The organism is Weissella kandleri, from assembly GCF_045504165.1.
In the GTDB taxonomy this organism is placed as follows: Bacteria; Bacillota; Bacilli; order Lactobacillales; family Lactobacillaceae; genus Weissella; species Weissella kandleri_A.
On the sequence record NZ_JBJJNY010000006.1, the window covers coordinates 57672 to 100822 of the forward strand.

Annotated in this window: 51 protein-coding genes; 48 read left to right on the plus strand and 3 right to left on the minus strand. The window is 42.0% G+C overall.

Going from position 1 to position 43151, the window contains the following annotated elements:
* Positions 1 to 444: 444 nt before the first annotated feature.
* The 35 genes from rpsJ to addA all read left to right on the plus strand — a co-directional run bounded on the left by rpsJ (position 445) and on the right by addA (position 25945).
* On the plus strand, positions 445 to 753 hold the full coding sequence (gene rpsJ / locus ACJQWY_RS04265) for a 30S ribosomal protein S10 (protein WP_057754187.1): 309 nt from the start codon (positions 445 to 447) through the stop codon (positions 751 to 753).
* A 78-nt stretch (positions 754 to 831) separates the two neighbouring features.
* Positions 832 to 1458 carry a 50S ribosomal protein L3 gene (rplC, locus tag ACJQWY_RS04270; RefSeq protein ID WP_407076520.1) on the plus strand — a complete coding sequence of 209 codons (627 nt, stop codon included), beginning with the start codon at positions 832 to 834 and terminating at the stop codon, positions 1456 to 1458.
* Positions 1459 to 1482: 24 nt separating this feature from the next.
* Positions 1483 to 2106 carry a 50S ribosomal protein L4 gene (gene rplD, locus ACJQWY_RS04275; RefSeq protein ID WP_407076521.1) on the plus strand — a complete coding sequence of 208 codons (624 nt, stop codon included), beginning with the start codon at positions 1483 to 1485 and terminating at the stop codon, positions 2104 to 2106.
* Positions 2106 to 2393 (plus strand): 50S ribosomal protein L23, encoded by a 288-nt coding sequence (gene rplW / locus ACJQWY_RS04280; RefSeq protein WP_057754195.1) that lies wholly within the window; start codon positions 2106 to 2108, stop codon positions 2391 to 2393. The genes rplD and rplW overlap by 1 nt, the downstream gene beginning before the upstream one ends.
* 18 nt (positions 2394 to 2411) lie before the next feature.
* On the plus strand, positions 2412 to 3245 hold the full coding sequence (rplB, locus tag ACJQWY_RS04285; RefSeq protein ID WP_407076522.1) for a 50S ribosomal protein L2: 834 nt from the start codon (positions 2412 to 2414) through the stop codon (positions 3243 to 3245).
* A gap of 51 nt (positions 3246 to 3296) precedes the next feature.
* The gene (gene rpsS / locus ACJQWY_RS04290; protein ID WP_057754200.1) at positions 3297 to 3578 is read left to right on the plus strand and encodes a 30S ribosomal protein S19; all 282 of its coding nucleotides are present in this window, start codon (positions 3297 to 3299) and stop codon (positions 3576 to 3578) included.
* 17 nt (positions 3579 to 3595) lie between these two features.
* Positions 3596 to 3943: a 50S ribosomal protein L22 gene (gene rplV / locus ACJQWY_RS04295; RefSeq protein ID WP_057754203.1), complete on the plus strand. Its 348-nt coding sequence runs from the start codon at positions 3596 to 3598 to the stop codon at positions 3941 to 3943.
* A gap of 13 nt (positions 3944 to 3956) precedes the next feature.
* The gene (rpsC, locus tag ACJQWY_RS04300; protein ID WP_057754206.1) at positions 3957 to 4616 is read left to right on the plus strand and encodes a 30S ribosomal protein S3; all 660 of its coding nucleotides are present in this window, start codon (positions 3957 to 3959) and stop codon (positions 4614 to 4616) included.
* Positions 4617 to 4618: 2 nt separating this feature from the next.
* Entirely contained in the window at positions 4619 to 5038 is a 420-nt protein-coding gene (gene rplP, locus ACJQWY_RS04305; protein ID WP_407076523.1) for a 50S ribosomal protein L16, read from the plus strand.
* Positions 5038 to 5244 (plus strand): 50S ribosomal protein L29, encoded by a 207-nt coding sequence (gene rpmC / locus ACJQWY_RS04310; protein ID WP_057754212.1) that lies wholly within the window; start codon positions 5038 to 5040, stop codon positions 5242 to 5244. Before rplP ends, rpmC begins: the two co-directional genes overlap by 1 nt.
* A gap of 18 nt (positions 5245 to 5262) precedes the next feature.
* Positions 5263 to 5529, plus strand: coding sequence for a 30S ribosomal protein S17 (gene rpsQ / locus ACJQWY_RS04315; protein ID WP_407076524.1), 267 nt, complete (start codon positions 5263 to 5265; stop codon positions 5527 to 5529).
* A 47-nt stretch (positions 5530 to 5576) separates the two neighbouring features.
* Positions 5577 to 5945, plus strand: coding sequence for a 50S ribosomal protein L14 (rplN, locus tag ACJQWY_RS04320; RefSeq protein ID WP_057754218.1), 369 nt, complete (start codon positions 5577 to 5579; stop codon positions 5943 to 5945).
* A gap of 34 nt (positions 5946 to 5979) precedes the next feature.
* A complete protein-coding gene (gene rplX, locus ACJQWY_RS04325; RefSeq protein ID WP_407076525.1) occupies positions 5980 to 6285 on the plus strand; it encodes a 50S ribosomal protein L24 in 306 nt (101 codons plus the stop codon).
* A gap of 27 nt (positions 6286 to 6312) precedes the next feature.
* Positions 6313 to 6855: a 50S ribosomal protein L5 gene (gene rplE / locus ACJQWY_RS04330; RefSeq protein WP_057754224.1), complete on the plus strand. Its 543-nt coding sequence runs from the start codon at positions 6313 to 6315 to the stop codon at positions 6853 to 6855.
* A gap of 48 nt (positions 6856 to 6903) precedes the next feature.
* Positions 6904 to 7302, plus strand: coding sequence for a 30S ribosomal protein S8 (rpsH, locus tag ACJQWY_RS04335; protein WP_407076526.1), 399 nt, complete (start codon positions 6904 to 6906; stop codon positions 7300 to 7302).
* A 32-nt stretch (positions 7303 to 7334) separates the two neighbouring features.
* The gene (gene rplF, locus ACJQWY_RS04340) at positions 7335 to 7871 is read left to right on the plus strand and encodes a 50S ribosomal protein L6 (RefSeq protein WP_407076527.1); all 537 of its coding nucleotides are present in this window, start codon (positions 7335 to 7337) and stop codon (positions 7869 to 7871) included.
* Between the two features lie 88 nt (positions 7872 to 7959).
* Entirely contained in the window at positions 7960 to 8316 is a 357-nt protein-coding gene (gene rplR / locus ACJQWY_RS04345) for a 50S ribosomal protein L18 (RefSeq protein ID WP_407076528.1), read from the plus strand.
* Positions 8317 to 8332: 16 nt separating this feature from the next.
* Complete coding sequence (gene rpsE / locus ACJQWY_RS04350; protein WP_407076561.1) at positions 8333 to 8839, plus strand: 30S ribosomal protein S5; 507 nt, start codon at positions 8333 to 8335, stop codon at positions 8837 to 8839.
* Between the two features lie 13 nt (positions 8840 to 8852).
* Positions 8853 to 9038, plus strand: coding sequence for a 50S ribosomal protein L30 (gene rpmD / locus ACJQWY_RS04355; RefSeq protein ID WP_407076529.1), 186 nt, complete (start codon positions 8853 to 8855; stop codon positions 9036 to 9038).
* A 33-nt stretch (positions 9039 to 9071) separates the two neighbouring features.
* The gene (rplO, locus tag ACJQWY_RS04360; RefSeq protein ID WP_407076530.1) at positions 9072 to 9506 is read left to right on the plus strand and encodes a 50S ribosomal protein L15; all 435 of its coding nucleotides are present in this window, start codon (positions 9072 to 9074) and stop codon (positions 9504 to 9506) included.
* Positions 9506 to 10810, plus strand: a complete 1305-nt coding sequence (secY, locus tag ACJQWY_RS04365; protein ID WP_407076531.1) for a preprotein translocase subunit SecY — start codon at positions 9506 to 9508, stop codon at positions 10808 to 10810. The genes rplO and secY overlap by 1 nt, the downstream gene beginning before the upstream one ends.
* A complete protein-coding gene (locus tag ACJQWY_RS04370) occupies positions 10810 to 11379 on the plus strand; it encodes an adenylate kinase (protein WP_407076532.1) in 570 nt (189 codons plus the stop codon). The genes secY and ACJQWY_RS04370 overlap by 1 nt, the downstream gene beginning before the upstream one ends.
* A 67-nt stretch (positions 11380 to 11446) precedes the next feature.
* Entirely contained in the window at positions 11447 to 11665 is a 219-nt protein-coding gene (gene infA, locus ACJQWY_RS04375; protein ID WP_057754252.1) for a translation initiation factor IF-1, read from the plus strand.
* 21 nt (positions 11666 to 11686) lie between these two features.
* Positions 11687 to 11803, plus strand: coding sequence for a 50S ribosomal protein L36 (gene rpmJ / locus ACJQWY_RS04380; protein WP_070229441.1), 117 nt, complete (start codon positions 11687 to 11689; stop codon positions 11801 to 11803).
* Between the two features lie 51 nt (positions 11804 to 11854).
* Complete coding sequence (gene rpsM, locus ACJQWY_RS04385) at positions 11855 to 12220, plus strand: 30S ribosomal protein S13 (RefSeq protein ID WP_057754256.1); 366 nt, start codon at positions 11855 to 11857, stop codon at positions 12218 to 12220.
* Positions 12221 to 12251: 31 nt separating this feature from the next.
* Positions 12252 to 12638, plus strand: coding sequence for a 30S ribosomal protein S11 (gene rpsK / locus ACJQWY_RS04390; protein ID WP_407076533.1), 387 nt, complete (start codon positions 12252 to 12254; stop codon positions 12636 to 12638).
* Positions 12639 to 12691: 53 nt separating this feature from the next.
* Positions 12692 to 13636 (plus strand): DNA-directed RNA polymerase subunit alpha, encoded by a 945-nt coding sequence (locus ACJQWY_RS04395; RefSeq protein WP_407076534.1) that lies wholly within the window; start codon positions 12692 to 12694, stop codon positions 13634 to 13636.
* A 34-nt stretch (positions 13637 to 13670) separates the two neighbouring features.
* Positions 13671 to 14057: a 50S ribosomal protein L17 gene (gene rplQ / locus ACJQWY_RS04400; protein WP_407076535.1), complete on the plus strand. Its 387-nt coding sequence runs from the start codon at positions 13671 to 13673 to the stop codon at positions 14055 to 14057.
* A 456-nt stretch (positions 14058 to 14513) separates the two neighbouring features.
* Complete coding sequence (gene adhP / locus ACJQWY_RS04405; RefSeq protein WP_407076536.1) at positions 14514 to 15572, plus strand: alcohol dehydrogenase AdhP; 1059 nt, start codon at positions 14514 to 14516, stop codon at positions 15570 to 15572.
* Positions 15573 to 15865: 293 nt separating this feature from the next.
* On the plus strand, positions 15866 to 16180 hold the full coding sequence (locus ACJQWY_RS04410; RefSeq protein ID WP_407076537.1) for a hypothetical protein: 315 nt from the start codon (positions 15866 to 15868) through the stop codon (positions 16178 to 16180).
* A gap of 113 nt (positions 16181 to 16293) precedes the next feature.
* Positions 16294 to 17241: an alpha/beta hydrolase gene (locus tag ACJQWY_RS04415; RefSeq protein WP_407076538.1), complete on the plus strand. Its 948-nt coding sequence runs from the start codon at positions 16294 to 16296 to the stop codon at positions 17239 to 17241.
* Between the two features lie 228 nt (positions 17242 to 17469).
* Positions 17470 to 18081, plus strand: a complete 612-nt coding sequence (locus tag ACJQWY_RS04420) for a class I SAM-dependent methyltransferase (RefSeq protein ID WP_407076539.1) — start codon at positions 17470 to 17472, stop codon at positions 18079 to 18081.
* 69 nt (positions 18082 to 18150) lie between these two features.
* Positions 18151 to 18666: a tRNA adenosine(34) deaminase TadA gene (tadA, locus tag ACJQWY_RS04425; RefSeq protein WP_407076540.1), complete on the plus strand. Its 516-nt coding sequence runs from the start codon at positions 18151 to 18153 to the stop codon at positions 18664 to 18666.
* Complete coding sequence (locus ACJQWY_RS04430) at positions 18667 to 22185, plus strand: PD-(D/E)XK nuclease family protein (RefSeq protein WP_407076541.1); 3519 nt, start codon at positions 18667 to 18669, stop codon at positions 22183 to 22185. It begins immediately after the preceding gene.
* Positions 22151 to 25945, plus strand: coding sequence for a helicase-exonuclease AddAB subunit AddA (gene addA, locus ACJQWY_RS04435; RefSeq protein WP_407076542.1), 3795 nt, complete (start codon positions 22151 to 22153; stop codon positions 25943 to 25945). Before ACJQWY_RS04430 ends, addA begins: the two co-directional genes overlap by 35 nt.
* Before the next feature lie 83 nt (positions 25946 to 26028).
* Here the strand turns inward: addA and zwf are convergent, their stop codons facing one another.
* Together zwf and glpK are read right to left on the minus strand one after the other, a co-directional pair.
* Entirely contained in the window at positions 26029 to 27489 is a 1461-nt protein-coding gene (gene zwf / locus ACJQWY_RS04440) for a glucose-6-phosphate dehydrogenase (RefSeq protein ID WP_407076543.1), read from the minus strand.
* Positions 27490 to 27575: 86 nt separating this feature from the next.
* On the minus strand, positions 27576 to 29093 hold the full coding sequence (glpK, locus tag ACJQWY_RS04445) for a glycerol kinase GlpK (RefSeq protein ID WP_407076544.1): 1518 nt from the start codon (positions 29091 to 29093) through the stop codon (positions 27576 to 27578).
* A 215-nt stretch (positions 29094 to 29308) separates the two neighbouring features.
* Between glpK and ACJQWY_RS04450 the strand changes: the two genes are divergently transcribed.
* From ACJQWY_RS04450 to ACJQWY_RS04510, 13 genes are all read left to right on the plus strand, one after another.
* The gene (locus ACJQWY_RS04450; RefSeq protein ID WP_407076545.1) at positions 29309 to 30493 is read left to right on the plus strand and encodes an MFS transporter; all 1185 of its coding nucleotides are present in this window, start codon (positions 29309 to 29311) and stop codon (positions 30491 to 30493) included.
* Positions 30494 to 30667: 174 nt separating this feature from the next.
* Positions 30668 to 31519: a pur operon repressor gene (gene purR / locus ACJQWY_RS04455; RefSeq protein WP_407076546.1), complete on the plus strand. Its 852-nt coding sequence runs from the start codon at positions 30668 to 30670 to the stop codon at positions 31517 to 31519.
* Between the two features lie 57 nt (positions 31520 to 31576).
* Positions 31577 to 32962 (plus strand): bifunctional UDP-N-acetylglucosamine diphosphorylase/glucosamine-1-phosphate N-acetyltransferase GlmU, encoded by a 1386-nt coding sequence (gene glmU / locus ACJQWY_RS04460; protein ID WP_407076547.1) that lies wholly within the window; start codon positions 31577 to 31579, stop codon positions 32960 to 32962.
* Between the two features lie 98 nt (positions 32963 to 33060).
* Positions 33061 to 34050 (plus strand): ribose-phosphate diphosphokinase, encoded by a 990-nt coding sequence (locus ACJQWY_RS04465; protein WP_407076548.1) that lies wholly within the window; start codon positions 33061 to 33063, stop codon positions 34048 to 34050.
* A gap of 205 nt (positions 34051 to 34255) precedes the next feature.
* A complete protein-coding gene (rpsF, locus tag ACJQWY_RS04470) occupies positions 34256 to 34555 on the plus strand; it encodes a 30S ribosomal protein S6 (protein ID WP_407076549.1) in 300 nt (99 codons plus the stop codon).
* 44 nt (positions 34556 to 34599) lie between these two features.
* Positions 34600 to 35160: a single-stranded DNA-binding protein gene (locus ACJQWY_RS04475; protein ID WP_407076550.1), complete on the plus strand. Its 561-nt coding sequence runs from the start codon at positions 34600 to 34602 to the stop codon at positions 35158 to 35160.
* A gap of 37 nt (positions 35161 to 35197) precedes the next feature.
* Complete coding sequence (gene rpsR / locus ACJQWY_RS04480; RefSeq protein WP_407076551.1) at positions 35198 to 35440, plus strand: 30S ribosomal protein S18; 243 nt, start codon at positions 35198 to 35200, stop codon at positions 35438 to 35440.
* 111 nt (positions 35441 to 35551) lie between these two features.
* Positions 35552 to 36256 carry a response regulator YycF gene (gene yycF, locus ACJQWY_RS04485; RefSeq protein ID WP_407076552.1) on the plus strand — a complete coding sequence of 235 codons (705 nt, stop codon included), beginning with the start codon at positions 35552 to 35554 and terminating at the stop codon, positions 36254 to 36256.
* A gap of 127 nt (positions 36257 to 36383) precedes the next feature.
* Positions 36384 to 38261: a cell wall metabolism sensor histidine kinase WalK gene (gene walK / locus ACJQWY_RS04490; RefSeq protein ID WP_407076553.1), complete on the plus strand. Its 1878-nt coding sequence runs from the start codon at positions 36384 to 36386 to the stop codon at positions 38259 to 38261.
* Entirely contained in the window at positions 38239 to 39543 is a 1305-nt protein-coding gene (gene yycH / locus ACJQWY_RS04495; RefSeq protein WP_407076554.1) for a two-component system activity regulator YycH, read from the plus strand. Before walK ends, yycH begins: the two co-directional genes overlap by 23 nt.
* 75 nt (positions 39544 to 39618) lie before the next feature.
* A complete protein-coding gene (yycI, locus tag ACJQWY_RS04500; RefSeq protein WP_407076555.1) occupies positions 39619 to 40362 on the plus strand; it encodes a two-component system regulatory protein YycI in 744 nt (247 codons plus the stop codon).
* 28 nt (positions 40363 to 40390) lie between these two features.
* Positions 40391 to 41191: an MBL fold metallo-hydrolase gene (locus ACJQWY_RS04505; protein ID WP_407076556.1), complete on the plus strand. Its 801-nt coding sequence runs from the start codon at positions 40391 to 40393 to the stop codon at positions 41189 to 41191.
* Between the two features lie 92 nt (positions 41192 to 41283).
* Entirely contained in the window at positions 41284 to 42471 is a 1188-nt protein-coding gene (locus ACJQWY_RS04510; RefSeq protein ID WP_407076557.1) for a S1C family serine protease, read from the plus strand.
* A 351-nt stretch (positions 42472 to 42822) separates the two neighbouring features.
* On the opposite strand, the gene ACJQWY_RS04515 is transcribed toward ACJQWY_RS04510, so the two are convergent.
* The coding region (locus ACJQWY_RS04515; protein WP_407076558.1) for a YwiB family protein at positions 42823 to 43151 on the minus strand (329 nt) is incomplete at its 5' end.

Genomic DNA, 43151 nt, shown 5'->3' on the forward strand with positions numbered 1-43151 from the left:
GCGATGGAAGGGAATCAAAATATTACCTGACTATTAATATAAAAAATAGGAGGAAAAGATTATTTTATAAGGATAACCAGATGTTTGGAAAATAATAAATTGAAAAAGGTAATTTTAACTAAAGTGAACGACAAATAAAATATATAAAAATGAAAATGCTTTCTACAAATTTAAAACTCGTTGTTACAAAAGTGTAATACAAAAAAATGGTGATAATGCTTGCAATCACTGGTTTGATAGGGTATCATAGTCAAGTACGTTGCTCGAAGGAAGGCCGCTTGGGTCTCCTGGATGGGGCAACGACAGTAACGAGCGATGATGTGAGAGGTTGCGACACACCCGGCAGCATTGCCACCGGAACCAATGCCATGGATTTCGGAGGGCGTGTTGGTTTTCTCACGGAGTTAGTCTCATATTCCAATATGGACGAAGGAAGGAGTCATCATGGCAAATAAGAAGATCCGTATCCGCTTGAAGGCATACGAACACACAATCATTGATGCATCTGCAGAGAAGATTGTTGAAACGGCAAAGCGTACTGGTGCTGAAGTATCAGGACCAATCCCATTGCCAACGGAGCGTACTTTGTACACCGTTTTGCGTTCACCACACAAGCACAAGGATTCACGGGAACAATTCGAAATGCGCACTCACAAGCGTTTGATTGATATTGTAAACCCAACTTCACAAACAGTTGATGCATTGTCAAAGCTTGAATTACCAAGCGGTGTCAACATCGAAATTAAGTTGTAATTCAGTTTCAGCTTAAAGTGATGCCTGATTAAGCATTAAAACTAATCAAATAAATTTATAAAAACAAAGGAGATAGTCATGACTACTAAGGGTATCTTAGGCCGCAAAGTCGGCATGACTCAGGTATTCACTGATAACGGTGAGCTTATCCCTGTAACTGTCATTGAATCTACGCCTAACGTTGTTTTGCAAGTTAAAACACTTGAAAACGACGGATACAACGCTATTCAATTAGGTTTTGAAGATAAGCGCGCAGTTTTGTCAAACAAGCCTGAGCAAGGTCACACTGCAAAAGCAAATACGACCCCTAAGCGCTACATTCGTGAAATTCGCGACGCTGAAGGAGAGTTTAACGTTGGGGATGAGGTAAAGGTTGATACCTTCGCTGCGGGTGAAGCTGTTGACGTTACTGGAATCACAAAGGGTCATGGTTACCAAGGTAACATTAAGAAGGATGGACAGTCTCGTGGACCTATGGCTCACGGTTCTCGTTACCACCGTCGTCCCGGTTCTTTGGGAGCTATTATCAACCGTGTCTTCAAGGGTAAGAAGTTGCCTGGACGGATGGGTAATCGTAAGCGCACAATGCAAAACTTACAAGTTGTACGTGTAGACGTTGAAAACAACGTCATCTTGATTAAGGGTAATGTCCCTGGTGCAAACAAGTCACTTGTTACGGTTAAGAGCTCCGTAAAAGCTAAGTAATAAGAACGAAGGGAGGATATAAACATGACTAAGGTTGCTTTATTTAAGCAAGATGGTTCAAACGCCGGTGAAGTTGAATTGAATGATGCAATTTTCGGAATCGAACCTAATAATAGTGTCATTACTGACGCCGTTTTGATGCAACGCGCATCAATGCGTCAAGGAACGCACGCCGTTAAGAATCGTTCAGCCGTTCGCGGTGGAGGACGTAAGCCTTGGCGTCAAAAGGGGACTGGACGTGCCCGTCAAGGTTCAATTCGTAGCCCACAATGGCGTGGTGGAGGAATTGTCTTCGGACCTACTCCACGTTCATATGCCTACAAGATGCCTAAGAAGGCTTATCGTTTGGCATTGAAGTCAGTGTTGTCACAAAAGGTTTTGGATTCAGCATTGGTTGTTGTTGATGCTTTGGCATTTGACGCACCCAAGACTAAAGAATTCAAGTCAGTTTTGAACAACCTGAACGTTAACGAAAAGACATTGATTGTTTTGGATGACAATAATACAAACGCTGCTTTAGCTGCTCGTAACTTGGAAAATGTTACAGTTATGACTGCCAAGGGTGTTAATGTATTAGATGTTATCAACAATGATAAGTTGGTTGTTGTTCAATCAGCTTTGTCACAAGTTGAGGAGGTTTTGGCATAATGGACGCACGTGATATCATTTTGCGCCCGATCATCACAGAGCAAACGATGAGCGTTTTGGATGAAAAACGTTACACGTTTGAAGTTGATGTTCGTGCTACTAAGCCACAAATCAAGAGCGCTGTTGAAGAAATTTTCGATGTTAAAGTTGAAAAGATTAACACTGCAAATGTGCGTGGAAAGTTGAAGCGTCAAGGACGTTTCTCTGGTTACACTAAGAAGCGTAAGAAGGCAACTGTTAAGTTGACTGCCGCTTCTAAGGACATTCAATTGTTCAACGAAAACTAATTATAGGAGGAAAGCAGCGTGGCTATCAAGAAATATAAGCCAACCTCTAACGGACGTCGTAACATGACTAGTTCTGATTTTTCAGAAATTACTAAGACGACGCCCGAGAAGAGCTTGTTGGAGTCAAAGTCAAACACTGGTGCTCGTAATTCATACGGACACATGACTGTTCGTCACCGTGGTGGTGGACACAAGCGTCAATACCGTATTATTGACTTTAAGCGTACTAAGGATGAAGTGCCAGCTAAGGTTGTTGCTATTGAATACGACCCAAATCGGACAGCAAACATTGCTTTATTGCAATATACTGACGGAACTAAGTCATACATCTTGGCGCCTAAGGGATTGGAAGTTGGCATGACCGTTCAATCTGGTCCTGATGCCGATATCAAGGTCGGAAACGCTTTGCCATTGGCAAACATTCCTGATGGAACTCAAATTCACAATATCGAATTGAAGCCTGGTAAAGGTGGACAACTTGCCCGTTCAGCTGGAGCATCTGCTCAGTTGTTAGGTAAGGAAGGAAAGTATGTCCTTGTTCGTTTGCAATCTGGTGAAGTTCGGATGGTCTTGGCTACTAACCGTGCCACAGTTGGAGTTGTTGGAAATGAACAACATTCATTGATCAACTGGGGTAAGGCTGGTCGTCGTCGTTGGAAGGGACAACGTCCACACGTTCGTGGATCAGTTATGAATCCTAACGATCACCCACATGGAGGAGGAGAAGGTAAGGCGCCTGTTGGACGTCCTTCACCAATGTCACCATGGGGTAAGAAGACTGCCGGTAAGAAGACGCGTGACGTTAATGCTCGCTCAAGCAAGTTTATCGTTCGTGGACGTAAGAACAAGTAGTCAGATTAACCGCTTAAATCAAAATAAAAGCATACGAGAGGAGACTTCATTATGGGTCGCAGCCTGAAAAAGGGACCATTTGCTGACGCACATTTGTTGAAGAAGGTTGAAGCTGCTAATGCTTCAGAAAAGCAAGTCGTCATCAAGACATGGTCACGTCGTTCAACGATTTTCCCAAGTTTTATTGGCTTGACGTTCGCCGTTTATGACGGACGCAAGCACGTCCCAGTTTTGGTCCAAGAAGATATGGTTGGACATAAGCTTGGTGAATTCGTTCCTACGCGTACCTTCCACGGTCACGCAGTGGATGACAAGAAGAGTAAGCGTAGCTAATTAAGGAGGACAATACAATGGCTGAAGAAATTACATCAGCACGCGCCACAGCGAAAATCGTTCGTGTCGCTCCACGTAAGGTCCGCCTTGTGCTTGACCAAATTCGTGGAAAGCAAGTGGCTGAGGCATTTGCAATTTTGCAATTCTTGCCAAACCACTCATCACAAGATGTTTATAAGGTGTTGAACTCAGCAGTTGCTAATGCTGAGAACAACTTTTCACTAGATCGCGAAGATTTGGTAATCGCTGAAGCCTTTGCAAACGAAGGACCAACGTTAAAGCGTTTCCGTCCACGTGCCAAAGGTTCAGCTTCACCAATCAATAAGCGCACAAGCCACATTACAATTGTGGTAAAAGAAAAGTAAGGAGGATTGAGTCATGGGTCAAAAGATTAACCCAACTGGTTTCCGTGTCGGAATCATCCGCGACTGGGATGCAAAATGGTACGCAAACAAGAAGGACTACGCAAATGTCTTGTTAGAAGATATGAAGTTGCGTAAGTATATCGAGACTAAGTTGGCTGATGCTTCAGTTTCACGGATTGAAATTGAGCGGACTGCTAACCGCGTTAACATCTCAATCCACACTGCTAAGCCTGGAATGGTTATTGGTAAGGGTGGATCTGAAGTTGATGCATTGCGTAACGAATTGTCACGGATGGTGGCAAAGGGTGAGCGCGTGCACATCAATATCATTGAGATTAAGAAGCCTGATTTGGACGCCCACTTGGTAGGTTCACAAATCGCACAAGACTTGGAACGCCGTGTGGCATTCCGTCGTTCAATGCGTGGAGCTATTCAACGTGCAATGCGCTCTGGTGCCAAGGGTATCAAGACGCAAGTTTCTGGACGTTTAAACGGTGCTGATATTGCTCGCGTTGAGCAATATACCGAGGGTACGGTTCCATTGCACACATTGCGTGCAGATATCGATTACTCTTGGGATGAGGCAGCTACTACTTATGGTAAGCTAGGTGTTAAAACTTGGATTTACCGTGGTGATATCTTGCCTGAAAAGAAGAGCAAGGAGGCTAAGTAATCATGCTAGTTCCAAAGCGTGTTAAATACCGTAAGCCCCACCGTGGTCACATGCGTGGAGAAGCTAAGGGTGGTAAGACTGTTGCATTCGGAGATTACGGATTGCAAGCAACTACATCACACTGGATTTCAAACCGTCAAATCGAAGCTGCTCGTATCGCGATGACGCGTTATATGAAGCGTGGTGGTAAGGTTTGGATTAAAATTTTCCCACACTTGTCATACACTTCTAAGGGTGTTGGAGTACGTATGGGTAATGGTAAGGGTGCCCCAGTTGGTTGGGTTGCCCCAGTCAAGCGTGGCAAGGTAATGTTTGAAGTCGGCGGTGTTCCTGAAGAAGTTGCCCGTGAGGCTTTGCGCCTTGCTGCTAACAAGTTGCCAGTTAAGACGAAGATCTTGACTCGCCAAGTGGAGGGTGAATAATGAAGACCAAAGATTTACAAAACGAAATCAAGGGCCTCAGTACAGCTGAATTGGTGGCTAAGGAAAAGAGCTACAAGGAAGAGTTGTTTAACTTGCGTTTCCAACTAGCTACTGGTCAACTTGAAAACACGGCTCGCTTGTCAGAAGTACGTAAGCAAATTGCCCGTATCAAGACTGTGATTCGTCAACAAGAATTGAACAAGTAGTAAGGAGAGGAGACCGAGATGACTGAAGCTCGTAACGCACGTAAGGTTTACACAGGCCGCGTGGTTTCAGATAAGATGGATAAGACAATCACTGTCGCTATCGAAACTTATAAGAATCACCCAGTTTATGGAAAGCGTGTTAAGTACACGAAGAAGTTTAAGGCTCACGATGAAAACAACGAAGCTAAGGCTGGTGATGTAGTACGTATCATGGAGACACGTCCAACATCAGCCACTAAGCGCTTCCGTTTGGTAGAAATCGTCGAGAAGGCCGTTATTATCTAATCGTTTTAATCTCGAATTTTACCAAATAACGGAAGGAGGACAAAATCGTGATTCAACAAGAAAGTCGTTTGAATGTTGCAGATAACTCAGGAGCACGTGAAATCTTAACTATCAAGGTTTTGGGTGGTTCTGGTCGTAAGTTCGCCGGAATCGGTGATATGATCGTCGCAACCGTAAAGCAAGCAATTCCTGGTGGAACTGTTAAGAAGGGTGACGTCGTTAAGGCTGTTATCGTTCGGACTGTTTCATCAACACACCGTGCAGATGGTTCATACATCAAGTTTGATGAGAACGCTGCCGTTATCGTTAAGGATGATAAGAGTCCAGTAGGAACTCGTATCTTCGGCCCTGTTGCGCGTGAATTGCGTGACAACGATTACATGCGGATTGTGTCTTTGGCACCTGAAGTTTTGTAATAAAGCCATCAAATAATCAAGGAGGAAGCCTCGCATGTTTGTAAAGACAGGTGACAAGGTTAAGGTTATCGCCGGCAAGGACAAGGGCAAGGAAGGAATGGTTATTAAGACCATTGCTGCTCAAGACCGTGTTGTGGTTGAAGGTGTTAACATGATGAAGAAGCACCAAAAGCCAAATAACCAATACCCACAAGGTGGAATTATCGAGCAAGAAGCTCCAATCCACGTATCAAACGTACAATTGCTTGACCCTTCAACTAATGAACCAACGCGTGTTGGTATCAAGATTGAAGATGGTAAGAAGGTACGCGTATCAAAGAAGTCTGGAACGGCTTTATAATTTAGGTGAAAGGAGGAAATCATTATCATGGCAAATCGCTTGAAAGAAAAGTATGTTAATGAAGTTCAACCTTCATTGATCGAAAAGTTTAACTACAGCTCAGTTATGCAAGCTCCAAAGATCGAAAAGATCGTTTTGAACATGGGGGTTGGTGATGCTGTATCAAACTCAAAGAACTTGGATGAAGCTGTTGCAGAATTAGAATTAATCGCTGGTCAAAAGCCAGTTGTTACACGTGCAAAGAAGTCAATCGCTGGCTTCCGTTTGCGTGAAGGAATGGCTATTGGAACCAAGGTAACGTTGCGTGGAGAACGGATGTATGACTTCTTGGATAAGTTGATCAACATCTCATTGCCACGTGTGCGTGACTTCCGTGGAGTTTCACCAAAGGCCTTTGATGGTCGCGGTAACTATACTTTGGGGATTCGTGAACAACTTATTTTCCCTGAAATCGACTATGATGTCGTTAACCGTGTTCGCGGTTTGGATATCGTAATTGTAACGACTGCTAACTCTGATGAAGAGTCACGTGAGATGCTTACTCAATTGGGTATGCCTTTCACTAAGTAATGTAAAACAACTGTTAAGTCAGTAATAAATTTATAGGAGGCAACATCAATGTCAATGACTGACCCAATTGCAGATTTCTTGACTCGTATTCGTAATGCCAATATGGTACATCACGATTCAGTTGAAATCCCTGCATCAAAGATCAAGAAGGACATCGCCGAAATCTTAAAAAATGAAGGCTTTGTTCGCGATGTTGAATACATTGATGATGATAAGCAAGGAGTAATCCGCGTTTTCCTTAAGTATGGTGCTGATAAGCAACGCGTTATTTCAGGTTTGAAGCGGATTTCAAAGCCTGGATTGCGTTCATACGTTAAGGCTGATTCATTACCAAAGGTTTTGAACGGTTTGGGAATTGCTATCATCTCAACTTCTGAAGGTGTTATCACCGATAAGGAAGCTCGCGCCAAGAATATTGGTGGCGAGGTATTGGCATACGTTTGGTAAAAAATAAAATCTAAAAAAGGAGGTATCCTACTATGAGTCGTATTGGTAACAAAGTTTTGACCTTACCTGCAGGCGTGGAAATTGCACGTGAAGGTAACGTTGTGACTGTTAAGGGACCAAAGGGTGAATTGTCACGCGAAGTTGCTTCAGAAATCGCATTTACGGTTGATGGTAACGAAGTATCATTTACTCGTTCTTCAGATGACGGAAAGATCAAGGCTTTGCACGGAACTACTCGTGCGAACGTCGCCAACATGGTTGAGGGTGTCTCAGAAGGCTTCAAGAAGACTTTGAAGCTTGTCGGTGTTGGATATCGTGCAGCTAAGCAAGGAAACAAGCTTGTGTTGAACGTTGGTTATTCACACCCAGTTGAATTCGAAGACCGTTCTGAAATGACTGTTGAAGTTCCTGATTCAGTTACTGTAATTGTTTCTGGAATTTCAAAGCAAAAGGTCGGAGATTTCGCTGCTGAGATCCGTTCCGTTCGCGCTCCTGAACCATATAAGGGTAAGGGAATTCGTTACGAAGATGAATACGTTGCACGTAAGGAAGGTAAGACTGGTAAGTAATTTTAAGTATATCGCTTAAAATCGAGCGCAACGTCTCGATTATCTTACTATGTATATCTTTTGCACAGAATATAAAGAGGTTACGAACATGATTACGAAGTCAGACAAGAATAAAGTGCGTCAACACCGACACACTCGGGTTCGTGGTAAGATTTCTGGTACTGCAGAGCGCCCACGCTTGAACGTTTTCCGTTCTAACAAAAACATCTACGCTCAATTAATTGATGACGTAGCGGGTGTGACGCTTGCTAGTGCCTCAACTTTGGATGCATCTATTGCTAATGCACCAAAGACTGAACAAGCTACTAAGGTTGGTGCTTTGATTGCTGATCGTGCCAAGGCTGCTAAGATTGAAGAAGTTATTTTTGATCGTGGTGGATACTTGTATCACGGACGTGTTCAAGCATTAGCCGAATCAGCTCGTGAAGCTGGTTTGAAGTTCTAAGGGAAGGAGGAAAATAATCATGGCATATATCGATCCAAAAACTCTTGGTGAGTTAGAAGAAAACGTCGTAGCTATCAACCGTGTTACTAAGGTTGTTAAGGGTGGTCGTCGTTTGCGTTTTGCCGCTTTGGTTGTTGTTGGTGACCGTAATGGACACGTTGGTTTTGGTACTGGTAAAGCTCAAGAAGTTCCTGAAGCTATCCGTAAAGCTGTTGAAGCTGCCAACCGTAACATTGTCGCCGTACCGACTGTAGGTACAACTCTTCCTCACTCTGCATTGGGTGTCTTCGGTGGTGGACGCGTGTTGGTTAAGCCAGCCGCTGAAGGATCTGGAGTAGCTGCCGGTGGAGCAGCCCGTGCTGTTTTGGAATTGGCTGGAATCGCTGACGTGACTGCTAAGTCACTTGGATCAGCAACCCCAATCAACGTTGTACGTGCTACTTTTGATGCGATTTCTCAATTGAAGAACGCAGATGAAGTTGCAGATTTGCGTCAGGTCTCACTCGAGCACTTGGCTAAATAAGGAGGCAAATGACATGGCTGAACAAGTTAAAGTTACTCTCGTTAAGAGTGCTGCCCACCGTTTACCCAAGCAACGTGCAATTGTGAAGGCCCTTGGTTTAAACAAGGTATCTTCATCAGTTGTATTGCCTGACAATGCACAAACGCGTGGTGCTATTTTCAAGATTGCTCACTTAGTTACTGTTGAAGAAGCTAAGTAAGTACAAAACTGCTCAAAAGGAGGAAAAAACCTAATGAAGCTTAATGAGCTTGAAATTACTGAAGGTTCTCGCAAGGTTCGCAATCGTGTCGGACGTGGTGAGTCTTCAGGTAATGGTAAGACTGCAGGACGTGGTCAAAAAGGACAAAAGGCCCGTAGTAAGGTCCGTTTGGGCTTTGAAGGTGGACAAATGCCTTTGTTCCGTCGGATGCCAAAGCGTGGATTTACAAATATTAACCGTAAAGAATTTGCGGTTGTTAACTTGAGCCAATTGAACAGCTTCGAAAACGGAACTGAAGTTACACCAGCATTGTTGGTGGAATCAGGAATCGTTAAGAAGGAAATGTCAGGGATCAAGATTTTAGCTAATGGTCAACTTGAAAAGTCTTTGACCGTAAAGGCAAACAAGTTCTCAGCATCAGCAGTATCTGCTATTGAAGCAGCTGGTGGTAAGACTGAGGTGATCTAATGCTACAAACCGTGCTCAATTCACTTAAAGAAAAGGACATTCGTAAGAAATTGTTCTTCACTCTAGGGATTTTGATTGTATACCGGATTGGTGCGTACATTACTGTACCAGGGATTAACCCTAAAGCACTAAGTGAGGTTGCTAATTCTGGGCTCGGGAGCATTTTAAATATGTTTAGTGGTGGCGGCTTGACGAATTATTCATTGTTTGCGATGGGTGTTTCGCCATATGTTACCGCTCAAATCGTGGTACAGTTGTTGCAAATGGATATTGTTCCACGTTTTGTCGAATGGTCAAAGCAAGGTGAAGTTGGTCGTCGTCATTTAAACCAAGTTACGCGGTATTTGACTATTGTCCTAGCTTTTGCACAATCAATTGGAATTACAGCTGGCTTTAATCAATTGAGTCAAATTCAGTTGGTTAAAACGCCTGATTTGCAAACATACCTGATGATTGGTTCGATTTTGACCATCGGAACGATGTTTGCGGTTTGGTTAGGAGAAATGATTACCCAATATGGTTTAGGTCAAGGTATCTCTATGTTGATCTTTGCGGGTATCATTGCACGAGTCCCCGCTGGACTTTATCAGTTAATCGATGAGAACATTATTCAAAACTCATATAAGGCGCAAGGAACAGCTTTGTTCCTTGGTTTGATGTTGTTGTTGGTAGTGGTCATTTCATTTGTTACCTGGTTTAACCAGGCCATCCGCAAAATCCCAATGCAATATACGCGGCGTTCGGTTGGTTCCGGCAGTTCATCGTATTTACCATTGAAAGTTAACGTAGCGGGAGTGATTCCGGTTATCTTTGCATCATCATTATTGGTTACACCACAAACCATCTTACAGGCTTTTGCTGGTAAGTTCGGGGGGCAAGGTTGGTATGAGACGGCCACAACATGGCTTTCAATGCAAACTTTGCAGGGTGGAATTCTATATACATTATTGATTGTCCTCTTTACATTCTTTTATGCATTTGTTCAGGTTAATCCTGAAAAAGTGGTTGAGAATTTACAAAAGCAGGGTAGTTATATTGTTGGAGTTCGACCAGGTGCGGCAACTGAAAGTTGGATGTCGAAATTATTGATGCGTTTATCATCAGTGGGAGCATTGTTCTTAGGAGCAATTGCATTGGCACCTATCCTAGCTACACATATCTTTGGCTTGGATAGTAACTTAGGTATGTCTGGAACATCATTATTAATTGTAATCGGGGTGGCTATCGATTTGATTCGACAACTTGAAGGATTAATGATGAAGAAGGCATATGTAGGGTTCATTCACGAAGGAGCTAAATCATAATGAGTTTAAATATCATGTTGTTGGGTCTCCCCGGTGTGGGTAAAGGTACTCAAGCAGAGATGATGGTGGAGACTTATCATTTGCCACATATCAGTACAGGCGATATGTTCCGTGCTGCAATGGCAAATGAGACGGAGTTAGGATTAAAAGCCAAGGCCTATATGGACGCGGGTAATTTAGTTCCTGATGAAGTGACAGACGGAATCGTCGAAGAACGTTTATCTGAAGACGATACAAAAGTGGGATTCATCTTAGATGGATTCCCACGTAACTTAGACCAAGCAACGGCTTTAGATGAAATGTTGTCAAAGCAAGATCGTAAGCTTGATGCCGTTATATACTTTACTGCTGATGAAGCAGTTTTGGTTGATCGGATGTTGGCTCGTGGTCGTGCGGATGACACGCCTGAAGTTATTAAAAATCGTTTGGCGGTAAATGGAGAATTAACAGCACCAATTGCAGAATATTATGCTAAGCAAGGTATTTTGCATAAAATTGATGGTGCTCGTGAACTTGAAGTGATTTTTGCCGACGTAAAAACGTTGCTTGACAATTTGAAGAACGCCTAATTTAAGTACGGGTTTCGTGCTATAATTAGCTGAGTTCTTCAATAGAAACAACGAAGGAGGCATAAACGTGGCCAACGATGTTATTGAGATTTCTGGTGTGGTAAAGGATACTTTACCAAATGCCATGTTTACCGTTGAATTGGAAAACGGCGCCGAAATTCTTGCGCACGTTTCGGGTAAAATTCGAAAGAACTTTATTCGAATTCTCCCAGGAGATCGTGTCAAAGTTGAGATGTCGCCATATGATTTGACGAAGGGGCGGATTACTTTCCGTTACCGGTCATAAGATTTTTTGGAGGTAAATACAATGAAGGTTCGTCCATCAGTTAAGCCTATGTGTGATAACTGCAAAGTTATCCGCCGTAACGGACGTGTGATGGTGATTTGCTCAAATCCCAAGCACAAGCAACGTCAAGGTGCTTAATTAAGTATATTGGCTGATTTATATTAATTATTATAATAGGAGGTAAGAGTAATGGCTCGTATTGCAGGAATCGATTTGCCTCGCGATAAGCGTATCGTGATCGCATTGACTTATGTATACGGAATCGGTAACACTACTGCTCAAAAGATTTTGGCAGAAGCTGGAGTTTCTGAAGATGTACGTGTTCGTGATTTAACACCTGACCAAGAAGACGCTATCCGCTCAGTTGTGGATGGTATCAAGGTAGAAGGTGACTTACGTCGTGAAGTATCATTGAACATTAAGAAGTTGCAAGAAATCGCATCATACCGCGGAATTCGCCATCGTAAGGGATTGCCCGTTCGTGGACAACACACGAAGAACAATGCCCGTACTAGCAAAGGCCCAGCTGTTGCGATTGCAGGTAAGAAGAAGTAATTAATATCTGTAAGAAAGGAGTTTAGTATTCATGGCAGGTCGTAATAATCGTAAGCGTCGTGTAAAGAAGAATATTGAAAGTGGTGTGGCACACATTCACGCAACATTCAACAACACGATCGTAATGATCACTGATGTACAAGGTAACGCTGTTGCCTGGTCTTCAGCCGGTTCACTTGGTTTCAAGGGTAGTCGTAAGTCTACCCCATTCGCTGCTCAAATGGCATCAGAAGCTGCTGCTAAGAGCGCAATGGAAAACGGTATGAAGACAGTTGAAGTAACTGTTAAGGGTCCTGGTTCAGGTCGTGAGTCAGCTATCCGTGCCTTGGCTGCTGCAGGGTTGGAAGTTACTTCTATTAAGGATGTAACCCCAGTACCTCACAATGGTTCTCGGCCACCAAAGCGCCGTCGTGTCTAATTGCCTAGCAACTAGTTCACAACTCAGCTTTGATGAAAGGGGTAATAAACAATATGCTTGAATTCGAAAACCCAAAGATCACTCTTGTTGAAGATAGTAATAATTACGGAAAGTTTGTAGTTGAGCCATTAGAGCGGGGCTACGGAACAACGCTTGGAAATTCTTTGCGTCGTGTATTGTTATCTTCATTGCCAGGAGCCGCGATCAATTCTGTCCAAATTGATACAGTTTTGCATGAATTTTCAACTATCGAAGGGGTAGTTGAAGATGTTACGCAAATCGTTTTGAACTTGAAAAAGGTTTCATTGAGTATTGAAAGTGACGAGGAGAAAACACTCGAAATTAATGTCGCTGGGCCCGCTACAGTAACGGCCGGAGATATTACTGGCGATAGTGATGTCACAATCTTAAATCCAGACTTGTACATTGCTACAGTTGCAGCGGGGTCAACGTTGCACATGACTTTGACGGCTGAGCGCGGTCGCGGTTATGTTTCAGCAGAGCAGAATAAAGAATTGCATGATGATTTGCCAATTGGCGTTCTTGCAATTGATTCAATCTTTACCCCCATTGAGCGTGTTAATTATCAAGTTGAAAACACTCGTGTTGGACAACGTGCTGATTATGACAAGCTCACTTTGGATGTCTGGACTGATGGGTCTTTGACACCTGCGGAAGCTGTTTCTTTGGCTGCTCAAATCTTATCATCTCACTTAGATGCTTTTGTTGAGATGTCAGAAAAGGCAGTTAATGCACAAGTGATGGTTGACAAAGAAGAAACTGTTGCGCCTAAGCATACTGAGATGCCAATCGAAGAGCTTGACCTATCAGTTCGTTCATATAATTGTCTCAAGCGGGCTGGGATTAACTCTGTCCAAGAGCTAGTTGATCGAACAGAGACACAAATGATGTCCGTTCGTAATCTCGGTCGGAAATCACTTGACGAAATTCAAGATAAGCTAGCTTTGCTAGGACTTGGTTTTCGTAAGGAAGACTAATTAATAAACAATACCAAAGAAGGAGGAATGACTCATGTCATACCGTAAGTTGGGACGTACAAGCTCACAACGTAAAGCTTTGTTACGTGACTTGACCACTGCATTGTTGGTTAACGGTCGGATTGAAACTACTGAGGCACGTGCCAAAGAGGTTCGTAAGACCGCTGAAAAGATGATTACATTGGGAAAGCGCGGAGACTTAGCTTCACGTCGGAAGGCCGCTGCATTTATGCGTAACACTGTCGCTGATGTTCAAACAACTGAAGACGACAAGGTTAAGGTTGAAAATGCTTTGCAATACTTGTTCAATCAAGTTGCGCCTCGTTTTGAAGGCCGCGCGGGTGGTTACACTCGTATCTTAAAGACTGTACAACGTCGTGGAGACGCTGCACAAATGGTTATCTTGGAATTGGTTGACTAATTCGTTAGTGCCAAAATCGATAAACATTCTTTAAAATCTCCAAGTTATTATGTATAAACTGTTATGATGATGGCTGCTTTAAGCTTAGTCTAGGTTGAATGGCTCCTCATTGTAGAAGTCGCACATAATAATTTGTGAGGTTTTTTTTGTGCTGTTTTTGGAACGCTCGGCGATAGTTGATAGTTTGGCTTTAGGTTAAAAATCAACACAATTTTATTAAATCTAGAAGTGTAGAACTGACAGAAATGTCAGTTTTTTTAATAAAGAATTAACCACAGAATGAAATTGTGAAAAATTGATAAAATTATTAATTCAAAAAGACTAGCGTACACCAGCCCACAGCAATCAGATATTGTGAAGTGTATGAAAATCATTTACATTTATTTGGAAAGGGCTTACAATAATATATGTAAATTAATTCACATTGATATCTTGATATATAGGAGAATTATACTCATGAAGGCAGCAGTAGTACGCGAAAATAATGATGGACACTTTGATTTGATTGATGATTGGGAGCCACGAGCCTTAGGTTTTGGTGAAGCCTTAGTTGATATGGAATATGTTGGTCTATGTCATACGGATATTCACACCGCTAATGGTGATTTTGGTGATCCTAATAAGATTGGATCACGGAATGGAGAATTCCGTCGAGTAACAGGTCACGAAGGAGTCGGAATTGTTTCTAAGCTTGGTGAAGGTGCTGGGGAGTATTTAAAGGTTGGAGATCGAGTTTCTGTTGCTTGGTTCTATGACGCCTGTGGTGTTTGTGACTATTGTGTTTCTGGAAATGAAACTTTCTGCCGGAACGTTCGTAACTCAGGATACACTGTCGATGGTGCTATGTCACAACAATGTGTTGTGAACGCTAAGTATGCAGTCAAGGTTCCAGATGGTTTAGATCCTATTGAAGCTACTTCAATTACTTGTGCCGGTGTAACAATGTATAAGTCCTTAAAAACCGGAGAGACAAAGCCTGGACAATGGGTTTCAGTGCATGGTGCTGGTGGTCTTGGAAACTTGGCTGTTCAGTATGCTCACAATGTCTTTGGCGCACACGTTGCGGTCATTGATGGTAATCCTGACAAGTTGGCAGCAGCGGCGCAAAATGGTGCGGAAGTCTTGGTTAACCGTAAGACCGAGGATGTTGTAGCAAAGGTGAACGAACTAACTGGTGGAGTGCATAATGCACAAGTTACGGCCGTAAATAACGCTGCCTTCTCACAAGCTGTTAACGTCTTGCGCCCAATGGGTAAGTTGGTAGCGGTTGCCTTGCCACAAGGTGATATGGATTTGAATATTGCTAAGACGGTTTTGGATGGAATTGAAGTTCGCGGTTCATTAGTAGGAACCCGTGCTGATTTGAAGGAAGCTTTCCAATTCGGAGCTGAAGGAAAAGTTAAGCCGATTGTTGAAACTGTACCATTTGATTCAATCAATGATGTGGTTGATGAAATGTTGGCCGGTAAAATTACTGGACGTAAGGTGATTGACTTTACTAGTTTGCAATCATAATTAAACTAGAGCTTTAGAATCAGACCTAACTGATTTTAGAGCTTTTTATTTTGTTTAAAATTTTAATGAAGATATTCATGATTTTGCTAAAATTTATTTTGAAAAGGCTTGGTGCCCATAATTGTAGGATATAAGGGGGTTAGCGCGGTAAAGTTTTCCTTTAGTTCACTTAACCCTAATTTATCGGCGGAATAAATTAGGTAACATTTAACATAAAACAAGGTTAATATGTTACGATGATGAAGCAAAAATGATACGGTTCCTAGAACCAGCACAGAGTTTTGGAGGCGAACATGGTAGGAGACGAGATGCACCGAGAGAACCCCGTTATAGATCAAGCAATGTTTTATCAATTATTAGGCCAAGCACCGTTAATTTCAACGCAGTTTGCTGATGACATTTTAAGAGCGATTCAGGCCATCCAGCGACAAAATGGGACCCTTTATTTAGGGCGGCTTCATGATAGTCGAATTTATCGGATTGGTTGCAATCCAAATGATGAAGGTTTTAAGTTAATTTTCATAAACTTTGAGATGCGAAATCAATTTGCGGATGGATTTGAGGCATATTGTCGGACGGTTAATTTAAAATATTATCGGTATTTTTAAAGCGTGTTTTTATCAAATAATGTTGGTCAAACTTCTGAAAAAATGCTAAAATAAGCTTTATTTTGATAGACGAAATAAATTTTAAAAAGGGATAGATTGGAAGTTAAGAAACAATGAAAATTAATAAATGGGTCAAATGGATTTTGGGGATTGCCTTAGTAATATGTTTGTTATTAGTTGCGGCGGGTGGTTATTTTTTCCACGTTGCTGAAGTCCGGGCGAATAAAAGCTTTATTACAGGTGGTTCATTGAAGCCAGGGGCACCGTTATATGATCAACAAGAGGCGTGGCAGAAGTATCAAAAGCATGCGCAAGTCTGGAATTTGCAAGCTGATGATGGAGTTAAATTAAAAGGGGACTATGTTCCAGCCGAACAAGCCACAACGCGGACTGCATTGGTTATTCATGGATTTGGGGTCGATCACAAGGCAATGGCTCCATATGCCGCAATGTTTCATCAACAGGGTTATAATGTCTTATTAATCGATAACCGAGCTGCTGGACGTTCTGGTGGTAAGTACATTGGTTATGGCTATTTGGAAGCTAAAGACGCTAAAAAATGGACACAGATGATTGTGGAAAAACAAGGTGCCGATGCGCAAATTGTTGTTATGGGTGCTTCATTGGGTGGTGCAACTACAATGATGTTATCAGGGATGAATCCGCCGGCACAAGTTAAAGCGTATGTAGAAGATGCAGGGTATCATTCAGTTTATGATGAATTAATTTATCAAGCTAATGAGATGTATCATCTTCCAGGTTGGTTAGCCAAGCCGTTGGTCCACATTGTGTCCGGATACTCACGGCTCTACGCCGGGTATTCCTTTAAGCAGGGAAATGTTGAGCAATATCTGGCTAAAAATCACCGACCAATGCTATTTATTCATGGTGAAAAAGATAGCTTTGTGCCCACCAAGTATATTCAACAAAATTATCGTGATCAAGCTGGTCCTAAACAGATGGCAATTGTTCCGAAGGCTGAACACACGCAGTCTTATGCCATTGAAAAAGAAGCTTATGTTGAACGGATGATGAATTTTTTGAATCAATATCTGCATTAAAATATTTTGGAAAGTAGAAAAGTATAATTTTATACCTTTTTAATAAAATCTATTGACTTAAAGCGGGAAATATAAATGATTTGATGGTGAACGGGCTGGGAAAGTTTTATTCTTAGCCTGTTTTTTAAACAATTAATTGGAGTAATTGGTCCGGTTCGAGCGTGTCTCAAGTCATGATAACATGCTATACTAGAGAGAAAGATTTAGGTAGACAGATGGGACGAGACAATGGAAAATCAACATTATTATACAGAAACGCCGACTGCGCAACATGATGAACATACTTGGCATTTTACTTTATTTAAGCATGACCTGAGTTTCACGACCGATGCGGGGGTCTTTTCTAGACAAACGGTTGATTTTGGTACGCGAACTATGCTTGAGAATTTTAAAACTAAGGATTTGCCGAATGGTCCCATTTTAGATTTGGGGGCAGGCTATGGCCCGGTTGCAATTAGCTTAGCCAAACAACTACCTAAACGGCAATTTGTCGCCGCGGAGATTAATCAACGGGCAATTGGGTTAATTGAACGCAATGCGCAAGCAAATCAAGTCGCTGATCAGATTAAAGTGGTACAATCTGATCAATATTCTAATGTTGATGGTAAATTCGCGGCTATTCTAACTAATCCGCCGGTGCGAGCTGGGAAATCAGTCGTGAGCGGAATGCTGACTCAAGCGATTGATCATTTGGTGCGAAATGGTACTTTGACGGTTGTTTTGCAAAAGAAACAAGGTGCTCCGTCAGCTAAGAAACTGATGGAGGACACTTTTGGTAACGTGCAAGTTTTGGCTAAAAACAAGGGTTATTATATTTTAGAAAGTCGGCGCATGGATTAGTTTCGCGTTAAAAGACACAAAAGGCTGAGGTTTTGAGAACCAGGCCTTTTTATGTAAGGAGTAATTAGCATGGGATTAACACAACAGCAACAGGCATATTATATGGGTGAAGCACTGAAAGAAGCCAAAAAAGCGGCTGCTTTGGGCGAGGTGCCGATCGGTGCGGTCGTGGTAGTTGACGAACAAATCGTAGGTCGAGGCTTTAATTTGCGGGAACGTTTTGAAGATCCTAGTCAGCATGCTGAATTCCAAGCCATTTTGGCGGCGAGTCGCGCGCTTAAGACGTGGCGGTTACCGAATGCGCAAGTCTTTGTTACGATTGAGCCTTGTATTATGTGTGCGGGTTTGATCCAACAGGCGCGCATTCAAGCTGTTTATTACGGAGCTGAAGATTATAAAGCGGGCGGCGTACATTCTATGTATCAAATTTTAGAAGATGAACGTCTAAACCACCAAGTGGAAGTTCATGCGGGGATAAAAGCGGACGAAGCGCAGACATTGATGAAAGGTTTTTTTCAAGCTATTCGGAAGCGTCAAAAAGCAAAAAAGCGCGCACGTAAAATGCAAGCACAGGAGGGTAATTAAATGGGGGTTACAATTTTGTTTGGAGATGGCAGTCAAGATCGTGAACGCGCCCTCTTAAAACAGATGCAAAATGTCTTGCAAGCAGATGCTCAAGCAGAAGTCTTTTTTATTGTGCCAAATAAAATTAAATTTAAAACTGAGGTGAATGTCTTAAAGCGTTTGGCTGCTTTAGACCAACGGCAAGGGTCAACTTTAGTGACACCAAGGGTGCAAGTCTTTTCTTTATCTCGTTTGGTGTGGTATTACATGAACGATACTTCTTTATACCAGCACGCTAATTTGTCACCTGAGGCAGTCGCGATGTTAGTGCAGAACCTTTTGCAACAGCATCAAGATGAGCTCCAACTGTATGGGAACTTATTAGGTAAACAAGGGTTTATCAGTCAAATGACGGCACAGATTCAAGAAATTAAAGCAAGTGGGCTAACTTGGGATGATGTTAATCAAATTAGCGCAGGATTGGATCAAGAAGTCGTTTTACAGCAGAAATTACATGATGTAGCACTGATTGGTTCAGCATTAGATGCTGAATTAGGGCGGCGTGATCAATTTGTGAGCCAAGATTTATTACAAGTTTTAAAAATATTTTTGGAACAAGGTCAACGCGATTTGACGCATCAATATTTTTATATTGATGGCTATTCGCAAATGTCTCGACCTGAACGTGGTGTGGTGGAAGCTTTGATGCTCATGAGCGGTGGGGTGACAATTGCGCTACCTGGAACTGCGGATGCTGTGGGTAAAATCAGAATGGCGTTAGATGAAAATGATTTGTTCTTTGCCTCGCGACAATTAGCTCAGCAATTATTTAATTATGCGCAAAATCAGTCCTTGGAAGTTCAAGTGCAAGCGATTGATGAACCACGTGGTTTATCGGAGGGCTTACAGCGCTTATCGCAATTTTGGATTGATTATGAAAAAGTGGGGGTGCAGATTCAGGCGCCAAATTCGGCGATTGAAATCTGGAGTGCGCGTTCACGCTATCAAGAAATTGAACAATTGGCGCAGAGTATTCGGATGGCGGTGAATACAGATGCAAACCGTTATCAAGATTTTGTCCTGATGACGCCTGATTTGCAGCAGTATGCTAATATTTTGCCCGCTATTTTTCAAAAATATCAGATTCCTTTGTATCTCGATATGGATCAGCTGATGGTCAACCATCCGCTATTTGTATTTATACGTGGACTATTAGATGTTGCCCCTAATTATCGTTTGGCAGATATTTTGGCCTTATTGAAGACCGAGTTATTGGTGCCAGAAGGGGTAACTTTGACGGAATATCGTGAAGCTTTGGCGCTAACGGAAAATTATGCATTAGCTAAAAATTATACGGGAAATCGTTGGACAGATCAGCAGGCTTGGCAGTTTGATCAGCAGGTTACAGATGAAACAGATGAATATACACGAGCGCGTAACTATGAATTTGATACACAGTTAGCAATCATTCATAATCAAATTTCACAAGTTGTAGCACCATTTTTAGCGCGATTGCAAGCCGCTGGCAATGCTCGGTTATTAGTAAAACATGTATATGATTTTTTAGTACAACAAGGAGTGCAACAAAGATTATTAGAACAACGTGAGGCAGCTGTGACAGATGGTCGTTTAAGTATGGCCCAACAAATTGACCAGATTTGGGGTCGCTTAATGGATTTGCTTGATGACGTGGTTATGGTTTTTGATCAAGAGGTGCTGTCACTTGAAGCATTTAAATCAACTCTGATAGCCGCCATGGGACAAGCTAAATTTGCTGGTATCCCGGCAGCAATGGATCAAGTTTTGGTTACTGAAACGGGGATGGTCCAAGTGGTTGGTGTACCACATGTCATTATTTTTGGGGCGACTAGTCAAAATCTGCCGGTCACGGTTTCCCAGCATGCTTTATTGCAAGATCGAGATCGCAATAAGCTGCAACAATTTTTACCAACTGGAACACAATTGCGTGAAACCACGGAACAAACGATGGCCCAAGATAGTCTGCAAATTTATCAAGCGATGATGATAAGTCAACAAAAAGTCATTTGGTCATATCCAACTTCAGATGGGGAAGTCAAATTAAAACCATCGACATATATTGAAAGGTTAGTGCGGGGATTCCAATTAAAGACACAACAAGCCGAAATCTTGGTTCCGCAGGCCGCAGAACAATTAGGAACTTGGGCCAGTACGTTAAGTCGCCTCGTATTGGCTAAGGCACAAGCTCATCAATTGGGACAATCTGTAGCGCCATTATGGCAAATGTTAGACCAAATCATGCAACAAGAACAACCCACAGCGTATGGTAAAATCATGGGGAGTTTAAACTATAAGAATCAGAGTAAGGTCGTCGATCAGCACTTGATTAATAAGTTATTCGGGAGTGATTTAAAAACATCCATTTCCCGGTTGGAATCTTATGCCCGGAATCCGTACGAATTCTTTTTGCAATTTGGTTTGAAATTAAACCCACGGCCTGAAATGCAATTAACGGAAGGCGAAAAAGGAACTTATATGCATGCGTTGTTAGAGCATGTCTTCCAAAATTTAGGGTCGAAGGCTTTGCGAGATGTATCAGCATCAAAGTTAGAAGATTTAGAAAAAACGGCGATTAAAACAATCTTGGCCCAAAATGACCCAACGTTTGAACCATTGCATGCCAATGCGCGGTGGTCGCATCTAACCGCAAATTTGGAACAGCGGGTGGATATCGCCTTAAAACAGATGCAACGTGGTCAACAAAAAACGCTAGGGTATCCCAAAACAGGCGGGACCGAAGTAGCTTTTGGACGAGGAAATTTTCAGCCCCTACGCGTGCAAATACCACAAGGGGGTGCCACTCTACGCGGTAAAATTGATCGCTATGACCAAGAGGCGAATCATGTGGCGATTGTTGACTATAAATCTGGTGCACGGGTCTTTGATTATACAAAAGCATATTATGGTCAAGAATTACAATTATTAACGTATTGGCAAGCATTGAATCAAGCGTTACCGAGCCCACAAAAGGTAAGTGCGGCTACTTTTTTTGAATTGCGACAAGGGATGTTAGAGCCAGAAGTTAAAACGGGACATGAAACTTTATCAGAACAGATTCAACAAGTTGAGAACAAAATCGAAGCGCATAACCGTTATCGAGGGGTTATCTTAGATAATCAGGATTATTTACAGACGATTGAAAATGGACCGTATGCGTTAGATCAAAAGAAAGATGGAACTTATAAGGCTAGTTCAGATGTTGTGACTGAGGCAGAGCTAGAAACTTTAAAGCAATATAATTTAAATAAAGTTAAAGAGATGGCTGGTGCGATTTTGGCAGGGAAGTTCCCTATTCAGCCTTTCCGCCAGGGTAATAAAACCGGCCTGCAGTATAGCGATTATCTGGACGTGATGCATTTTGATGCCATGTTAGGGGACCATTATAAAGAATTGAAGACATTTAATAAGAAAACAGCACTTGAAGCAATGCAACAGCAGATTGATTCTGCACGGCAAGGAGGAGACGATGGAGTTCACGACACAACAGACCGCAGCGATTGAAAAACGTAATAAAAACATTTTAGTATCGGCCTCTGCGGGATCTGGTAAGACGCGGGTTTTAGTTGAGCGCGTTTTACAGCGGCTCCTTGCCGGCGATAATGTGGACGAATTTTTGATTGTGACCTTTACCGAAGCTGCGGCAGCTGAGATGAAAGAACGGCTAGAAAAGGCTTTACGCCAAGCGGTAGCGGAAAGTGAAGGCTCACAGCGGGCGCATCTGATGAAGCAATTGCGATTATTAAAAGTGGCGAATATTTCTACGTTGCATGCTTTTGCCTTACATTTGATTGAACAATATCATTACACGATTGATTTGGATCCGCAATTCCGCTTAGCTGATACGGCTGAACGGAACCTGGTGATGCAACAAATAATGGATCAAGTATTAGAGCGGAAGTATCAGCAAGCTGATGCAGACTTTTTAGCGTTAGTTAAGCAATTTACTGACGATCGAGGCAGTGATGAGAGTTTAAGTCAGGCCGTGTTTAAATTATTTGATTTTGCGATGGCTCGGCCTGATACCAATGAATGGTTAGATCAACTGCCTTTGGCTTATCAAATAACGCAGCAAGGTGATAGCCAAGATAATTCAGAAACATTAGCAACTTTGTATGATTTAATAATAGATAGTTTAGATGACCTTGTTCATGCGTATCAAATGTTATTGGAACAGTTACCAGTGACAGATGATACAAGTTCGCAAAATCGGCGGGCCGATTTGGATGATGAATTGGCGCAAATTATGAACTTAAAAACACAACTGCAAGCGGGCGGAGATTGGGATGCATTGCGGGTAGCTTTTTTTGCCGTACCATTTAATTCTTGGGGTGGAAAAGGTCGGACGGCGAACCGTAAGTGGGAAGCTGATGAAAAACAGGCTTGGAAACAAGTTACGCAAGCTCGTTCGGACTTAAAAAGTCAGTTTAAAAACTTGGGAACTAAATTTATGGTGTTGGATCAAGCAGGCTTGCAGGTTGCTACGGCCGGTGCCAAGCAGGGTGTGCAAGCTTTGGTTGAGCTCACAAAAACGTTTGCTGAAGTCTATTTAGCTGATAAAAAGGAACGCAAGGTCTTTGATTTTAATGACTTAGAACATTTCGCTTTAGCGATTGTCCAACAACCAACCATCGCTCAAAAATTGCGGGAACAATATGTTGAAATTATGGTTGATGAGTACCAAGATACCAATTATTTGCAAGAGACGATTGTCCAGGCGTTGGCGCGGGCGAATAATGTTTTTCAAGTGGGGGATATTAAACAATCAATTTATAAATTTCGGCAGGCTGACCCACAATTATTTGCTCATAAGATGCAAACCTACGTCTGGCGACAAGATGACAATGAGTTAATTACTTTAGCTGAAAACTTTCGTTCACAACCGAATGTCACAAATTTTATTAATTATTTATTCGAACAATTGATGAGTTTGGAATTGGGGGATGTTGAATATGCGGGAGATACAAAGCTGATTGCTGGCGCAGATTATTATCCAAAAGATTTACCCAAGCAGGCTGAATTGATGCTTTATTTCAATGAAGAATCCGAAAATGAGGGGGCAAAAGTAGAGCAGTCAGTCATAGAAAGTCTTGAACTGAATGCTACGGATGCATTAACGGGTAGCACTGGGCAAATTTGGATGCTTGGTCAAAAGATTAAGCAGTTGATGGCTGATCATTTTCAAATTTTTGATCGTGAGCAACAGGTAGAACGTGATCTAACTTGGGATGATATGACAATTTTAGTGCCTTCAAGGACGCAAAATCCGCAAATTATTGAAATCTTCAAAACGTTGGATATTCCTTTAACAGTTCAAGGTTCAGGAAATTATTTTCAAACTTTGGAAATTTCAATTATGCTGGACTATTTGCGTTTGATTGATAATCCATATCAAGATATCCCATTAGCGGCAGTTTTACGTTCGCCAATGTATCAAGTGGATGAAAATGGGCTAGCTTGGATTCGTGTTCAAGCACCAGATGAAGCCTATTTTACAGCTGTACAAAAATTTGCGCAGGGTGAGTTACCTGACGAAATTGTAACAGATGTTAAACTAGCGGATGCCTATAAAAAAAATCAAACCAAGGTTAAAACATTTTTAAAGGATTTAGCACAATTTCATGTAACGGCGGTCCAAAATCAGTTAGTACCTTTAATCGGGCAAATTTATCAAACGACGGGGTGGCTTGATTACGTTGGTGGATTGCCTGGTGGGGTGCAACGCCAGGCCAACTTACATGCTTTATATGAGCGTGCTGCGAGTTATCAAAAAACGAATTTTACGGGTCTTTATCAATTTAATCGATATATCGTACAGCTACAAAAAACATCGGCGGATGATATTGGCGAAGCTGATGCGAACGAAGCAACTAATACCGTGCATTTGATGACTATTCATGGTTCCAAAGGACTTGAATTCCCAGTGGTGTTCTTACTCAATACGACTAAAATGTTTAATCAAACTGATCAACAAGGACATTTGATTTTGGAACGGGAAGCTGGGATTGGATTACAGTATTTTGACCGAAAACATCATGTTAAATTAACACCACCGCAATATCTGAAAGTCCAACGAGCGATTCAAAAAGCCGATTTTGCAGAACAATTAAGGGTTTTGTATGTCGCCCTCACCAGGGCGGAACAACAACTCTTTTTGGTGGGAACTTATAAGAATCTGGAAGACTTGCTTGTGCATTGGGAATTAAGCTCTAAAAGTACTACGGGGGTTTCCATGTTGGATGCAAATATCCGTTTAAGTCAGCATTCCTTTATGGATCTGATGGGAATGGCGATTACACGGCATCCCCAATTTGGTGAAAAATTGCAGCCTTTTGCCGATCGTTTTGATGTTGAGGTTAAGCATCATCCTATTTTGATACCGACGGCAGCGTTTGAATTTCAGCTTAACTTTCAAACAGTTGATGATATTCAAAATTTCCAGCCGGTGCCAACAAATACTGAAGCGGAGGTAGTTGCTGAGCAGCATGATGAAATTCAACTTGCACCGGCAGAGGTTAAAAATTATTTTGAATTTGAGTATCCTTATGAAATGGCAACGCGGACGACGAGTTATCAGTCTGTTTCCGAGGTTAAACGTGTTTTTGAAGACCCGGATTTAGCTGAAGGACGGGGATTAGCTGATCATCGGTTAAATAATGGGATTGAGACTGGGCAACGCTTGTTAGGACAAGAATTAAAGGTGCCTAAGTTTATGAATGAGATGGCTACTAAGCCGACGAGTGTCTCGCGTGGAACGGCTGCCCATTTGGTTTTGCAAAAAATTAATTTAAGGGATGGAGCGCCAACTAAGCAAGATTTCCAAACGTTAATTCAGCAGTTAGTTCAAGATGGGTTGATTGAGCCGACATTAGAGCATCTTTTACCTGTGACACAAATGGTGGAGTTCTTTAAACGGACATCATTAGGAAAACAGTTAGTGGCCAATGTCGATACGGTCCAACGCGAGGTTCCATTTTCCATGTTAATTCGGGCTAATCAGTTATATCAAAATTTTAACGGAGACGAACGGGTGTTAATTCATGGAATCATGGATGGGGTAGTGACAGTTAATGACGAAATTTGGTTATTTGACTATAAAACCGACTATATAAACCCGCATTCCGATGGTCAAGCGTTGTTAAAAGCTCGTTATGGTGGACAGTTGAATATTTATGGGGCTGCTTTAACAGCGATGGGTTATGCTAAAATTAGAAAATTTATTGTTGCTTTATCGAACTTAGCGGTTTATGAATTTAAAGACTAATTGCAACTTAGTGATAGTGGTTGTAATAAAGATAAAAAGAACCTTGGCGTGATTCAACGCGAAGGTTCTTTTTATAGTTAAAATTAACGGTAAATCCAGTAATTGTCATCTTCAGCCAAAAGTTCATCTGAAGCTTTGGGACCCATGGTTCCAGAAACGTAATTAGGGAATTCGGCGTGCTTTTTATCCCAAGCCCGTTGAATTGCATCAACAAACTTCCAAGAAATAGCTACACCGTTCCAGTCAGCGAAGTTTGATCCGTCACCATTCATGGCATCTTGAATCATGCGTTCGTAGGGAGCAGGGGTCTTCTCGATATCCAAGAATGAAACTTCCCATTTCATAATATCAGTCCGAGTTTTGAATTCAGAAGTAGTGTCTTTAGCATTAATACGGAATTCGATGCTGCCCTTTGGATCAATTAAGATTGAAAGGACCGGATTTTTCAATTCAATATCATCGCCAAAGATGCTTAGCCCCTTCTTGAAGACCACATCGACCCGGGTTTGCTTAGACTTCAAACGCTTTCCAGTCCGGATGTAAAACGGAACCCCATCCCAACGTGCAGAACGGAATTGCAACCGGCCAGCGACGAAGGTGTCATTTTGTGAATCAGTAGGGACACCGTCTTCATCGAGATATTTAACTTGGGATCCATCAATATTTTCACCATATTGACCACGCACAAAATTCTGTTCCACTTCTTTTTCATTGTAGATGTGCAATGAATTAAAGGCGACATTTTTAGCGGCACGGATATCTTTATCGCTAAATGAAGCAGGCTTTTCCATCGCTAACCAAGCAACGATTTGCATTGTGTGATTTTGAATCATGTCACGTAATGCGCCAGCGTCATCGTAGTAACCGGCACGTTCTTCCACACCCAAAACCTCAGATAGCGTGACTTGGATGTTTTCAATGTAGTCCTTATTCCAGGCCGCATCAAAGAGGGGGTTACCAAAACGAATTGAAGCAATATTTTGAACCATTTCTTTTCCAAGATAGTGATCAATGCGGAAAATCTGGTCTTCATCAAAGACTTCGGTTAATTGAGTATTTAACTCTTTGGCTGTCTCATAGCTGACCCCAAATGGCTTTTCAATCATCAAGCGATTAAATTCACCATTTTTAGTAACGAGGCCTTCGCTCTTAAGGTAACCGGCAATGGTCCCAAAGAAACGAGGAGCAACCGACATATAGAAAATTCGATTCCCCTTCAATTCGTATTTAGCATCAAGTTCGTTGTTTAATTTGAGCATTTCTTGATAGCCCGCCTTATTACCAACATCTAACTTGATGTAACGGAAGTGCGAGATGAAACGCTTGGCATCGTCTTCATCTTCAACCACATGGTTAATTGACTCACGGACTAAGTCGTCAAATTCAGCGTCGGTTAAATCAGCACGGGAGGTCCCAACGATGGCGAAGTGGTCTTTTAGGAACCCCTTTTTGTATAAATTGTAAACTGAGGGATACAGCTTACGCTTAGCTAGGTCTCCGGTTCCACCGAAAAATGTTAAGAGGGTAGTGATTTCTTGTGGCATTGTAAACTCCTTTATTCAATCAATGAATCGTATGACTTGATTATACCAGATTTTTCAAGAAAGCGCTTAACTAATGTAAAAGATTTTCATTGTTTTTCAGGATGTGCGAAAAAGCTGGTGGCGGCAATGGCGTTTTGCCAGCCTTGAATTAAGCTCTGACGACTGGCTGGATCCATGTTCGGGGTGAACTTACGTCCGCGAATGGAGAGTCCTTTAATGGCGTCCACTGAATCCCAGTAACCACTCGCTAATCCAGCTAAGAAAGCAGCACCCAAAGGCGTAGTGTCTTCGTATAATGAACGGTCAATTGGCAAGTTGGTAATATCTGCTTGAAATTGCATTAGATAAGGATTACGTGACACTGATCCATCCACTTTTACGGTTTTAACAGGGGTTGAGGCGTCCGCTTGCATAATATGCAAAATGTCACCAATTTGGTATGCGATAGATTGCACGGTCGCTTTAATAAAATCATCTTTATTTGTCCCACGGGTTATTCCAAAAACAGCGCCACGGGCTTGCGGATCCCAATATGGAGCCCCCAGTCCTGAGAAGGATGGGACGACATAGAGTTCATCTTTACTGGTCGAACGTTCAGCAGCTTCCCATGAATCAGGTACTTCATCAATGAGATGGAGCCCATTATTGAGCCACCGAATCGCTGATCCCGCTGTAAAAACGGAACCTTCTAGTGCGTAGATGGGCTGATCATCAATTTGGTAGGCAATCGTTGAGACGAGGTCATGGTGTGAATTAATTAACTCGGCGCCGGTGTTAAAGAGCAAAAAGGCGCCAGCTCCGTAAGTCGCTTTGACGGTTCCTGATTTAAAGCCTAATTGGCCGATCAGTCCGGCATTTTGATCACCAATGACGGCGGCGATTGGAACCGTGGCACCAAAGAAGCGCATTGGGCTCGTTTGGGCTAATTGACCGTTAGAGCGGGTTACTTGAGGAAGCATGGCGGCAGGGATATTAAATAAGGAAAGTAACTCGGAATCCCAAGTTTGCGTACGAATATTGAACAACATCGTTCGCGCCGCATTTGAAATATCCGTAATATGACTCTGATGATCAGTTAAATGCCAAATTAACCAGCTATCAACCGTCCCAAAGAGCAATTCACCTTGTTCAGCGAGTTCTTGGGCCCCCTCCACATGGTCCAAAATCCAGCGAATTTTACTAGCGGAAAAATATGCGCTAAAGGGTAATCCCGTTTTATCGCGTACCATGGTTTCAACGGCGGAGCTGGCTAGTTCATCAATTACCATCTGGGATTGAGTAGAAGACCAAACAATGGCATTATAGATAGGCTGACCAGTTGTTTTATTCCAGATAATGGTGGTTTCACGCTGACTGGCAATTCCAATTGAGTCGATGGCATCGGCTTGAATGCCAGCGTTGATCAAAGTATCGGTGATAGCAGTCTGCGTTGTGCGCCAGATAGCTTCTGGTGATTGCTCCGACCATCCCGTTTGGGGCTCAATGGGTGTGAGTGGAACGGCAGTGCTAGCAACGCGACGGGCATTTTTATTATATAAGAAAGCACGACTACCAGTGGTACCTTGGTCAATGGCTAAGATGTATTTTTGACGTTTAATGGCCATAGTAAAAAGCTCCTTTTATTGAAATAGATTAGGATGATTCATTAACATCCGTGCACCGGTTCTGCTTATGCTATAATCAGATTGGTATGCCGGTTGAAATGAGTTTCAACGAGCTGAATGTTTATGGGTCTAGTATACCAATTTTTAGTAAGGTTGCTAAACTAGATTCGAGAAATTTTTAACGTTAAATTTTTACTTTTAAGAGGGGAATCATCATGGAATCAACAGACTCACAACTTACCCCAGGACCACACGTCGAATTGAAGAGTGGGGCGCTTTATTTGGGGACGCTTTTGCAAAGTTCGGGAGCGGCAATGTTGTGGCCAATTACTACCCTATATATGCATAATCAATTGCATGAATCGATGAGTGTGGCTGGGGTGATTTTGATGTTAATTTCCTTAGCCATGATGTTTGGTAGCTATATTGGCGGTTATATGTTTGATCATTTGAATCCGTTTAGGGTCCTGATGGGCACGCTGACCGTAGCGGTGGGGTTGCTGGCTGGTATTAGTTTTTGGCATACATGGCCTGTTTTTGCGCTGTTAATGATTGTCATCGGCTTGGCTGACGGAGTTTTATACACTTTGATGAGTTCATATGCTGCGACGATTACGCGAATTGATACGCGTAAAGTCTTTAATATGAATTATTTAGCGATGAATGTGGGAGTGGTTGTTGGGACCTTGGTTGTTGGGACTTTGTTTCAACACGGAGTGCAAATGGTCTTTTTGGCAGCTCTAAGTATGTATGTAGGGTTATGGCTTTTAGCGTGGCGAACGTTTCGATTGCCCGGCTTAAAGCAACAAAATGTGCAAGAACGCACCCAAGTACAACAACATAGCTTTCGCTCTGGCAAACTGTTATATGGTTTATTGGGATTGACCTTTGCTATTTATTTTGGATATATTCTTTGGGAAAGTGTTGTGGCGACTCATATGACAGACCTTGGGTTGTCAATTCGTGATTATTCTTCATTGTGGACGATTAATGGGCTAGTCTTAATTATTGGGCAAACTGTCTTGAATCGGTATGCGGACCGTATTAAGTATCGCCAAAGCGTGTTGATCGGGGCAGCGCTTTTTGCCCTATCGTTTATCTGTTTAACTGCTGCGCGTACTTATCCGCAAATTTTAGGAACCTTTATGATTTTAACGCTGGGTGAAATGTTGGCGGCACCGCAGATTCCGGCGTGGGTCGCATCGGTTAGTGATCCCCATGCTCAAGGACATGCGCAGGGGCAAGTCATGATGGCTACTTCCTTTGGGCGCGCTTTAGGTCCGATGTTTGCTGGAATCGTGATTGATGCCACCGGATATCCCTTATTATTTTGGTTGATTGCGCTCATTATTGCTAGCTTCACCTTGTTGGTGGCTGGGCTCGCGCGCCGCACGCGTTAATTTGAATGATTGATTAAACCTGGTTGTTTTACAATTAGGTTTTTAATTTGTCATTTGGGTAACTGGTGGAGGGTCGTTCGGAAAAGTATTGTAAAGTCGCGCATAATTTAAACGTTCGTGGTATGATTGAAGGGCAAACAAGTGTAAAAGACGAACGTTAGGCAGGTAAAAAAGATGAAAACAAGACGGAGTGACCGGTTGGTTGATATGACACGGTATTTAATTGAACATCCGCGAACCTTGGTTTCGCTCACCAAATTTGCCCGGCAGTATGATTCTGCTAAATCATCTATTTCAGAAGACTTAGCGATCTTGAAACGGACTTTTTGGCAAAATGGGGTTGGCGTTTTAGAGACGGTTCCGGGGGCTGCTGGTGGGGCGCGCTTTACGCCAGTGACGCGTTTAGATGATGCTAAAATTTTTGTCGATGGATTAGTCAATGAAATTAGTGATGAAACACGGGTTCTTCCGGGAGGTTATGTTTACTTATCAGATTTACTGGGACAACCTTGGATTTTACAAAAGATTGGGCGCCTAATTGCTACCCAGTATTTAAAAGAACCGATTGATGCGGTAATGACAGCAGCAACTAAAGGGGTACCTGTAGCGCAAGCTGTGGCGAGCGCTTTGAATGTGCCATTTGTAATCGCACGTAATGATACTAAAGTGACAGAAGGACCAACGATGTCCGTTAATTATGTAACGGGTCAGGCGAAACGTTTGGAAAAGATGGAATTATCCCGGCGTTCGCTACCCATGGGATCGCGTGTTTTGATCGTCGATGATTTCATGAAAGCCGGGGGCACCATTCGTGGAATGGAGGCCTTGATTAAAGAATTTGAAGGAACCGTGGCCGGTGTGGCGGTGGTTGTGGAAGGTGAAGTCCAGCGACGAGTGATTGATGAGTATACCTCGTTAGTTCATGTGAATACCGATAAAGAGGGGGGACTTTTGGATGTGCGAGTGGGTAATTTTGCGGAAAAAATTTATGCGCAACATCCAGAATTAACGACCCCGATGGATTGAAAAAATAACATTGATTAAAAATTTAAAGTAGTAATAAATAATTAAGGAGAGAAAAAGATGGAACGTTTTAGTATTATTATGGCGGCTGGGAAAGGCACTCGCATGAAATCAGACCTACCTAAGGTGTTGCACCAAGTCGCCGGCAAGGCGATGGTTGAATTAGTTTTAGATACCATCTTGGCAGCTGGGGTTAAAGAAGTTGTGACGGTGGTGGGACACGGCGCAAAATTGGTTGCTGAACAAATTCAAGACCGCTCCCAAGTAGTCGTGCAAGCCGAACAATTAGGAACGGGTCATGCTGTTCAAATGGCGGCACCTTTGTTAGCGGAAGAATCCGGTTCAACTTTAATCGCTTCTGGGGATGCCCCTTTATTTACGCAAGCAACTTATGAACAAGCTTTTGCTGCGCATGAGGCGAGTGGGAATGCGGTGACCGTCCTAACAGCTGACACATCAAATCCATTTGGTTATGGACGTGTCATTCGGGATGCACAAGGTGCCGTTTTGCGAATTGTCGAGCAAAAAGATGCTGACGAGCAAGAAGCAGCCGTACATGAAATTAATACGGGCGTTTATGTCTTTGATAATCAACTATTGTTCCAAGCCTTGAAACTAGTAAAGAATGATAATGCGCAGGGTGAGTACTATTTGCCAGATACATTAGAAATTTTACGCAATCAAGGCCAGGTGGTTGGTGCTTATCAAATTGCTGATTTTAATGAATCTATGGGAGTGAATGATCGGGTTGCGTTGGCAAGGGCCAATCAAGTTTTGCGCGCACGCATTAATGAGCAACACATGCGCAACGGGGTAACTTTACTTGACCCAGCGACCACCTATATTGATACTGAGGTTGTAATCGGGACCGATACTGTGATTGAAGGGAATGTGGTTTTAAAGGGCCAGACTAAGCTTGGCAGTCACGTTCAGATTACAGCGGGCTCACGTTTAATTGATGCTGAGGTAGCTGATCAAGTCTGCATCGATAATTCAACGCTTGAGCAAGCACAAGTTAAAAAAGCAGCTACGATTGGACCATATGCTCACTTGCGGCCTAAGGCTCAAATTGGAGAAGCAGCTCATGTCGGAAACTTTGTAGAAGTGAAGAATGCACAATTAGGAACGAATACGAAGGTAGGACATTTGACATACGTTGGAGACGCTACATTAGGGGATGACGTTAATGTGGGTGCCGGAACCGTCTTCGTGAATTACGATGGTAAAAATAAGTTCCATACCACCGTGGGTAATCGAGCCTTTATTGGATCGAATACGAAGATTATTGCGCCAGTGACGATTGCTGAAGAAAGTATTACTGCGGCTGGGTCAACTATTACAAATGATGTACCAGTTCATGCGATGGGAATTGCCCGGGCAAAGCAAACAAATAAGGAAGATTTTTGGAAGCGTCTGCCAGTCTCTAAGAAGTTTAATCAACAATAATTGACTTTTTAAAGTTGAGAAATGTTGCTAAAAACGTTAAACTTAAATGTATAGATAAACATTTAATTAGAAAAATAAGAGTGGTCTTGGAGGAAAAAATGGCGAAATATGCAGATCCGCATTTAAAAGTATTTTCGTTGAGTGGGAACCGTCCCCTAGCAGAAAAAATTGCTGATTCAATTGGTGTTGAGTTATCAAATATTAACATTGCGCGTTTTTCAGATGGTGAAATTCAGATTAATATTGAAGAATCAGTTCGAGGAGCTAATGTATATGTCATTCAATCGACATCGGCTCCAGTTAATGATAATCTAATGGAATTATTGATTATGATTGACGCATTGCGGCGCGCAAGTGCCAAGACAATTAATGTCGTAATGCCGTACTATGGATATGCACGCCAAGATCGCAAAGCCCGTTCGCGGGAACCAATTACCGCTAAGTTAGTGGCTAATATGTTAGAAACCGTGGGTGCCACTCGCGTTTTGGCTCTTGATTTGCATGCTGCGCAGATTCAAGGCTTCTTTGATATTCCAGTTGATCATATGGCTGGGTCAGCCAAATTAGCGGATTACCTCCTAACAAGTGGTATTGCTAATGAGAATACCATTGTAGTTTCACCAGATCATGGTGGTGTAACACGCGCTCGAGCTTTGGCTGAATTATTAGGATCGAGTGAACCAATTGCGATTATTGATAAGCGCCGGCCCAAAGCTAATGTGGCTCAAATTATGAACATTATCGGGGATGTCAAAGGCAAACGGGCTATCATGATTGATGATATGATTGATACTGGTGGAACGATTGCTAAAGGCGCACAGAAGTTGAAAGATGAAGGGGCTAGTGAAGTATACGTCGTCGCGACCCACGCTGTGTTCTCAGCCGATGCGGTTGAAAATTTGCAAAATTCAGTCTTTGAAGAGGTGATTGTCACTGATTCAATTGATTTGCCAGAAGAGAAGAAATTCCCTAAGTTAGTCCAAGTGACGGTGGCTGATTTAATTGCGGAGGCGATTGTCCGAATTCATGAAAATCGCGCAGTTTCGCCAATGTTTAAGCAACGTTTTAATAGCACTAATGCAAATTAATTAATTTAAAGCTGGGCAACCGGCTTTATTTTTTTATTGAAATTGATTGAACTGGTCGAGATGATTTAAATTTGAAACTCAGGCGGATTAGTATTGTCGACCGAACTAAATGATGGTATACTAACTGAATGTGAGTGACACCAATTCATTGGTGGGCTCCTTGCCGGCATTTGGATCGGCCATAGACCAAAAGGAGGAAACTATTATGTACGAACTGACTTATATCGTTCGCCCTGACATTGATGCTGAAGCTAAAACTGCTTTGGTTGAGCGTTTTGACGCTATTTTGAAGGACAACGGAGCAACAATTGCTGAATCAAAAGATTGGGCAACACGGCGTTTTGCTTATGAGATTGCTGGATATCATGAAGGTACTTACCATGTTGTTAACTTCACTGCTGAAGATGATAAGGCGATCAACGAATTTGATCGTTTGGCTAAGATCTCAGATGACATCTTGCGTCACATGGTTGTTACACGCGAAGTTAATTCAGAAGCAAAGTAATTAACAACTTCGTTTTATTGGATTAGAATGAAAGGAGACTCTGTATGAATCGAGTGGTACTAGTTGGACGGTTGGCACGTGATGTTGAATTGCGTTATACCCAATCTGGGACAGCAGTTGGATCGTTTTCGATTGCCGTTGATCGTCGTCGTACGAACCAAAATGGGGAGCGCGAGACTGATTTTATCAATGCAACCATTTGGGCAAAAGCAGCGGAAAATTTTGCTAATTTTGTTTCAAAGGGTTCACGAGTGGCCATTGAAGGACGGCTACAAACTAGTAGTTATCAAAATCAACAAGGCCAAACGGTTTATCGTACAGAAGTCATTGTTGAAAACTTTGATTTATTAGAAACGCGCGCCGAATCGGAAGCTCGTAAAGCAAATGCAGGTGGAAATCAATATCAAGGGAATAACCAAGGTAATTTCCAATCAGCACCCGCAAATGGGAATCCGTTTGGAACGCCAAATGATAATAATACAGGCAATGTTTATAGTGGGGCTGGTAATAACAGCAGCAATGCGAGCCAAGCGCCTGCTAACAATAATACACCATTCAGTGGGGGTCAAGAAATTGACATCGCTGATGATGATCTACCATTCTAATTTGCGTCAAACAAGAATATCTTAGGAGGAATTCATCATGGTACAACAACGTCGTAATGGCGGACCTCGTCGTCGTCGGAAGGTTGACTTTATCGCAGCCAACCATATCGAGTACGTGGACTATAAGGACACAGAATTGTTGGAACGTTTCATCTCAGAACGCGGTAAGATCTTGCCACGTCGTGTCACTGGAACTTCAGCAAAGAACCAACGTAAAGTTACTACTGCAATTAAGCGGGCCCGGATTATGGGACTTTTGCCATTCGTTGCAGAAGATTAATATGAAAAACGATAACCGTAATTTAGGTTGTCGTTTTTTTGTGGTTTTGATAACGAATCGTAAGCATGTTATAATAATGTAATATTAGGGCACCGTGGAGGAGTATACATCATGAGTAAGATTTTAGTCGTGGATGATGAAAAACCGATTTCAGATATTATCAAATTTAATTTGACTAAGGAAGGTTACGATGTCGTAATCGCAATGGATGGACGAGAGGCGCTTGATAAGTTTGAGAGCGAGGGGCCGGACTTGGTTTTGTTAGATCAAATGTTACCAGAAATTGATGGGACTGAAGTGTTGCGGCAAATACGTGCAACTTCACAAGTGCCTGTCATTATGGTTACGGCTAAGGATTCTGAGATTGATAAGGTACTGGGACTTGAGATGGGGGCGGATGATTATGTTACCAAGCCTTTTTCAAATCGGGAACTTTTGGCGCGCATTAAAGCAAACTTGCGACGTCGGGATGCCACTGGTTCTGCAACAGCAGAAGACCATGATTCAGATGAAATTCGCATTGGTGATTTGGTGATTCATCCTGAGGCTTACATGGTGACCAAAGACGGCAAAGACATTGAGTTAACCCATCGCGAATTTGAGTTATTATCCCATTTAGCTAAGCATATTGGACAAGTGATGACTCGTGATGATTTGCTACAAACGGTGTGGGGCTTTGATTATTTTGGGGATGTGCGCACGGTCGACGTAACGGTGCGTCGGATTCGAGAAAAGATTGAAGATACCCCGAGCCATCCCCAAGTTTTAATGACGCGACGCGGGGTCGGGTATTACTTAAAGAATAATGATGATTAAAATGGCTGACTGAAACGATTGATCCTAAAAGGACCAGTCGTTTTTTAGTAGTAGGTTCTGCTATAATTGAAAGCGGATATTAAAACACTAGGTTAGAGGCCTGGTGAACAGGAAATGAGGGTTAGTTGTGCCTAAAAAGATTAAATTTTTCTCGTCAATTTATTTTAAAAATGCATTAGTTTTTGCGTTAACTTTATTGGTGACGTTAGAAGTAATCGGGGTCTTTTTTATAAAACAATTGGAACGCTCGAGCCTGACTAGCTTTCGGCAACAAATTGGATTGCCAGCCTATGTGACGGATCAATTAACGCAACAGTTGTCCGGGAAAAAGACATCAGAAAGTAATGCAAATATTCATAACACACTTTCGACCGTCAACAATGTGATGATTAGTGAGATTGAAGTTATTGATACGAAGGGCATTGTACGTGGGACTAGTGATATTAATAACCAAGATTTGGTGGGTCAAAAATCAATGGACCGCAGCTTACGCGCGGCAGCCTTAAATCAAAATTATACTAAAAGTCGAATCGAACAAGTTGGTGGGACACGGTATCAATTGGTTGTGACGCCCCTAATTAATGATGACAGCGGGAATGGTCAAACAGTTGGGGCCCTTTTGGTCAAGGGAAATTTGGAAAGCGTCTATGATAATTTGAAGCGCATTGCTTTAATTTTCCTTTCGGCTACTTTTATGGCCCTTATTTTAGGGGTTGCGATGGCCTTGGTGATTGCCCGGGCGCTGACTAAGCCGATTTCTGATATCAGTGAACGAACGGTACGAATTGCGGAAGGTGATTACGCGGGTAGTTTGTCGATTAAAGCCAATGATGAAATTGGGCAATTAGCTGAAAATGTTAATTTGTTAGCTCAGAGGATTGAAGAGACTACCAACTCGCAAGAATTGGAACGCCAGCGGTTGGACTCAGTCTTAGAACACATGACAGATGGTGTGATTGCAGCTGACCGGCGGGGTACGATTAATTTAATTAATCCGGCTGCTTTAAAAATGTTGCGCGTTAGTGATGAAAATTTCGTGTTAGGGAAATATGTCTTAGACGTTTTGCGCTTGAGTAGTTACTACCAATTACGAGAATTTTTCGAAAATAAGGATAATATCCTTTTGAATTTTAGTGATGATCAAACAGATGAAATTTTGAAAGTTAATAGTGCTCAGATTCAACGTGAGTCAGGTTTTATTTCAGGAATGGTCATTGTGTTGCATGACGTGACGGAGGAACAACGGACAAATGCTGAACGGCGCCAATTTGTTTCCAATGTTTCGCACGAATTGCGCACGCCGCTGACCTCAGTTAAATCATATATTGATGCGCTGCAAGAAGGGGCCGTTGATGATCCAGAATTAGCTCCTCAATTCTTAAAAGTGGTGCAGTCGGAAACAGAACGTATGATTAATATGATTAACGACCTATTGGAATTGTCACGGATGGACCGGGGCACGAATAATTTAGAGTTAGAATCAGTGAGTCTTGGTGCCCTCTTTAATTATGTCTTAGATCGATTTGATATGATTATTAGCGGTCGCAAGCCGGATCAAAAACGATATACGATTAAGCGGGAAATTCCAGAAACGGCCATATGGGTCGAAATTGATCCATCTAAGTTTACCCAAGTCTTAGATAATTTAATTAATAATGCGATTAAGTATTCACCAGATGGCGGTGTCATAACGGCGGCAATGGTGATTGAAACACAGGAAGTTATTATTGCGATAAGTGATCAAGGATTAGGAATTCCCGCCAAGGATTTGGGTCGGGTGTTTGACCGATTTTTCCGCGTTGATAAAGCTCGCTCGCGCGCACAGGGTGGGACGGGGCTAGGTTTGGCAATTGCTAAAGAAATTGTCGAATCCCTACACGGTCGGATTTGGGTTGAATCAAAAGAAGGTCAAGGTTCGACCTTTAAGATTGCATTGCCGTATACTTTAGAAGCGGATTTGGAGGATGATTGGGGGGAACTGGATGCATTGGAAGGAGAAGCTTAAAACGGGCCACCATGAAGGCTGGCCAATGTTATTTCTGGGCATTTTAGTATTATTAAGTCTATTGCTCTCGGGATGGATTTGGGTCCAAAAAGTTAACCAAAAAGGAATTAATCCCATTACGCAAAAAAATGAAACAGCGTCGGTGGCAACGCGCGATGCTAACCTAAGTCAATTGTTGATTGTCAATCAAGCTGGAGTGCCTTACCTTGTCGATGATGGGCGTTCCGATTTAACCAAAATCATTAATATTATGAGTAATTGGCAGCTGGGGAAACCCGAGGTGCATAAGTATACGCCGCAGAAATTTGTGCAGGAGATGAAGCGCCCGGATACGATTTTGATGGCTTATGCCAATCCTGTGTCTGGAAATTTAGTCGGTAAAACTTTTGGTGATAAAATGTTTATGGCCGGTGTGGACGGCGTCAAATATATTCAGTTATCCACGACAGACCAGGATAAAAATATTCAATTCTTTGATGAAGGACGGCGTAAAATTTATCGTTTTCCGTTGGTGCAAAGTAGCGACAAAATTAAACGCATGAAATTAAATGCGGAACGCGGACGGGTTGATTTAACATATCAAAAATATCAAGTACATTTAACGCGTTTGGAACCCACCAAGGTTAAAATTCGTTCATATTTGATTGAAACCGAGACCCCGGATAATGTGGCTAATCGACTTTTTGATGAAAAAGAATATACTCAGCATCAAGATGATGAAAAGCAGCAAGGTATTTATAATGATGGAACCCGCCGGCAACTGATTGATGACAAGCTGCATGGCTGCTATCGTTATGATTATTATCCGAAGCAAAAGGTTCCGATGAATCAATTTGATAAACGAAGTGACTTGGCCAATCAATTAATCAATGAAGTTTATAATGATGAAAGTATGCCATACGTTAGCCATTATGGTGAAGGGAATACTATAGTTTACCGCCCCTATATTGATAATTTACCAGTTTTTAGTGATGAAGATTATGGCGTTTTGAAGTTTAATCTTTTAAATAACCAACATTTGCAGATTGATTTTTCAAAATATGTCTTAAGAGTGCCCTTACCGGCCTCTAAGAATCGCGAAGTGACAATGGGGTCTTGGCCTGGCGTCAAGCAACAATTGGTCAATGCGAATTTTGATGTTACGCAAATTCAGGATTGGGTGTTGGGCTATGAATGGAGCGGTGATGAAAAGCACCAAGTAGCTAATCTTGAACCACATTGGTTTATTCAATTGAAGGATGGTGAATGGTACCCAGTCGAAACGTATTTGAAAGGGGCATAAGATGGATTTAAAAAAAGTTATCCGTGTTTTTATTTTAATTTTCATCTTAATTGACTTTTTTTAGGAGGTCAGATTGTGCAAAGAGCTATTCAAAATCGGCATAATGAAGGCGCCGGGGCAACACTAAGTAATATGGACCTTGATAATATTAGTTATGGTAAATTAAGTCAAGCGCGGTCGGTTGGTGATTATTTAGGCGGCAATTATGATTTGGACACTTGGGCTGTAAGCCAAGCACGCCAAGACTTAACCGCTGTCAAAACGGTAAATCATGCTGATAAGCAAATTTTGACGGCTGAGCTAAAACAGCCCCGACAGCTTTCTAAAAATGTCTTACAACAACGGCAACAACTGAAAAGACTCTTACAAGACCCCAAATATTTTATTCATGGTGACCAATACGCTTATAATGAGAATGTGACACATGTTTTGAATCGAAATAAAAATTTTGATATGATTTTATGCTTTCAACAAAAGCTCTTACAAGATGATCAAACAATGGGCTCAGTCGGACGTTTGGAGCTGATTTTAAATCAAAAGCATCAGCTGGTCGGTTATCGGCAAAGTTATGTACAAAATGTTCAGAAATTACGAAATCCCGTTGAAACTATCTCGCAAGAGGCGGCCGTGATTGCATTGTATCAGAATAATGAATTGCCAAATGGTTCGAAAATTATTTGGAGTCAATTGAACTATGGTCGTTTAATGGTGGTCAATCATGATGTGGTCATGGTCCCCATTTGGTTTGTAGCAGTTCAAGATGGCGCCAAGCAGACGGTACTAAAAGTCAATGCGATTGATGGTACATTGATTAAGTAAGTTATGAAAAGTAGAAAAGAGGGAAATTGTGGCAGACGATTTTAAAGTTTCAATGTTAGCTTCAGGGAGTTCAGGCAATGTTACTTATATTGAAACACCCGAACATAAAGTTTTAGTTGATGCCGGATTGAGCGGGAAGAAAATTGAAAGTTTGATGCAATCGATTGGTCGGTCACTTACCGATGTCGATAAAATGTTTATTACACACGAACACACGGATCACTTAAAAGGGGTCGGCGTCTTAGCCCGAAAGTATAAGATGGAAGTTTATGCGAATGAAGGGACTTGGGCGGCCATGGATGGGAAGGTCGGCGTGATTCCAGAAGATCAGAAACGAATCTTTGCGCCGAATTCAACCCAGTTGTTTGATGATTTGGACGTCGAAAGTTATCAAGTTTCCCATGATGCAGCTGATCCTCAGTTCTATGCCTTCCATCATAATAATAAAACGTTTGCGATGTTAACCGACACTGGTTATGTGAGCGAACGAGTGGCGGCGATGTTGCGCAATGCGGATGCAATTTTAATGGAAGCGAATCATGACGTTGAAATGCTGCGCTATGGTTCATATGCTTGGAGTTTAAAGCAGCGTATTTTGGGAGATGAAGGACATTTGTCCAATGATGATGGTGCCGAGAATTTAGCCCAAGTGATTGGTCAACGGACGAAACAAATTTATTTAGGGCATCTCAGTCAAGAAAATAATCAAATTCCGCTAGCACATTTAACGGTGGAACAAATTTTACAAGCATATGATTTAAATGTAGGTCGTGATTTTGCTTTGTTAGATACGCACCCAGATCGGGCCACCGTATTGACCCAGTTGTAAATTTTTCCAGCGCTCAACTGGCGATCTTTAAGTCAACCTTAAGTCCAATTCGTTAAAGTAAAGTTATCATAAAAATGAATGAGGTATTGCTTATGAAATTCAAGCATCAAAATTCAAATCAAGAACGCATAATTTTAATTGCATTGATTGCTGGATTAGTCGGTGGTGGAATCGGTGCTTATGGGGTTCAATATCTGGAGAATCGGAATCCAGAAACTACCACGGGCAAAACGACGCCGGTGCAAGTGACTGATTCTAATGCAAAAGGGACTAATCAGGCGACCAAGGCGTTTAATCAAACTTCGGCAACCGTTGTTTCCGTGATTAATTTACAAAAACAAACTTCTTCTGGATGGGATTGGTTTAGCAATGTGAATAAAGACAATGATGATAGCGGTAATTTAATTAAAGCTTCAGAAGGCTCTGGAGTGATTTACAAAAAAGCGAATAATGATGCTTACATTGTTACGAATAATCACGTGGTGGAAGGCTCAAATGCTGTACAGGTGCTTTTGAGTAATGGAACTAAGTTAAATGCTAGTGTGGTTGGGACGGACAAAACTTCTGATCTAGCGGTTTTGAAAGTTAAAGCAGACAAAGTTTCCAAAGTGGCTGAATTTGCTAATTCAAATGAGGTCCAAACGGGTGAGTCAGTTTTGGCCATTGGGTCACCACTGGGTTCAGATTATGCGACTTCAGTAACCGAGGGAATTATTTCCGCCACAAAGCGGGAAGTTCAATCTACCGATGAATCGGGAAATTCACTTGGAAAAGCGACCGTTATGCAAACCGATGCGGCTATTAATCCTGGAAATTCAGGTGGCGCTTTGATTAATATGGCTGGTCAAGTGATTGGGATTAATTCAATGAAGTTGGCTAGTTCCAGTTCCGGCACGGAGGTTGAAGGAATGGGCTTTGCAATCCCTTCAAATATTGTGGTAAATATTATTAATCAGCTTGAAAAGAACGGTAAAGTTGAGCGCCCAGTGTTAGGGATTCAAATGGTTGACTTATCACGAGTTTCAATTGCCGATCAAGAAAGCCGTCTGAAGTTATCAACGGATACGAATGCCGGGGTAGTACTATTGAAGGTTGAAAGTGATAGTCCGGCTGCCAACGCTGGTTTGCAAAAGTATGATGTCATAACGAAGGCCGATGGTAAAGATATTCAAAATTCCAGTGATTTACAAGGAGTTATTAACGCGCATAAAGTTGGCGACACAATTGATATAACTTATTATCGTGATGGTAATCGTCAAAATGTTGAGGTTAAATTTTAAATGTGGGTACGCTAAGATTTATGTTTAAAGATTATCCTTTCAAAGTACAAAATCAGGTCGATTTTTATATGAAATTCACAAAATAAAAGTGTAAAATATAAATTGTTCACAAGATATTTCGTGAATTTCATTACTCTCCAAAGTAAATGAAGATTATATAAATTAGGATATCCTGATAATTATAGTCAAATGTATAGTTCACTAACTGTACAAGGCACGGTCGCTCCCCCCTCTTGCGATCGTGTTTTTTTAATTGATTAAAAATCGGCGCGTATAAAAACTGTCCATGGCTGAGTTGATCTCATTCCATGGACAGTTTTTAAAATATGCTAATGAATGGGGCTTTAAAAACTAACGGGGTTGGTAGATTAAGTGAAAAGTGTAATTACCGACTAATTGTTGATTTTGAAAAAGCTGGTAACGTGTCTTAATTTCACCGCTACTAATATCTGATGCCATAGAAAAATCCAAATTATTTGTTTTAACTTCTAGGGGTAATAAGCCAAGCGGGGTCTGGTAATGGACCTTTGTGAGGCGTTTTGGATTTAAGACCAAGTTAAGTTGCGATTGCCCTTGGCGATTGAGATGCATCAAGTTGTTTTTTGGTTCTAGCTTGATTAAGATAGGCGTTTTAACGGGGACTGATTCACTGAAACGTAAATACAAGTGGTCGTTTTTTT

What these genes read in the sequence shown, in the direction of transcription:
- tadA (WP_407076540.1), top strand. Translation starts at nt 18,151, where the DNA reads ATGGGATTAACACAACAGCAACAGGCATATTATATGGGTGAAGCACTG.
- rplW (WP_057754195.1), top strand. Translation starts at nt 2,106, where the DNA reads ATGGACGCACGTGATATCATTTTGCGCCCGATCATCACAGAGCAAACG.
- rpsQ (WP_407076524.1), top strand. Translation starts at nt 5,263, where the DNA reads ATGACTGAAGCTCGTAACGCACGTAAGGTTTACACAGGCCGCGTGGTT.
- adhP (WP_407076536.1), top strand. Translation starts at nt 14,514, where the DNA reads ATGAAGGCAGCAGTAGTACGCGAAAATAATGATGGACACTTTGATTTG.
- ACJQWY_RS04370 (WP_407076532.1), top strand. Translation starts at nt 10,810, where the DNA reads ATGAGTTTAAATATCATGTTGTTGGGTCTCCCCGGTGTGGGTAAAGGT.
- rplR (WP_407076528.1), top strand. Translation starts at nt 7,960, where the DNA reads ATGATTACGAAGTCAGACAAGAATAAAGTGCGTCAACACCGACACACT.
- rplC (WP_407076520.1), top strand. Translation starts at nt 832, where the DNA reads ATGACTACTAAGGGTATCTTAGGCCGCAAAGTCGGCATGACTCAGGTA.
- rplO (WP_407076530.1), top strand. Translation starts at nt 9,072, where the DNA reads ATGAAGCTTAATGAGCTTGAAATTACTGAAGGTTCTCGCAAGGTTCGC.
- purR (WP_407076546.1), top strand. Translation starts at nt 30,668, where the DNA reads ATGAAAACAAGACGGAGTGACCGGTTGGTTGATATGACACGGTATTTA.
- rpsR (WP_407076551.1), top strand. Translation starts at nt 35,198, where the DNA reads ATGGTACAACAACGTCGTAATGGCGGACCTCGTCGTCGTCGGAAGGTT.
- rpsS (WP_057754200.1), top strand. Translation starts at nt 3,297, where the DNA reads ATGGGTCGCAGCCTGAAAAAGGGACCATTTGCTGACGCACATTTGTTG.
- ACJQWY_RS04415 (WP_407076538.1), top strand. Translation starts at nt 16,294, where the DNA reads ATGAAAATTAATAAATGGGTCAAATGGATTTTGGGGATTGCCTTAGTA.
- rpsK (WP_407076533.1), top strand. Translation starts at nt 12,252, where the DNA reads ATGGCAGGTCGTAATAATCGTAAGCGTCGTGTAAAGAAGAATATTGAA.
- yycH (WP_407076554.1), top strand. Translation starts at nt 38,239, where the DNA reads ATGCATTGGAAGGAGAAGCTTAAAACGGGCCACCATGAAGGCTGGCCA.
- rpmJ (WP_070229441.1), top strand. Translation starts at nt 11,687, where the DNA reads ATGAAGGTTCGTCCATCAGTTAAGCCTATGTGTGATAACTGCAAAGTT.
- rplX (WP_407076525.1), top strand. Translation starts at nt 5,980, where the DNA reads ATGTTTGTAAAGACAGGTGACAAGGTTAAGGTTATCGCCGGCAAGGAC.
- rplP (WP_407076523.1), top strand. Translation starts at nt 4,619, where the DNA reads ATGCTAGTTCCAAAGCGTGTTAAATACCGTAAGCCCCACCGTGGTCAC.
- ACJQWY_RS04430 (WP_407076541.1), top strand. Translation starts at nt 18,667, where the DNA reads ATGGGGGTTACAATTTTGTTTGGAGATGGCAGTCAAGATCGTGAACGC.
- rpsC (WP_057754206.1), top strand. Translation starts at nt 3,957, where the DNA reads ATGGGTCAAAAGATTAACCCAACTGGTTTCCGTGTCGGAATCATCCGC.
- glmU (WP_407076547.1), top strand. Translation starts at nt 31,577, where the DNA reads ATGGAACGTTTTAGTATTATTATGGCGGCTGGGAAAGGCACTCGCATG.
- rplE (WP_057754224.1), top strand. Translation starts at nt 6,313, where the DNA reads ATGGCAAATCGCTTGAAAGAAAAGTATGTTAATGAAGTTCAACCTTCA.
- ACJQWY_RS04420 (WP_407076539.1), top strand. Translation starts at nt 17,470, where the DNA reads ATGGAAAATCAACATTATTATACAGAAACGCCGACTGCGCAACATGAT.
- ACJQWY_RS04450 (WP_407076545.1), top strand. Translation starts at nt 29,309, where the DNA reads ATGGAATCAACAGACTCACAACTTACCCCAGGACCACACGTCGAATTG.
- ACJQWY_RS04510 (WP_407076557.1), top strand. Translation starts at nt 41,284, where the DNA reads ATGAAATTCAAGCATCAAAATTCAAATCAAGAACGCATAATTTTAATT.
- rplQ (WP_407076535.1), top strand. Translation starts at nt 13,671, where the DNA reads ATGTCATACCGTAAGTTGGGACGTACAAGCTCACAACGTAAAGCTTTG.
- yycF (WP_407076552.1), top strand. Translation starts at nt 35,552, where the DNA reads ATGAGTAAGATTTTAGTCGTGGATGATGAAAAACCGATTTCAGATATT.
- glpK (WP_407076544.1), bottom strand. Translation starts at nt 29,093, where the DNA reads ATGGCCATTAAACGTCAAAAATACATCTTAGCCATTGACCAAGGTACC.
- rpmC (WP_057754212.1), top strand. Translation starts at nt 5,038, where the DNA reads ATGAAGACCAAAGATTTACAAAACGAAATCAAGGGCCTCAGTACAGCT.
- rplV (WP_057754203.1), top strand. Translation starts at nt 3,596, where the DNA reads ATGGCTGAAGAAATTACATCAGCACGCGCCACAGCGAAAATCGTTCGT.
- zwf (WP_407076543.1), bottom strand. Translation starts at nt 27,489, where the DNA reads ATGCCACAAGAAATCACTACCCTCTTAACATTTTTCGGTGGAACCGGA.
- ACJQWY_RS04475 (WP_407076550.1), top strand. Translation starts at nt 34,600, where the DNA reads ATGAATCGAGTGGTACTAGTTGGACGGTTGGCACGTGATGTTGAATTG.
- rpsM (WP_057754256.1), top strand. Translation starts at nt 11,855, where the DNA reads ATGGCTCGTATTGCAGGAATCGATTTGCCTCGCGATAAGCGTATCGTG.
- ACJQWY_RS04410 (WP_407076537.1), top strand. Translation starts at nt 15,866, where the DNA reads ATGGTAGGAGACGAGATGCACCGAGAGAACCCCGTTATAGATCAAGCA.
- rpmD (WP_407076529.1), top strand. Translation starts at nt 8,853, where the DNA reads ATGGCTGAACAAGTTAAAGTTACTCTCGTTAAGAGTGCTGCCCACCGT.
- rpsJ (WP_057754187.1), top strand. Translation starts at nt 445, where the DNA reads ATGGCAAATAAGAAGATCCGTATCCGCTTGAAGGCATACGAACACACA.
- rplD (WP_407076521.1), top strand. Translation starts at nt 1,483, where the DNA reads ATGACTAAGGTTGCTTTATTTAAGCAAGATGGTTCAAACGCCGGTGAA.
- addA (WP_407076542.1), top strand. Translation starts at nt 22,151, where the DNA reads ATGGAGTTCACGACACAACAGACCGCAGCGATTGAAAAACGTAATAAA.
- rpsH (WP_407076526.1), top strand. Translation starts at nt 6,904, where the DNA reads ATGTCAATGACTGACCCAATTGCAGATTTCTTGACTCGTATTCGTAAT.
- ACJQWY_RS04465 (WP_407076548.1), top strand. Translation starts at nt 33,061, where the DNA reads ATGGCGAAATATGCAGATCCGCATTTAAAAGTATTTTCGTTGAGTGGG.
- rplF (WP_407076527.1), top strand. Translation starts at nt 7,335, where the DNA reads ATGAGTCGTATTGGTAACAAAGTTTTGACCTTACCTGCAGGCGTGGAA.
- secY (WP_407076531.1), top strand. Translation starts at nt 9,506, where the DNA reads ATGCTACAAACCGTGCTCAATTCACTTAAAGAAAAGGACATTCGTAAG.
- rpsF (WP_407076549.1), top strand. Translation starts at nt 34,256, where the DNA reads ATGTACGAACTGACTTATATCGTTCGCCCTGACATTGATGCTGAAGCT.
- ACJQWY_RS04395 (WP_407076534.1), top strand. Translation starts at nt 12,692, where the DNA reads ATGCTTGAATTCGAAAACCCAAAGATCACTCTTGTTGAAGATAGTAAT.